This window comes from Psychrobacter nivimaris (assembly GCF_009812035.1).
In the GTDB taxonomy this organism is placed as follows: domain Bacteria; phylum Pseudomonadota; class Gammaproteobacteria; order Pseudomonadales; family Moraxellaceae; genus Psychrobacter; species Psychrobacter nivimaris.
This window is the reverse complement of the sequence record NZ_VZIZ01000015.1, coordinates 1-57,671: the sequence shown is the minus strand read 5'-3', so window position 1 is coordinate 57,671 and position 57,671 is coordinate 1. Positions and strand designations below refer to the sequence as shown.

The window sequence follows — 57,671 nt, the reverse complement described above, 5'->3', positions numbered from 1 at the left end:
GATGAAGAAGCCCAAAAGCGCTTTATCCATGCACGTTATGAGTTTGAAGGTCGTGAAGTAGATGTACTTAACGGGTATTTTCCGCAAGGAGAGAGCCAAGATCACCCGACCAAATTTCCAATGAAGCGCGCTTATTATGCCAATTTGATGGCTTATATTGATACGCTAAAAGCGGAAGGTCGTTCGATTATCGTCATGGGTGATATGAATATTGCACCAGAAGATATCGATATTGGTATTGGTGAAGTTAATGCTAAGCGTTGGCTGAAAAATAGAAAAACCTCATTTCTGCCAGAAGAGCGTGAATGGTATTCAGCATTGATGTCACGTGAGCTGACAGATACTTACCGTCTGCATTATCCAGAGAGCACCGAGTTATACAGCTGGTTTGATTATCGCAGTCGCGGCTTCAATGATGAACCTAAGCGCGGGTTACGTATTGATCATATCCTATGCACTTCAGACTTAATCGATAAATGTATCGATGCTGGTATCAGTTATGAGCTACGTGCTATGGAAAAACCGTCTGACCATGCACCGATTTGGTCAGCATTTGACCTAAAGAAACCGTAATACTTATATACCGTGATACCTACATATAGTCAATTATCATGTCAATTAGATACGATGATTAGCTTGTTCAGTCTGCTTATTGTAGTGCTGCAGCTAGTTCTTCTTGGATCTGAACTGTCTTGAACTGACTGTAGTGTTTATCACTTAGTATTCCGTAAATAACGATAAAAATTGAAAAATAAGGATTTTATTATGGCTGTTGGAAATGTATCAGTACCTGACGTTATCTATCCTATCGATGGTATCAAACTCAGTGCCACAGCGGCAGGTGTCCGTTATAAGGACCGCGATGATCTAGTAGTTATCGAAATATCTGACAAAGCTACTACTGCGGTTGTCACCACTAAAAACACCTTTTGTGCAGCGCCAGTGCGAGTATTGCGTGAGCACTTTGCTAAGGTCAGTCCGCGCTATTTAGTCACTAATACAGGTAACGCAAATGCAGGTACGGGCGCTGATGGCAAGCGCCGAGCCATTGATATCTGTACAGCATTGGCTGAAAAGGCCGGTGTAGATACCAATGCGATATTGCCATTCTCTACTGGTGTGATTGGTGAGCCGTTAAATAGTGATGCCGTCATCGCAGGTCTGGATAATGCATTGGCTAATCTAGCGTCTGATAGTTGGCTAGCTGCTGCTAATGGCATTCGTACGACAGATACTATTCCTAAATTAGCCAGCCAAAAAATTGATGTGGCAGGTACTAGCTATCATGTCACTGGTATGTCTAAAGGCTCAGGAATGATACGCCCGAATATGGCAACTATGCTGGGCTATGTGGCGACAGATGCCAACATCGCAGCTGACTTATTACAAGAGATGCTAAGCGCTATCAATGAACAGTCTTTCAACCGAATCACTGTCGACGGCGATACCTCAACCAATGACTGTTGTGTGTTGATTGCAACAGGCGCTGCTAGCTCAGAGGTGATTGATAGTCCAGAGCATCCACATTATCAGCCTGTATTCGATGCATTGGTTGATGTGTTTGTCCGTCTGGCACAACTGATTGTGCGTGATGGCGAAGGCGCTACTAAATTCATGACGGTCAAAGTGACTGGTGGTCAAACCACGCAAGAGTGCTGCGATGTGGCTTATGCAGTCGCACATTCACCCTTGGTAAAAACGGCATTCTTTGCTAGTGATGCTAACTGGGGACGCATATTAGCAGCAGTGGGCTATGCTGGTATCGAAAATTTAGATACAGAGCAAGTTGATGTGTATCTAGACGAGGTAATGATTTGTCAAAATGGCGGTGTTGCACCTGACTATACAGAGGAGGCGGGCAAAACAGTCATGAGCCGACCTGAGATTACCATTCATATCGACCTTGCACGTGGTGATGCTAGCGATACCGTATATACCTGCGATCTATCATACGATTACGTCAAAATAAACGCTGATTATCGTAGCTAGTCATTCTTAGCAAAACAGAATGTGCATAGTTGTATCAAAGCCAGAACAAATATTGTTCTGGCTTTTTAGTGTCAAACTTCTGCTCAGTAGCAAATAACTCTGCTATTTAATACGCTTCATTAACATCAGTTGCAAAAGCTGACGTTACTTTACAAAGCAGTCATAGAGGGCATGACGAATAGCGGCCTATACTGGTTTCAGTAAAAAGCAAATGACCTTGTTAGCTTGTAGCAAAGCAAGATAAGGTGTTCAAAATAATAATTTTATCTAAGCAACCATAAGTTAGTAGTTAAGCCAGTAACTAAACTATTAATAAAGAATCAATAACAATTATCTGAGGATTGAATAATGAAGAAATTAGCACTTGCAGCATTGATGACAACTTTTGCCCTTTCTGGTTGCTCTACGATGAGTATGGATGATGAGCGCACGATGGTCGTTGAAGGACAACCTATGAATGTAAAAGTAGTAAACATCCCAAGTTTTGAAGTGGAAATTGCACCGCGTAAAGCAGTATGTGACTTGACTGCTACTGATGGCAGCATGGTTGAATCACAGTGCTTGCAGTATCGTCAGACCTATCAGAAAAACTACACCACGCTAAACGGTAATATTCAAGGCTTTACCTATGAGCCGAACTATCGTTATGTGCTAGATGTACGCCAAGAAGCAGTAACCGCAGAAGGCTCAAATGTCGTACAGCCAGTTTGGATTCTAAACGAAGTGGTATCAAAAACTGCTGAATAATATTGATAGCAATATATAGACGATAAACCAGTTGTACATGACAAAAAGGCCTCTAATTCGTTAGAGGCCTTTTTGTTGTTTTTGTTGTCAGTAAATCATTTTTAAGGGAGTCAACCTAGCACTGACTATAATTAACACTGACACCGCGTGTTGCCGTAGGGATTCTATTATCAGCATAGACCGCCAGACCGCCTCGTGCTGTTTCTTTATATTTATCAGACATATCGGCACCTGTTTGCTTCATCGTCTCTATCGCTTTGTCTAAAGAGACAAAGTGTTGACCATTACCTCTACAGGCTAGGCGCGCTGCATTGATTGCCTTGACTGCGCCCATCGCATTACGCTCGATACAAGGCACTTGTACCAGTCCGCCAATAGGATCACAAGTAAGGCCTAGATTATGCTCAATGCCAATCTCTGCCGCATTTAAACATTTGGCTGGCGTGCCATTCATGATTTCTGCCAGTGCAGAGCCTGCCATTGCACACGCAGAACCAACTTCACCTTGGCAACCGACTTCAGCACCAGAGATTGATGCATTTTGTTTGATCAGGCTGCCGATAGCAGTGGCGTTTAGCAAAAATTTACGAACGCCATCTTGGCTGTAGTTGGGCAAAAAGTCACGATAGTAGTGCAGTACGGCAGGAATGATACCTGCTGCGCCATTGGTTGGAGCCGTGACTACTTTGCCGCCATTGGCGTTTTCTTCATTAACGGCGAGCGCGTACAAATCGACCCAGTCCATAGCGGCTAACTTATCAGTCTTGGTGATAGGTTGGTCTTTTTCAGCACACAGCTGCGTATGCAAATCTTGGGCACGGCGTTTTACATCTAACCCACCCGGTAGGATACCGCCATTTTCACAGCCTTGTTTGACGCAGTCTTGCATGACTTCCCAAATGCTATCTAGATAAGCAAATACTTCTTCTTTGGCATGGAAGTGACATTCGTTTGCTAGTACCAATTCGCTGATGCTCAAGTCATGCTCACGACATTGCTCTAGTAGCTCTGCTGCGTTATTGAACGGGTAGGGAACTCTATCGATGGTCGGGCTGGCATGATCTTCGTCTGGGTTAGTTGCATCTTCTTCATTAATGACAAAACCGCCACCGACTGAATAATAAGTCTGCTGATAGCGAACACCTTCAGTTGAAATAGCGCGTAGCGTCAATGCATTAGGGTGATAAGGCAGCACAGTATCGTCATACCAGTAGATTTCTTGCTCTGTATCAAAAGCAATCGTATGCGTGCCTGATACATTGAGAATCTTGTCAGAGAAAATAGGAGATAGGTAGCTACTGGTCATGCGTGTGTCTATCGTGCTAGGCGTATGTCCAAGCAGTCCTAACAAGATAGCGGTATCTGTTGCATGGCCTTTTCCGGTCGCCGCCAAAGAACCATATAGTTCAATTTCAATGGTCTTAACCGCAGTCAGTTCCATCTGCTCAGTTAGCGAGGTCAAAAATAAGTTTGCAGCGACCATCGGTCCGACTGTATGCGAACTGGATGGGCCGATGCCGATTTTAAATAAATCAAAAACACTGATCATAATAAGTCACCAAAAATTTTAAGCGCTTTAGCCTATTTTATCTATGGCATTGGGCGCTTTTGTGAAAAATATAATAGACAGCTATCGCTCCTAGTCACCATTGATAGGTGGGCGCGAGACACTATTTATGAAGGTTATAAGGTAAATGAGCACTGAGGGCAGTTGAATAATAACTTTTATTTATTTTGAAACTCCGTTATCATGCTCGCAGTCAACAACTATGTAACATCCTGTAAGTTGGTTATCATCGTAAAATAAGACGGATTAAAAAAGACTAAATTTTTCAGTCAGACATATCCGTATTCATACATCTAGCAAGATATGGCTATCATACCAAATAATACTTTTGGTTTGTCATATTACAACATAAATGAATGAATTAGGATGACATATTATAGATAGAAAGACTTAACGTTTTGCTATTTATACAAGCCCTTAGAAATATATCCATTTATTAATATACTTATTTTATCAGTTATTCTAGCCTATTACTTTAGCTTAGCTCACATAGGACAAGCGCGCATGCCATCTCAAAAAGACCCTTCATCAACGTCAGACAATAGCGCTCAAGATCTATCGACTCAAAATGCCTTGGAGTCTGCAGGCATTGATTCAGCCGCTACCAATTATCCGCATAATCCAGATTTTGAAAATGGCCGTTGGTTTCCGACATGGCGTCCTTATAAGGGTGACTTGGATCGTGATCCAGTCGGTATCAACGACTATTTACCTCCATCAAAAAGCGTATTGCTCGGCATACAGCATACGTTTGCCATGTTTGGTGCAACTGTGCTTGCGCCTTTATTAATGGGGTTTGATCCTAACTTAGCTATCTTGATGTCCGGTATCTGTACGGTAATGTTCTTTATGATTACCGGTGGGCGCATGCCGAGCTACTTGGGATCAAGCTTTGCTTTCATTGGTCCAGTCATCGCGGTGACCGCTTATGCAGGCGCAGGGTTCAATGACAATCTAAATGTTGCGCTAGGCGGTATTATGGCCTGCGGTATTATTTATGCATTGATTGGTCTGCTAGTGATGAAGACAGGTACAGGTTGGATTGAGCGTTTGATGCCGCCTATCGTGACAGGTGCGATTGTCATGATTATCGGTCTTAACTTGGCGCCAGTGACCATTCAAGGCGTGTCTGCCAATCAGTTTGATGCTTGGATGGCTACCTTGACCGTATTGCTCATTAGTGGTGTTGCAGTATTTACTCGCGGTATGTTGCGTCGTCTGTTGCTACTCGTCGGTTTGGTTCTGTCGTATGTTGCTTATTTTGTCATGACCAATATTCTAGGCTTTGGTACTGCGATTGATTTTAGTACAGTAGCTGCCGCTTCATGGTTTGGACTACCAAGCATTCATACGCCGCGCTTTGAGATGAGCGCTATTATCCTAATTGCACCTGTGGCCTTTATATTGGTGGCTGAAAACCTAGGGCATTTTAAGGCAGTAGAGGGTATGACCAAGGCTCGTGTGACCCCTTATATGGGCCGAGCATTTTTGGCGGACGGTTTAGCCACGACTTTTTCGGCAGGATTTGGTGGTACAGGTGTCACCACTTATGCTGAAAATATCGGTGTCATGGCGGTTACCAAAGTGTATAGCACGACGATATTTGTCGTAGCAGGTTTGGTTGCTATCATATTGGGACTGTCACCAAAGTTTGGTGCGATCATTCAGACCATCCCAGCGGCTCTATTGGGCGGTGCTTCTATTGTTGTCTTTGGTCTTATCACGGTTGCTGGGATAAAAATCTGGATCGATAGCCATATTGATTTTAGTAAAAACAGCAATCTGATTATTGCAGCAGTGACGGTCATTATGGGTACTGGTAACTTTAGCTTGCATTTAGGTGGCTTTGATTTAGGCGGTATCGGTACTGCTACTTTAGCTGCTATCGTGTTAAATGCTTTGTTTAACCAAAGTTCTGAAGCGAAATAAGTAATACTGATGAGAGTGAAGTTAGCGCCTATCAAATAAATATGGTCAAAGCATATCTCATCTAACAAAAAGCGCCCATGCTATCGATAGCATGGGCGCTTTTTGTATGGCAATATTGAGCAACAGTATTGAAAAAATCAATATTACTTATAGTCACGCTTATAAAATCTTGAAAAGAAACGATAGCGGCGAAGGGCGCGTGGCTTTGGTTTCAATGAGCCTAAGTAAATAGCAAACATCGTTAATAGTGCGCCACTCCACTGTAAAGTGTTAATCGGCTTGTCCAGCCAGCTATAGTCAATGACAAGGGCTGCAATAGGTTCAGTCAATAATAGCAGTCCAGTCAGTGCCAGAGATAGTTTAGGAATAGAGTAGGCAATCAAGCCCCATGCCAAGCATTGCATCACTGTACCATAGATAAGTACCCAGCCAATCTCAGACCATGTATTGGGCAGAATATTACCTGTGTCAAATACAAACATCGGTATAATCATGGCTAAGACGCCGCCGATACTGATTAGCTGCATGAGCATAAATATAGGCGTCGGTTCCGTATCGTGCGTTTTGCGGATAAAGGTCATCGAAGCCGCTAGCATGGCACCAGATACAATCCCAGTGACAAAGCCCCAAGTCGCAGCGGTATTGTGTGCGAATTCAGGGCTACCTATCATTGCCACGCCTATCATGGCTAAAAACAAACTAATAAGCTGTACGATAGACTGACGCTCATTGAAATACATAAACCCAATCGCGGCCAAGAAAAATATTTGCAGACTATTAAGCAGCGTCGAAATACCAGGCCCAACCGCATAAATACTCTCATGCCACAGTGCCAAATCTAAGCCTAAAAACGCCCCTGATAGTAGCGCATAAAAAATGGCGCGTCTTGATTTGGGCATTCGTTGACCCATTATCTTAGCCAATACCGCAAATACAAGACCAGAAACAGCCAATCGCCAAAACGACATGGCCCAACCACCAATATCGACATGAGCGACAATCAAACTGCCCAATCCAAAAATGATACAACCAATGACTAAGCCAATAGGAGCAGATCGCGTTGAAGCAATAGCCATAATTTGTCCTTATAACAGTATTTGAATAACAGCATTCTTATTATCATTGCATCATGTCAGAACTTATGTTGACATAGAGCCATATTGTCGTGGTTTTAAGTGCAAAATGAAATGGCAAAACCATAATTTATTACGGTGAATACAGATACTATCGCTGTAAGGAAAATTATTGGGCACGTTAGACGCAAATAAATAACCAAAGCATCTGATATAGCTACGTTTTTCACAATAGACTTATGACAATTGGGTAATGGTATTTGTATCAAAATATTTGTATCAGAGCGTCGATTCATAAGAGTATAAAAGAGCATAATGTATACAAGTGATATATTTGTAGGGAGGATATGTGTGGAGCACTTTAAGCGACATTAACGCGGCAACACATGTATAGTAGATTGACGATATAATGTACTTAACGTCTGATTTGTTATACCAAACAATCTATATTATTTGTCTAGGTTTATTTATGCTTCAACGATTGCTATCAAAAAAACAGCCACATACATTGTCTGGCTTGCTACCAAAAATATCGCAATACAGTGTCGTCGTGACGATGCTATCTAGCGCATTGTTTTTGATGCCTAGCGCACATGCCGCCAGCTGTAAAATCCCAAAAAGTTATTACAAAAACGTCTCCTGCACGGCCAGTAGCAGTTACTTTTTGGCGATTAAAGACTTTGGTGCGCCAGTGGCGTTAATCGATAAAAAAGGCAAACGAGTCGTTGATTTGTCACGTTATCAAAAAGTCGATGCCGATAAATTATCGGGCGGTCTGTTGCCTGTACTGCGTAACAGTCGAGTCGGTTATCTCAATATGCAGGGCCGCGAAGTCGTGCCTGCCATGTACGATATATTGACAGAGAGTCAAGGATGGGCGCGGCCTGTATCGGATGGGCGTATCGTGGTAAAAAAAGAGGGTAACTATGGTGTGATTAACACAGCCAATAGTACCGTTGTCTCATTTTCTGCAGCGATTGATGATATTGATAATTATCGTAATGGGGTGGCGCGTGTACGCAAAGGCCGTGCAACCAGTTGGGTGGATAAAAACGGTAATGCAGCGAATGATCCAAATGCTCAGAATGACACTCAGGCAGTGAATAAATCTACTTCTTCTAACGAAAAATCTAGCACAGCATTAGAGTCTGTACCAACGCGTTTTACGACACTTCAATCGCGTCAGCAAGATGGTAAATGGGGTTTCGTCGATGACAATAATGTCACTATGATTACCTATTCGTTTGATGAAGTGCGTCCGTTTTCTGAGGAATATGCTGGCGTGCGTATTGGTGAAGAGTGGGGCTTTGTCAATTTAGGCGGTGAGCTGGTGATTCCTTTTCGCTTTGCTAATAGTGGTGTGAACGCTAACGATAGCTATCAGGGCAAACCATCCTTTGTATTTACAGGTGGTAAGGCGTGGATTGGTAACCTAAAGAATGGGAATAAAATGTGTATAGATAAGGAAGGGGCTGGTGTCGCTTGTGATTGATGCAATTACTAGGGCGTGTCCTCGTTTTAAGAGTGGTGATAAAAATGAGATAAATCGCAGTCAAACAAGGAAAATAGCGCAGATAATATCGAGATATTAGTCAGCTATTTGACACTATTTGGCAAGATTTAGCCATTTTTAACCCATTTAGATAACTATCGATTGAATTGAGGACACGCTCTAGGATTAAATAGGCAATAAAAAAGAGTGTAAAACCTGTGATTTTTCGCTAGGTTTTATACTCTTTTTTTGATATTGATGTTTTTAAAGCTAGTTGCTCGATAAATGATTGCTGATTAAGTCAACCATATAAGGCTGATAATACTCTGGAATGTCATGCGCCATGCCTTCGATGAGATGGAACGTAGCATTAGGAATGGTCTTGGCAACGACTCGGCCCTGCGAAGCCGGCAGGAGTCCATCGGCGCTACCATGTAATACAATCGTTGGTGCTTTAACTTGCTTACTAAATCGGCTGATAGAGCCTGATGCTAAGATAGCATTGAGCTGCTGTACTGTACCAAGCGGGTGAAAATTGCGCTGATAACGAATCTTAGCGATTTCACGGACCATACGCACATTCACATGACCTGGTGTACCAACGGTCTTCATAAACCAAACGCTATGACGCACGATATCACGCTCAGAGTGGCTCTCTGGACGATTGATAAGGGTATATAGCTGTTTGGGCTTTGGCGGCTTCAAAAACGCACGATTGGTCGTGGTAAACATAAGCGCCATTCGCTGCACTAAGCTTGGATAACGTGCCGCCACAATTTGTGCAATCATACCGCCCATCGAAGCCCCAAGCAGATGTGTCTTGCCAAGCTTGAGTGCTTTAATTAGACGTGCGGTGTCTTCAGCCATGTCTGTCAAGTTATAAGCAACCTGTGTGCTTTTATTAGACAGCCCTGTTTGTAGACGTACCATCATTTTGAGTTGGCTAATACGCGGTAAGCCTTCTATCTGTACTTTAGAAGACAAGCCGATATCTCGATTATCAAAACGAATCACAAAAAAACCAGCATCGATAAAGCGCTTAATAAAATTGTCTGGCCAAAATATCATTTGTGATCCTAGCCCCATGATCATCAGCAGCGGCGGATTGTTAGGGTTACCGCCAGCTTCGACACACAACTCAATACCATCACCGATGTCAATCATTGCTTGACGGAGGTGCTTACTCAAGTCAGAGTCGCGCCATTGGTGCTCCCCAAATTTGCGCCACTCAGGAGTAGGGTAGTTATTCAGATGATCTTCTAGATTGTTATCTAGCGTTTCAGGCAATTTGGCACTATTGATGTCATTTGATTTTGTCATGAAGTGTCCTAATTAGAGGGTCATCTACTACAGCTCAAGCATCTCAAAATCAAGCTTGCCGACACCGCACTCAGGGCAAGTCCAGTCATCAGGGATGTCTTCCCACTTAGTACCAGGTGCGATACCTTCTTCTGGGCAGCCAAGCGCCTCATCATATATCCAGCCGCAGACAATACATTCATAACGTTTCATAAATAGTCCTATCGATCATTACCAGTATTACAGTTACAGCGTGCTATAAACGCTCATTTTTAATATTACAGCTATTATATTAGACTGCAAAAACGCACGTAGTTTAGCATATAACCGCAATTTTCATAGTTAAGTTTACACTTGTATATTGAGATGACTTTTCTTTTATCAAGTCAATCACATACGTTACCTTATTAGCGCTTAATAACAAGACTGGACGCCAGCCCGCCATACGAAAACCAATTATGCTATAATAATCGCCGCTAAATTCACAGTAATGCTTAGCATTTATCGCTGATATATCATCCAGTTGTTGTCTTATCTAAACTAACTAAACCATCTAAATACATAAGCTAAGGGTCATCATGAGTACCAATGCCGCCGCCACATCCGCCACCAACAATGAGACGTCTCATGTGCTCAATACTGACCATCCGTTTTGGCAGATTATTCGCACAGTACCAGACTTTCCAAAAGCTGGCATTGATTTTTATGACATTACCCCGTTACTGCGCAGTCATATTGACGCTGTCATTGACGCGCTACTTGCCGCATTGCCAGAAGGGCTTATGGACGAGGTAGATTGTCTGGGTGCGGTAGAAGCGCGCGGTTTTGTATTTGCCAGTATGCTAGCAGGTCGTCTGGGCAAAGGCATGATCTTACTACGTAAACCAGGTAAGCTGCCGCCACCGGTTGCCAACAAAGCCTATGCACTGGAATATGGTAAAGACACGCTTGAGATGCAAAACAATCTACCGCCTGAGCGCGTACTATTGGTCGATGATATCTTGGCGACTGGTGGTACGTTGACTACCGCTTACGAGCTGTGTCAATCGGCTGACCATACTGTGGTCGGCGCGTTAGTATTATTGGACTTGGTTGACTTGCATGGCGAGTTCCCAGTACCTGTCTATACGGTACTAAAAGCTTAAAATGAATTGCAGTTTCTTTGACTACTAGACACGTTGTATTGTCGATATAGCTAAACGATTCTCCAAATAAAAAAGCGCCCTGATACTATGTCAGGGCGCTTTTTTATACTGCGTTAATGTTTTTTAGTATTGTGTTAAGTAGGCTATATTTATTGCTCTTCGTCTTGTTCGTAGTCTTTACAAGACTGCTCTATCACCGTACGACCAACTGTCTTTGGTGTGGTGACTTTAAAATCTTTTGTGGTCAATATTGGTTTTTCTGACTGCCATGACTTGGTTACTTTGCCTTCAGCATCGTAGTTAACAAAGGCTCGTCTATAGTAACTGGCGTCTTTACATGAAATGAGTAGTTGTTGCTCACTATGGTCAATATTGCTTTTTTCTTCCTTCGAGTCATCGGATTTAGTATCTTTGTCTTTAGAATAGGTTCTAAGGATAGATACCGTGATATTTTCGACGTCTTTTTCATCTATGATACTGATATCAGAGCTTTCAATAGAATCCAAATCTATACTAAAAACTGATCCAGAGCCGCTCTCGGACACCTTTACCCAGTTGACTGCCTGGGCGCTGATCGCTAAAGCACTGCCTGCCAATAATATTGATAGCCGTTTCATATAAGCCTTGCTTCTTGTCATTTGAAGTAGGTAATGATAGCCAACTTACTATTAGTAGGCAAATATCTTTTGTGCCAGCCCAGTATCAGTCGTCCTCTGTCGTGTGGCTATTATTGTCCGCGAATGGCTGCTAATGTCTTAGCCAGCTCGTCACGCGCCCCGATAAAACCGTCAATACCCTTAGGTAATAAGTCCTGTGTAACCTTGTCTTGCTGATACGCAGCACTAAACTCTTCGTGCGTTAAGCTTACTTGAGTCATCGCTTTCATATCCATCGACATACTCGGAGACAGTTGGCGGGTTACCTCGGTATCCATGGCTGCTAATTCATCAATGAGGTTGGGAGCTATAGTCAATAAGTCACAGCCTGCCAATGCCAAAATTTGCTCGGTAGAGCGGAAACTAGCGCCCATTACTTGTGTCTGGTAACCGTGCTGTTTGTAATACTGATAAATGAGCTTGACTGACTGTACGCCCATGTCATCAGAAGCCGGTACGTTTTGACGGCTTTGTTGGCGTTTTTGCCAATCTAAAATACGGCCAACGAAAGGTGATATCAGGGTCACGCCAGCATCTGCACAGGCAATCGCTTGGTGTTGTCCAAATAGTAAGGTCAGGTTACAGTGGATATTTTGAGTCTCAAGATAGCGTGCTGCCTCAATACCTTGCCAAGTTGCCGCCATTTTGATCAATACTCGCTCTGAATCGACGCCTGCTTTTTGATAAGCATCCATAAAGGCCAGTGCCTTATCTATCGTCGCTTGAGTATCATAAGATAAGCGAGCGTCCACTTCGGTAGAGACTCGGCCTTCAATCAGCTCTAAAATATCGCAGCCAACCTGAATGGTCAGCGCATCGATCACGGCATCCACGTCACCATTGTGACGACTCATGGTCTCTGACAGCATACCTTGGTTATCAGGATGAATCAGAGCCTTGGTAATAAGGCTTGGGTTGGTGGTTGCATCGATAGGTTTTAAACGGGCAATAGCGGCAAGGTCACCAGTATCAGCAACAATCGTAGTCATAGTGCGTAGCTGTTGTAATGCGCTCATCAGGTATCCTTTTTCTTATTAATCACATGATGCTCCTCTTATATATAACAGGGTAGGGAGCTGAACTGGAACTGTAACACAGTTTTGGGCAGGTGTTGCCTCATAGTTATGCTATGCGTCACTGTTATCTGGCTCAGCTGTGCTAATATTAATAACAGTTGGTATATTTATACGCATTTACGCATGGGCACTGACCTTAGTTTTTGCTATAGTAGAGCCGGCTATGTATCAAGCTGCTGTATTTGGCAGTAAGGGCGTGTTGAACATTCAAATATTAGGGCTGCTGATCGCTAAAATTGCACCAAACTAGGCGCAAGCCGACGATAATGTCGAGACCTTAACTAGGCTTGTAACGACGTTTGGGGTGATTTTAGCATCAGCCTTTCAGGGCAGTACTATTTTCTGCCAATATATGGCGAAATTGTTTAACCTAGAATGACTAGGCGTCAAAAATTTCACTGCATATTGTCTAAAAAATAGTCACTGCCAGCACCACATTTGAATGTTCAACACGCCCTAATATAGCATTAACGCCAAATGGCACTAGCAATATAAGGTGTTTTTGATAGACTGTTTTGAGGTTGATTTTGAACATAGTTTCTATCATCAGCCTTTAACTAAAAACAGCAAACAGTCAGATTTGGCAATAGAGCTACCTAAGTTATAGCAATGTAATAGCAATATTTAAATAATAGTAATATCTAACAGCGATAAAATCTAAAAAGGATGGGCGGTAATGAGCGAGCAGTCACCAGAGCAAACAATGGATAATCTAAATCAAACCACTACAGGCGCTAGCGATACCGCAACTGAAAAAGAGTTTTTAGACAATATTCGCCAAAATATTGACGCAGTAGACTGTGAGATCCAAACGTTAATCAACAACCGTGCAAAGTTGGCTCAGCAAGTAGCCATGGTAAAGAAAAATCATACCGCTGCTGATGACAATAGCAATCCTATCTTTTACCGCCCTGAACGTGAAGCACAGGTACTAAAAGCTGTCATGGAGCGTAATGCAGGTCCCATTGCTGATGAAAAAATGGCGCGCTTGTTTCGTGAAATCATGTCAGTATGCTTGGATTTAGAAGCGCCGCAGCGTATTTCCTTCTTGGGCCCTGTCGGCACCTTTACGCATGCCGCTGCGCTCAAGCACTTTGGTAAAGCCGCTGATACTGTGCCAATGACAACCATTACTGATGTGTTCCGCGAAGTCGAAGCGGGTACAGCGATGTATGGCGTGGTTCCTGTCGAGAACTCTTCAGAAGGCGTAGTCAACCATACTCTAGATGGTTTCTTGTCTTCTACCTTGAAAATCATTGGCGAAGTTGAATTGCCAATTCATCAAAACTTCTTGGTTGCTGAGCATACTAAGATTGATGGCTTGAGCCGTATTTATTCGCATCAGCAGTCGCTTGCTCAGTGCCGTCATTGGCTAGATGTAAACTTCCCTAATGTTGAGCGCGTTGCTGTATCAAGTAATGGTGAAGCTGCTCGCCGCCTCAAAAACGAATGGCATTCAGCTGCGATTGCAGGTGACGTCGCTGTTGCAGAGTATGGCTTACATAAGCTCTACTCAAATATTGAAGACAATCCAAGTAACACCACACGCTTCCTTATTATCGGTCATGAAGCGATTGCACCATCTGGCCAAGACAAAACTTCTATCGTCGTCTCAGCTCACGACAAAGCAGGCGCACTGATCGAAATATTAAAACCTTTGTCATATCATGGCGTATCGATGACCAGTATTGAGACGCGCCCTGAGCGTCCTAACAAATGGGCATACGTATTCTTTATCGATATGAATGGTCATGTTAATGATCCAAACGTTAGCGCTGCCATCGATGATATTCGTCCATTGGTCAAAGATTTGCGCATATTGGGCTCATATCCAAAAGCTGTCTTATAGACGACTACCTATAGACAACTATAGGTTTACTCACTGGTATTCATACATAATAGATGGGTCTTAGCTTTTGCAGATAGCATTAAAAAAAGCATTTACAGACACCATCTAAGGATAAACCATGCAGACGACTCAATTGACCGCGTCAGATCTATCGCCGTTAACGCCAGCTTATGACAGTATTTTGGCATTGGCGCCTTATCAAACGGGCAAGCCAATTGAAGAGTTGACACGCGAATACGGTATCTCAGATGTGGTGAAGCTTGCCAGCAATGAGAATCCAATGGGATGCTCACCACGAGTGACGCTAGCAGTGACTGAGCAGCTAGGGCAATTGTCGCGCTATCCTGATGGCAATGGCTACTATCTAAAGCAAGCGCTGGCTGACTTTAACGATGTCAATGCCAATCAAATTACCTTGGGTAATGGCTCTGATGATTTGCTCGATATTTTAGCACGCAGCTTTGTGGGTGCTGATGATGCCATCGTCTATAGCCAGTATGCTTTTGTGGTTTATCCTATGCTAGCGAAGATGCAAGGTGCCACGGGCATTGAAGTGCCTGCTCAGCGCTTCGGCCATAATCTAAAAGCCATGAGCCAAGCGGTACAAGATAATCCGAATACCAAAATCGTCTTTATTGCCAACCCGAACAATCCAACGGGTACGCAGCTAGAGCAAAAAGAGCTGCGCCAGTTCGTTGCCAGTGTACCAAGCTCAGTCTTGGTGGTACTAGATGAAGCTTATATCGAGTATAGTCCTGAGAGCAACAACCGCGCACTATTGGATGAGTTCGATAATGTCATTATTGTGCGCACTTTTTCTAAAGCTTATGGGCTGGCAGGTTTACGCGTCGGTTATGCTCTAAGCTCGGTGGCAGTGGCGGATTTATTGAACCGTATTCGTCAGCCATTTAACGTCAGCCGTGTCAGTTTGGCTGCTGCTGCTGCTGCACTTGCCGATCAAGACTTTATCGAAAAAACTCGTCTGATAAACGATGAGCAAATGCGTTGGTTAGAAAAGCAGTTTGACGCGCTAGGATTGGGTTTTGTGAAGTCGCATGCCAATTTTATTATGGTCGAAGTGCAGGTTGAGATGGAAGATATAACCGCTGCTTCTATCCATCAGGCGCTACTTGAACAAGGCGTTATTGTCCGTCCGTTGGATGCTTATGGATTACCTAACTGGCTGCGTATCACAGTAGGTGTGGCTGAAGATAATCTGCGTTTGATTGATACTTTGCGTTCTATTTTGACTGAAGACTAAGCGCATCCATAAGTGCTTTGTAATTTAAAAATTGTTCTTAATTAGCCATTAAAATTTATAACACTAAGACTGGCTCTATCTATGTCTTAGTGTGTCCAACGAGAAAAGCCGTGAGTAGTCAGAAAAATAATAAACTTCAATCGTCTCTAAATACTACGCCACCTATATTTAAACAAGTTTGTGTGATTGGACTTGGGCTGATTGGTGCCAGTTTTGCGCAAGCCATTAAAGACAATGGCTTAAGTGAGCGTTTGGTAGCAGTCGATAGACATGCACCAAGTATCATAGAAGCTATTGAGCATGGTCTGCTAGATGCAGGTAGTGCAAACTTACAGGACATCATCGCTGGCAGTGATTTAATCATTATTGCAGTGCCAGTACAGGCAGTTCAAGCAGTGTTTGTTGATATCAAGCAAGCGATGGATAACGGACAGCTTGCCAGTGATTGCATCATGACGGATGTCTGTAGTACTAAAGTCAATATCATTGATGCCGCTAAAGCAGTGTTCGGTTCGCTGCCGATAGGATTAGTGCCAGCGCATCCAATTGCTGGGGCTGAAAATTCAGGGTATCATGCTCGCCGCGCCAGTTTATTTGTCAATCATAGCGTCATTATTTGCGAGCTACCGACAACCAGTGCAACTGCTATTGCAAAGTTGCGACTATTGTGGGAATCAGTAGGCGCAAATGTCATGTCAATGGATGCTGAGCACCATGACCGCATATTAGCGCACACCAGCCATTTGCCACACCTGCTTGCCTTTAATTTGGTTGAGCAATTGGCAAGCCATGATGACAATTTAGATATGTTTCGTTATGCCGCTGGTGGATTCCGCGACTTTACGCGTATCGCTGCCAGTGACCCTAAAATGTGGCATGATATATTTTTTGCCAACCAAAGCGCGATTGTCAGCGCCCTTGATGAGTATGGTGTCTATTTACAGACGATGCGCCAGCTTATCATTGATCAAGATTCAACTGCCCTGATGGGACTTTTGGGCCGCGCGCAAGCCGCACGGCGACATTTCGGCCATATGTTAGCCAGCACCCCTTATACGGATACTTCTGCTATGTCAGCTTCTTATAATATTACCCCTAGCAATACTGTTTCTGGCACCATCGCGATTCCTGGTGACAAATCTATCTCGCATCGCAGCATTATGCTCGGCAGTCTTGCCACAGGCGTGACAAATGTGACTGGGTTTTTGGAAGGGGAAGATGCGCTAGCAACGCTACAAGCATTCCGTGACATGGGTGTGACTATCGAAGGCCCTGATAATGGCAATTTGACCATTCATGGCGTCGGTATGAATGGTTTAAAACCTAGTAAAACCCCTTTATACATGGGTAACTCTGGCACCAGTATGCGTCTGCTATCTGGTATCTTGGCAGCGCAATCATTTGATAGCGTGCTGACAGGTGATACTAGCTTGAATAAACGCCCGATGGAGCGCGTGGCGGCACCGCTACGGTCTATGGGTGCCGTCATCCAAAGCACTGGTCATAGTGGTACTGCGCCGCTCAGTATCACTGGTCGTGATACAGTTGGCAAGCCATTACAAGGTACTGAGTATGACATGCCAGTTGCTTCAGCTCAGGTAAAGTCTTGCTTGCTATTAGCAGGTCTATGGGCCGAGGGTACGACAACGGTCACACAGCCTGAGATTAGCCGTGACCATACTGAGCGTATGCTATCGGCCTTTGGTTACCCGGTAACCGTAGAAGGCAATCGCATCAGTGTCACCGGTGGTGGCACACTAACAGGCGGCGATATCGCGGTTCCTGCTGATATCTCATCTGCAGCGTTTTTTATGGTGGCAGCGGCCATCAGTCAAAATAGCGAGCTGACCTTGACCCAAGTAGGTATCAACCCTACGCGTACTGGCGTCATTAATATTCTAAAATTAATGAATGCAGATATTAGCCTAAGCAATGAGACACACGTGGGCGGCGAGCCAGTTGCTGATATTACGATTCGCAGCTCAAACCTAGTCGGTATTGAGATACCAGAGCATCTCGTACCACTGGCGATTGATGAGTTCCCTGTGCTGTTTATTGCGGCTAGCTGTGCACAAGGTCGGACGGTATTGACTGGTGCCAAAGAGCTGCGTGTCAAAGAATCGGACCGTATCGCTGTGATGGCAGAAGGGCTACATACACTTGGTATTGATTGTACTGTAACTGATGATGGTCTGATTATCGAAGGCAAAGGCGCCGCTACTGAAAGCGGTGAAGTCAACAATGACCAACCTGTCTTTGGTGGTGGTCATATTGTCTCGCATCATGATCACCGTATTGCAATGAGCTTCTCTGTTGCCAGTCTGCGTGCATCCCAGCAAATCACCATTGAAGGGGTTGAAACGGTTAATACCAGCTTCCCAGGATTTGCTGAACTTGCCAACCAAATCGGTATGTCTATCCAAGTGGATACTGGTGCTGAGTAAGTCGCTAAGCTACCATTAACTCTTAAAAATTTAATCTAACATCGTTAGCAATGTACTCATGTCACTATTGGTATGAGTACATTGCTTTTTACCTTATAATCTCACTGTAGTAACCCTGCACTCTCACAATTCGATTGACAATAATAATTAGAATTAGGTGAGAGTGCGCTTTGCTCTAAAAAGTTGTCCTATATTATGACTACCCAAAATGTCATCAAAAAACCCGTTGCCCCAATCACCACAACCAGACGCGGCATTATTACTGCCCTTATCGCGTTCTTTATTTGGGGTGGATTTCCGCTATACTTCAAACAGCTATCTGATTATGATGCGACGGAGATCATTGGTCACCGTATCGTTTGGACGTTTTGTTGCCTACTGATTGTGTTAGTGGCTACCAAACGCTGGGGGTGGATAGAAACGCTCAAGCAAAACCCAAGATGGATTGCACTATCTCTATTGTCCAGTGTGATTATCGCAACCAACTGGCTGACCTATGTATGGGCGGTCAATCAAGACCGTATCCTTGAGGCCAGTTTGGGTTACTTTATCGGACCATTGGTTGGCGTTGCGCTATCCATGATTCTATTCAAAGAGCGTTTGCGTCCTTTGCAATGGGTAGCCATTGGCTTTGCATTATTGTCTGTGGTCATTCAAGTGGTGATGCTTGGCAGTCTGCCGTGGATATCGTTGATTTTGGCGTTCAGTTTTAGTACTTACGGGACGATTCAACGACAAACGCCATTGACTGCTGTCGATGCCATGTTTGTCGAGACTGCAATGCTAGTACCTTTATGTCTGTGGTGGTTTTGGCAGTCTGATGTGGCAAGCCACCAACTGAGCTTTTGGTTTAGCTCAAACATTTGGCTGCTTATGATCGCAGGTCCGATTACGCTAATACCACTTTTATTATTCAATAAATCTACCAAGCTCGTGGCATACAGTATTCTGAGCTTTATGAATTATCTGACGCCGACCTTCATTTTCTTTTTGGCGGTGTTCTATTATAAAGAACCGTTCGATTTGCATCGTCTGGCGGTATTTGGTCTGATTTGGTTAGGTCTGTTATTATTTAGCATCGACCTGTGGCGCCATCGTCCAAGTAAAGTGTTAAAAGCGGCGCGCCTACGTGAAGAAGCGCTACAATCGGTTAAGTAAACATTAAAAACACGAAAAAAATTAGCAAACAAGGATGACAGGATGTTTCATACTCAGTCTGATGTTGTATTTATAAAAGGTCTAAAAGTCGATGCAGTAATCGGTGTGTTTGATTGGGAGCGAGCCATTACTCAGCCATTACTCATTGATATCGCGCTTGAGACTGACATTAGCCATGCTGCTGTGTCAGATGATGTCAGCGATGCTCTGAGTTATAAAGAAGTCTGCGATGATGTGAGCGAGTGGTGCAAAGAGATTCAAGCAAAGCTGCTTGAGCATTTGGCTGGTCAGATCTCTGATAAGATATTTGCAAAATATGACTGTCAAAAAATAACGTTGAGCATTGCTAAGCCTACCGCTATTGCTCAAGCTGATGCGGTAGGGGTGCAAATAACGCGCTATGCGCCAGCATCAACCGACGAGCTAGCTACTAAAGAAGATGCCAAAGAAGTTAACGTCAGCCAAGCTGATGATGCATAAAACGTCAGTGGATTTGAATTTGGCAACGCTAACACAATGCGAACCTGAGACTGTGCAAGCGCAGCCCGTGGTAGAGGTAGTGTTAGCGCTAGGTAGTAATTACCAAGCTGACAAGTATCTACCGCTTGCTAGGCAGCGATTAGCAGCGCTAGGTGAGGTGCGATTGTCTACGGATTTTCAAAATCCTGATTTTACTGCGACTACCCAATTACCAAAGCCTGATTATACCAATCAGTGTGTACATCTAACATTGATCACACCGATAAGCCTGCAGCAACTACAGCAAACCTTCAAAACGCTTGAAGGAGATTGTCATAGATGTCGACAGACTAAGCCGAATCAAGTACGGCGAGTGACAATGGATATTGATATTTTGATGATTAAATTGGCTAATATAGAAAATAGCCTAAGCAAAGATTCGATATTTAAATCAATGTCTGATTGGATAGTAATGGCAGATCGTTATCCGTTTAAAGCGCATGAGGAAGCGGGAGTCAGGGAATTAATTTTAACCAAGCTCTAATTTGGCTAGTAAGTGGCCGTATCTTAATCACAATTATATCTTTTCATCTAAAACTATCGCTATTTAGCATTCACTCTGCCTCATCCCATCATTTTCCTAGACAAAAATCTAATAAAAACTATGCGATTATCTAAGCAGTTGTTAGTATAAGTGACGATGTAATCTTCAAGATACTACTACCTATGCAAAAACCAATGAACTTTTTGAATAGAAAAATAATCAAGAGTTTAGTAGCAATAATCATTATATCTACTTTACCTGCCTGCGATAAAACGCCTTCCGAGCATCTTCAACCTCTTACCGAAGACAAATACCCTGTGGCAAATATGCCAGACGAGCCGTTAGAAACCCCACTTGAGATTAACATTGAACCTAAGCGCCTTGCGATGACCAGCTCATGGAGTGCAGGAATAAAAGACGATGGTACGCTTTGGACATGGGGTACAGACGGTTTATTGCGTGATACTAAGACAGGACAAGATCCAACGCCTAGGCAAGTCGAGGGTGTCAATGATGCGGTGGCTGTGTCAGGTGCTGGTCATATGTTACTACTACGAAAAGATGGCACAGTGTGGGGTTGGGGTAGTAACTCTCATGGAGAGATAGACCCTAGTGATGGTGACATCTTTATTGAAGAATTAAGACAGATTAAAGGGATTGAGAATGTTGTAGATAGCGCTGCTGGTGAGTTTGCTTCGATATTTTTAACACAAGATGGAAGCGTTTATATTTTAGGAAATAAGAATGATTATCCTAGCGAATGTAACGAGTTTAGGATATGTAAAATCACTATGTTCAATGATATGAACATAGTGAAAGTACAAGGTAGCATTAGTACGATTTTCGCACTTAATGACAAAGGTGAAATGTATACGACAGGTTTTTATCCAAAAGATTTAGGACGGTTTGAAGATAATTCAGGGTATCAAAATTTCAAACACAAAAAAGATCTATTTGGACTTGAGAAGGTAAATGTTCCTAGAAAAGTAGTTGATTTCTCATATGGGTTCGGAAATTTTGCACTGCTAGAAGATGGTTCTTTATGGAGTTGGGGCGATGGTAGTGGTGGATGGACAGCTCAAGGAACGCTTCAAAATAGCCTCAAGCCTAAAAAGGTTGATGGACTTAGTAAAGTGGTAAAAATGAATTCATACTCTGCCAATACGGATAATGGAGATTTATATATTTGGGGTATGTATACCTTTGAAGGAAAGATGTCCTCAAATCGAAGCAATATTTCTAGACCTATTAAAGTGATGGGTGGTGTGTCAAAAAGTATGCTGATTAAAATTTGAACAATTTTTGAAGCCTTGAAAGCCTTATAGAATCAGAGAACTTAGCATAGATTTCGTATTGACTTTTATCGCCAGCATACTTTTTAGAACACCACCAAGTGATGAGTAATATTAGGGTTTCTCAGTATGTTGAAGGCAATGGTAACGAGTTTATATCAACTCTAGGTGATACTTGGTTTTGGGGGTCAAATTACTTAGCACAATTTGGTACTGGCGACATTCAAACAGAAAGATATGTTTCAAAAGACAAAACCCTAATTCCAAGAAAATCACTCTTCAATATTCAAGCTAACAAGTAACTAACTTTAAAATTAAGAAGGCTCACTATGTCACAGTCAATAAAAGATATCTTTTATCACGCGCTACTAGCTCGTGCAGCTTACTCTGAGATGAAAAGCAACGACTCGCAAGATTGACATTTTCTAGAGAGTTAAGCAGGATTGGATAGAATCTACCATGTATGCGGACATGGTAGATTCTATCCAATCCTGCTTTAATTTCATTGTTTCTTCACTAAAATCTATATAAGCATTTGTTATCAGTCTATACGGCAATAGTACTGCCTACATTTAACGACTGTCTTAGCGATTTTTCTCATTATCTACGTCATTGATATCAGCACGACCAATCACATCTAAATCCTCTAGACACAGCTTATCGTATTTTTTCTTGCAGAAGCTAGGGTCGATATCGCACATTGCTGACTGCAATTGATCTAGGCGATTCTCTGATTGCTGAATGTGCTCAAGCATTTTAGCAAATGCTTCTGCGACAGGGTCTTGCGAATAGGGATCGATACCATAAGCGCGGAAGGTATTGGTACGTTTCGCGGTAGGGGTGGTATCAGCTGTTTGATCTTCGCTGCTGTCACCTGCTTTCGCAATTTTCTCTTGCTGCTTGGCATCTTGTACCTTAGTCGTAAGCGGGTTGCCTTTTTCATCGTGATGATCTGAGATCATACGAGCCGCACTACCGACCATCGTTGCACCTGCTGGTACCGGTTTGACCACCACTGCATTTGAGCCGATTTTAGCGTTTTTACCGACTGTAAATGGTCCCAAAACTTTTGCACCAGCACCGACCGTTACACCGTCTTCTAGCGTTGGGTGACGCTTGCCATTATTCCAAGACACACCGCCCAAAGTAACACCATGGTATAGCGTCACGTCGTTACCAATCTCAGCAGTCTCACCGATGACGACGCCAACACCATGATCGATAAAAAAGCGTCTACCAATCTTGGCAGCAGGGTGAATCTCGATACCCGTCATGATGCGCGAGCCGTAAGAGATCACGCGAGCGGCTAGTTTCTGTTCATTGTTCCAAAGGCAGTGTGCACCGCGATGCAAAACAAGAGCATGTATGCCCGGATAAGTTAGGATCACTTCCAGACTATTACGCGCTGCAGGGTCTCGGGTGAATACTGCATCAATATCTTCTTTCAAATCATTCTTGATAGTAACAAGTGATTTGAATAATTTGGATGGCAATGACATAAAGCGTCCTATCTATTCGTCGGTAGAGTGTCGTTGCGAAAACAGCGATGCCTCTAATCTGTGGTCATAAAGTTCGGATAATCAGGAATATATATTTTCGCTAAGCTTCTGCAAGTTATAACAGCTTTATACCGCAAAATATAGTAAAAAGCTGTCAAACAAAGGCAAGTTCATAAACTATGGCTTGTTTTAGTCTTTTGATAGTTTGGCAATCAAAGCGCTTAATAGCTGATATTCTTTTTGATCAAGCTGTAGGCGTGACCCAAGTCTAGACAAGCGTGATGGCAATGATTTTAGATGTTCGCTATTTGCTAGTCCTCGCTGCACCATAAGGTCAGTGGTGCGCTGAGTGAGCTGTTGCAGCTGCTGCTGATTAATAGCAGGCTCATCCCATTGCTGACGCAAATTCACATTGATTGTTGATTGGGCGTCTGTGCTTGTATCCGAATCTAAACTATCAGCTGTCTGAGTGTGCGTTTGAGCATAAGCAAAAATAAAGCTGGCGATCACTTGCACCGCTGATGCGACATTTAGCACAGGGTAAGCAGGATTGGCATCGATTTGAATATGATAATCGGCATAAGCCAATTCTTCATTGGTCAATCCACGGTCTTCACGTCCAAATAGAATAGCAATATTTGGTTTGCTAGAAGTAGCAGATGAGGTATCAACACTACTATCGTCTGCACCTAAAGCTGCCTGTGCATCGATAAAGTCAAACATAATCTTAGCGGCTTGCGTAGGTGTCACCACAGGGCGCGGCATATGACGGCTACGACTGCTAGCGGCAAACACCAACTGACAGCCTGAGATAGCAGACTCTAAGGTAGGTGCAATCAAAGCTGACGATAATAGTTCATTGCCACCCGCTGCATGAGACACACTGGTTTCGTCAATCGGTAATTTGGGGTCGACCACCGTTAAGCGAGATAAGCCCATGGTATGCATCGCACGGGCAGCCGAACCAATATTAGCAGGCAAAGTTGTATTAACCATAACTACTTGTAAGCAATCAAGATAGTCGTTCACTGTGCGTGATGATACGGCTAATGAAGCGTCGTTACTCATTATTGTCCCAGTCTCTGATTGATTTCTTGTTCAGCACGGTGTAACGCAATGGCAATCTCTTCAATAAGGACGGCTTGCTCATTGATACGGCGCTCACGGCAGTATTCTTGTAAATGGCTGCTAAGACGGACTAATTGAGTCGTACCTAAGTTGGCGCTGGCACCTTTTAGAGCATGAGCAGTTTCGAAGCCATTGGCGTTATCGTCTTTTTGATGAGCAATTCGTAGCGCTGCAACTCTTTGCTTACTATCAGCAAAATATACTTGTATCAAATCAACAAAGTCTTCTTCGAGCAGGTCACGCATGTCCTCGAACTGTTCATGATTGATGATTTCTTCATCAGTTTGTCCTAGCATATTATTATTTGTAGTGTCATCCATGGTGGTTGTCCAATTTATAAAAGTTAAAGCAATAAGATTACTATAATGAATTTTTAAAACGTAATGTACGTCTTAGCTGTAATGGAAATGTAAGTTCTCTTCACTGACCAAAGTCTTCAATGTCTGCAGGTTGTCGTCATTTGGGTAAACGCGCCAGTGCTCAGACAGTCCGACATTTGCGATGCCATAGACTTCATAAATACTTAGTCCAAGTGGCAGACAATTATCATTGATAGAAGCGTCAGTATTACTGAGCGCATTGTTTGCATAACTTTGGGGCATGCTATTTTGATTAAATGCGTCATGGTTCATATCGTTCTCTAGAGCCAGTAAGTCATTGCCATTTTCATCATACAAACTGCCGCCCATGGCAGGGTCGTAAGTGTTACTACCACTATTGCCTGGCTCATCTTGCTCTTGATTATAAGCCAAGCGTGGCTCAGGTATGATATCAGCCTGTGCAGATTTGAGTAATGGTTGCAAGCGTGTGAGTAGGTCGATATCGCTACCATGGACTTTGATACTGATTTTTTTGAGCCAACGTAGTCTGGCATCTACCATGCTCATGGCACTATCAAGACGTGCAAACAAACGTCCATCACGCTCACGGATGCTGCCTTTGATGATGACGACTTCATCGATTTTCAACTGTTCTTTGACACGATTAAAACGCTCAGCGTAGCAGCTGACCTCGAGTCTGGATGTACCATCATCCAGAGTAATCACGTTGCGGTTACCAAAGTTGGCAATATCTATAATCAGTCCTGAAAAATAGCAGCTGCCGTTATAACCAGTATCTGTTAACTTATCGAGACGTGCACCAGAGGTATAGCGTTTCAACTCATCCAAATACTCATTGATTGGATGTCCCGTTAAGTACAATCCCAAGGTGTTCTTTTCCGCTTTTAAGCGGTGTTTGTCACCCCAGATGAGTTCTGGCGTCATCACTAATGGCGGGGCTGCAACCACACCATCCATTTCACCAAACAAATCCATCATACCGATTTCGCGGTTTTGACGGTCTTGCTCAGCGGCCTGCACGGCACTTGGCAATTGACTCATCAAGGCACCGCGAATCTCGTAAGCTTCATCGGCTGGCAAGTCAGGTCGTAGCGTGGCGGCAAAGTCATCAAAACAGCCAGCACTGACTAATGCTTCAAGTGTACGCTTATTGACTTTTTTGATGTCCACACGGCGGCAGAAGTCATATAAGTCCTTAAAAGGACCTTCGCGGCGGCGTGCATCTACGATGGACTCTACCGCGCCTTCACCCACGCCTTTAATTGCGCCAAGACCATAGATGATATTGGTCGGAGTATCGGCAACGAAATGCCACTCACTACGATTGACTGAAGGATTGACTACGGTTAACCCAAAGTTTTCACGGCAATCATTGATAAAGAACACGACGTTGTCGGTGTTGTTCATATCAGAAGTTAAGACCGCTGCCATAAATTCAGCAGGGTAGTATTGTTTTAGATAAGCCGTTTGATAAGCCAATACGCCATAAGCCGCAGAATGCGAGCGGTTAAAACCGTAACCTGCGAACTTTTCCATCAAGTCAAACACACCGCCTGACGTGACTTCATCAATGCCTTGTGAGGTGGCACCAGTGACAAAAATATCGCGCTGCTTTGCCATCTCTTCAGGTTTCTTTTTACCCATCGCACGGCGTAACATATCAGCACCGCCCAAACTATAGCCTGCCATCACCTGTGAGATTTGCATGACCTGTTCTTGATAGACAATAACGCCATTGGTGTTTTCTAAAATCGGCTCAAGATTGGGATGGTCATAAATGACTTCTTCGCGACCATGCTTACGGTCGATATACATCTCTACCATGCCTGCATCGAGTGGGCCGGGACGATACAGCGCACACATGGCGATGACATCTTCGATATTGGTCGGTTGCAGTTTAGCCAGATATTTTTTCATGCCCATACTTTCTAGCTGAAAGACCGCCGTGGTTTTGGCATCTTGCAGCAGCTTATAGGCTTTGCTGTCATCTAACGGCAAATCTTCCAAAACTAAGGCAGGTACGTTTTCTTTTGCACGGCGCAAATTGATGTTTTCAACTGCCGCATTAATGACGGTTAAGTTGCGTAGACCCAAAAAGTCAAACTTCACCAAACCAACAGCTTCTACATCGTCTTTATCAAACTGGCTGACACGGTGACCTTCATCATCACAGTAAATGGCACTAAAGTCAGTAATCTTGTGCGGAGCAATCAATACACCACCAGCATGTTTACCGACATTTCGGCAGACGCCTTCAAGCTTAATCGCCATCTCCCAAATCTCAATGGCATCTTCATAATCCATATTATCAGGATTAGAGATCAAGTCTTTGAGTTGGGGTTCTTGCTCAAGCGCTTGGCTCAGTGTGATGCCAGGCGTTTTTGGAATCAGCTTGGATATTTTATTGGCCAAAAAATACGATTTGCTTTGTACACGTGCCACATCACGCACAACCGCTTTTGCGGCCATAGTACCAAAGGTAATAATCTGTGAGACGGCATCACGACCATAGGTTTGCGCGACATAATCAATAACGCGGTCACGACCTTCGATACAAAAGTCGATATCGAAATCGGGCATCGATACACGCTCAGGGTTCAAGAAGCGCTCGAATAGTAGATCGTAATGAATCGGGTCAAGGTCGGTAATGTTTAGGGCATAGGCAACCAACGAACCTGCACCAGAACCACGTCCAGGGCCTACTGGTACGCCATTGGCTTTTGCCCAACGGATAAAGTCCATGACGATTAGGAAGTAACCCGGGAAGCCCATGGATAGAATAATATCTAACTCATATGCAAGGCGCTCATCGTATCTCTGACGGAAGTCGTTCCAATTATCCGTACGTGCTTCGACAGGAAACAGCTTATCTAAGCGCTGCTCAAGACCGCGTTGTGACTCGGCACGGAAAAACGATTCAATCGTCTCGCCTTCAGGCACAGGAAAATCAGGTAGGACGTTAATACCAAGCGTTAAGGTGACATTGCAGCGTGTAGCGAGGCGCAAGGTATTGTCAATGACCTGCGGAATATCAGCAAATAATTGCTCCATCTGAGCTTGTGTTTTTAGATACTGCTCATCTGAGTAAGTCTGTGGGCGATTTGGATCAGCAAGGACATAAGAGCCTGCAATACACACGCGGGCTTCATGAGCATCAAAATCATCTTGCTCTAAGAAACGCACGTCATTATGCGCAATGATAGGAATGTTGTGTTTGGCACCTGAATGGATGGCTGCTCTAATAAAAGCATCTTCGCCTGAGCGATTGGTACGCTTGATCGCAAAGTATAAACGATCGTCAAACTGTGCCTGCCACTCAGTAAGTAGTTCATCGGCTTTTTCTGGCATCGAGCCGACCAATGCTTGACCCACGTCTGACTTTTCTGTGAGCAGTACAATCACACCTGCTGCATGCTCTAAGATATGACTGCGCTTAATAACCGGGGTACCATGATTGATGGGATCAGCGCGACCTTCGGTAAACCCGAGCGATACGATACGGGTAATGTTTTGATACCCTTCGTTATTCATCGCAAGTAAGGTAAGGCGTGTGTCTTCATTATCCATGATGACTTCACTGCCAATAATAGGCTTGATACCCGCACCTAAGCAGGCACGATAAAATTTCACCGTGGCATATAAATTGGACAAATCGGTCAATGCCAACGCTCGCTGATTGTCAGCCGCAGCAGCTTTTACCAGCGGTTTAATACGCACGATAGAATCGGTGATGGAATATTCGCTGTGAATGCCAAGGTGTACAAATGCCATAGAAGACTCTTACTGGTACGATCAAAGAAATAAGCTAGCGATAAAATAATTGATTACTATCAATCAATTACGCTGATATCTAGAGGCCGACAAGACCTCGATAGCCATATTGATACGTTTTAAATGGGGTCGTCAATAATAGCATTATTTGCCGCAGACAGCCACAGGTTCAAAGGGTTTAATCTGCGTAAGTTAAGTCATTAAGGTATAAAAACTCGGTTATAGACAACAGCAAAAAGCCCTCAATACAACGAGGTATAGAGGGCTATGTAATTGATAATTAAAGTCAGTTTGTTTAATAACCAACCACTGCCGCATCGACAATACGTGGATCAGACGATCCATAAACACCGTTTGGTGTGAGCATGATCGATTGTGTAGATCCCATTGCAGATTTTGGACTGACCGTATGACCCATTGATTCGAGCTTTTTCACTGTGTCGATATTCAGTGCTTTTTCTACTCGAATTTCATCAGGTAACCATTGATCGTGGATACGCGGCGCATGCGTTGCTTCAGCGATATTCATATCATGATCGATGACGTTGGAGATAATCTGAGTGACAGTCGTGATGATGCGGCTACCACCTGGACTACCAGTAACGATGTAAGGTTTGCTGTCTTTGAATACGAGTGTCGGACTCATAGAGGACAGTGGACGCTTATTGGCTTCCACAGCATTGGCATCGCCACCAAGTAATCCGTAGCCGTTTGGTACGCCCGGTTTGGCAGAGAAATCATCCATTTCATTATTGAGCAGAATGCCCGTACCGTCCGCAACGAGACCAGTACCATAAGAGAAATTCAACGTATAAGTATTGGCTATCGCATTGCCATCTTTATCAACGATAGAGAAATGCGTGGTTTGATCGCTTTCATAAGGTAGCGGATTGTTGGCTTTGATGGTAGATGCTGGCGTGGCTTTATTGGGATCAATCAACGTACGCAGTTTGTCCGCATAGGCTTGTGAGGTTAAGCCGCTGGCAGGTACATCGATAAAGTCAGCATCTCCCAGATACTCAGCTCGATCTGCATAAGCCAACTGCATTGCTTCTGCCATTAAGTGAATAGTCTGTGCGCTGTTTTGTCCGTAGTCACCCAGCGGATAGCCTTCTAAGATATTCAAAATCTGCACGATGTGAATACCACCAGAGGAGGGCGGCGGCATAGAGACAATCTCATAGCCACGATAGTCGCCTTTGACAGGTTCGCGAGCGATGGCTTGATAATTGGCCAAATCCTTCAGGCTCATGCTGCCGCCTGCGTCATTGACTGCTTTGATCAGTTTTTGAGCGGTTTCACCCTTATAAAACCCATCGGTACCCTGTACCGCAATCCGCTTTAGCGAACGCGCAAGCTCAGGCTGCTTTAAACGTTCGCCTGGCTGATAAGCGCTGCCATCAGGCTTGAAAAACACTTTTTTGGTACTTGGCCATTTTTGCAGGCGATCGCTCAACGCCGTGAGTGACTCTGACAAGCCAGCGGTGACTTCTATACCGTCTTCAGCCAGTGCTATCGCTGGTGCCATAACTTGCTCGCGGCTCATCGTACCATGCTCCTCTAATGCTTTTAGTAGTCCTGCTACTGTTCCTGGCACACCAACTGCTAGGCCATGATAACGAGATAAGTCGCTGACAGCATTGCCTGCTTCATCGAGGTACATATCGCGTGAGGCGCTACTCGGTGCTTTCTCACGGTAATCAAGCGCCACTGTTTTGCCTTGCTTAGCATCATAAATCATCATAAAACCACCACCACCGATATTACCTGCGCGCGGCAAGGTTACTGCTAGGGCAAAACCCACTGCAACGCCAGCATCTACCGCATTACCGCCGTCCTTTAGAATCTGTAAACCAATGTCAGAGGCAAGCGCTTCTTGGGTAGCGACCATGCCGTTCTTTGCCCAAACTGGATGATGAATGGCGTCTTCAGAATAGATGGCTTGGTCACTATTAGCATTGTTAGCATTGTTCGATTCGGTGTTAGGTGTATTGGTCTTCGCTCGCGTGATGCGCTTGGTTTCAGAGAGTATCGTTGGACTATCAGCCATGATAGCCAAGTTTATGGCACTGGTATTGATTGATGTGTTGTTGACCGTAGCGTTACTTGTTGAGTTCGTTGGCTCTACGGCCTGTGCGGATATAGATAGCAGTAGCGTACTGGTAATGAGCACGACGCTAGATTTGAGTAAGGTATTAGTTTTCGGTTTACGCTGCTGAGCGGTTCGATGGTGGCGAGATAATAACTGTGACATCGCAAAGTCCTTTTTACGCGAGTGGAAAGAATAGAGCTAGGAAATAGATAAGCCTAAATAGTAACGAAAATATGAAATAGTAGAAAGTTGTTTATTATCTTTTGTGGTGTACGCTTTTATAGCGTTTAGCTGTATCAGCTATGTTTCAAATAAACGAGGCTAATTTTCAAGTAAATGAAGCTACTGATAAGACAGCTGTTATGCAGAGAAAATTATTTATGAGTGAAGAAATTCTTTAAAAATATTCGCTAATATTACTAAGTTGTAACGTCTTGTGATATAAATAACGGTACCACTATACACTCATTATCGACTGTCTATTCATACAAAGAGATTACTATGTCATCACACCATATTAATAACCGCAATCGACAGCGCTACTCTGAGACTGCGCCTGCTTATTTATCTAACACTGATCATAAAAACTATAATGGCAAAAACAATAACGGTCATCTATATCCAGCCGGTAAATTGACTTCTATCGCCTTGATGGTTGGTAGTGCTTCACTTGTACTCGCAGGTTGCCAATCAACTCCAGCCAGCTCATCTTCCAATCTGTCGTCGAATAGTAGCGTCTCTAGTACCATGATGGACTTTAGTGTCGCCGATACCGCGCAGAGCCAACGTCAGGGTCAAGCTTTTAAGGCCAGTCAAAACGCTCAGGCCGCGCGTTATGAGCAGCTGTTTGATCAAGAGAAGTATCCAAGCACCGAAAACCAAGCCAAATCACACTTGCTTGCAGCCATTCGTCAGCACTTGGCGACCGAGCATGTCGCAGTCGCCACAGCCAATTATCGCTCAGCACCATTCATTGACCCAGATAGTATCGACGCAGGATCTGGTAGCTTGCTCAGAACGATTATAGAAACCTATGCGTATCAGCCTGAAGGTGCATATAGCGAAAGTGATGATGAGCCATACAATGATGACTATAATGATTATGATGATGCGAAAGGTTCGATAGAGTCCGACTATCCTAGTGACTATGATAAGTCTAGAGCAGAAGCTGACGCAGAGAGAATAGCGATTGCTGCTATATTGGCTGAAGCGGGGGAGAATGAGCCTACGAGCAATGATGCTAGCAGCGATAACGAGTATGCTTACGATACAGCAGATTATGATAGTGATGATTACAGTAGTGAGGACTATGATCATTATGATGAATACAGTAGCGGTGGTGAAGGTATGCTCTCAGGGATGTCAGGGTTAAGTCCCAAATCAATGGCTGCAAAATATGAAGCCATGCAAATGGCAAAACAGCAAGCTAAGACAGAGACGGTAAATCGTGGCAGCCTACCAATATCATCTACAGGCATGATTGGCAATATACTTGATATGTTCCACCGCACTCCTGAGCAAATAGCTGCATCCAATGCCTATCAGTATGAGCATTTAACATTCAATAGTGTCAGTCAATACCGTCCCAAGCAGCGCCAGCTACAAAGCGTCTATAGCTACGACTACGCCACACCAACGATTAGCTCATCAGTACAGATACCGTTAGCATTTGATTTTAATAACAGCAGTGTCGTAGTAGATCCATCGGCCATTATGCCGATTGTTGCACTTGTCAACCCTGAAAATACGCCATTACCAGCACAGATGACCTCGCACACGGTGAGCTTTGGTTTGCCTGAAAGTATCACGGCGCAGTTGCCACCAGCGGTGCTCTATGATGCGGTGCTCAACGCAATACAGAACAGCATGGCTGAGCTCGCGCCTGAGCATTTTAGCGCAGTCGATATCAGTGGTGATGCGTTTGCCAAAAAAGTTGGTGCGACTCGTGCAGTCAAAGTCTATTTTGGTAGTCAGCAAAGCGGTGAAATAATTGGCAAGACGCTCAAATATGTAACGAAGTCACTGCAAGAATACGTAGATGCCAATCCAGATAAATATCCTGATGGTGCCGCACTAAAGACAGCACTTGCTAAAGTGCAGTTATACAATAAAGGCTATCAAAGCGCTGATGTCGGTTCGCTATTGCAGCTGATCGAAGCTATCGGTCCTATCTCGTTTAATCAAATCAACTACTATTACTTAGACAGCTCAGATCGACTGCTGGCCAAGCAGCAACGTGTCAATATCGGTGGTGATTTTATGGGGTCGACCACAACCATGCTAAACCAAGTACGTTACGATAAAGCCAGCTTTAACCATCATGCCTTGACACCGCTACTTGCTGAGTCTTTTGGTTCAGATGCTACGCCTCCTATCGATGGCAATGCATGGATAGCTACGCAGCGCGAGAAAAAAGACAGATTACAAACGGCTCGCTATGCACGTTACGACTATCAAGACAGCGGTGTTGAAGATGCTTATAACAGTTATGAATATGGCGGTGATGAGTACAGCAACGATAATGACAATGGCGCAGGCGCTGTCTATGAAGATCAAGCTGACTATACCCAAGATGATATGAGTGAAAAATAAAAGTCAAATGACATCATCTCATTGCATTTACGCTCATATCTATTAAGGATAAAAAATGAAAACAGTACATCACACCATTGCACAATGTATGCCATTTAAGACTAAAAATAATCTGCTAGTGACCAGCGCATTTTTGACAGGGGCGCTGTTGTTAACAGGTTGCCAGTCTACCAGTTTGGGCCAGTCCAACACGGCGGCTGTAAAACAAGCACCTAGCATTGCCAAAAAGACACTAGAAACAGCCCTGCAAAAACAGCGTCGTCAGTCCTTTAGCTATCATAGCAATCTTGAGATTGGTAATAACCAACAATTTACAGATGCCGATACTAATACTAGTACGGAGAAAATGGCGGCATCAGACTACGTAGATGAACATTGCGAAGAGACACATGACCAAGCGTACGCCGCTCTAATCTTGCAAGCCGAACAGCAAAACAAAGATATCTTAGCGGTGGATTACGATACTAAGCGTGACAGCATAAGGCAGTCGTACTTTGAGTGCGTAGCTGCCTATCATGCATGGGATGACCATCAATACGATAGCGATGTAAAAGTAGCACCAGATTATCAAGCGCTATTTGATAATTATGAGGATAAACAAAGACCGTTAGATGTGAAGAAAGCACAGTTATTAGATGAGTATCTACTAAAGCCGCTTTCTATCGACTCTCAAGGGATCTATCAACCGATGGCAGGCAAGGCTACGATGCTCGCTAGTGCGCAATATCAAGCACGTAATCATCACAGCAGTATCAACCAGCCTATTTATATGGATTTTAAAAACGGTGATATTTACCTATGGGCAGATAATTTTGCGATTCTAAACTCAGAATTGTTGGACGATAAACTCGGTACAAAATGGCAAAACAAGTGGTTAAAAATAGCTATTGATGATGGTACATTGCCTAAAGGATTTGGTGGTGAAGTCATCAAAAGCCACTTTGCAGCGTTAGATGCGACTTATGATGCGGCTCCTGTCAGCCAGTTTAATTATGTTGCCCCTAACTCACTTGCTTCACTGTCTCCAAAACTGCCTGCGCACCAGTTATCGGCTATGCTACCAAGCGATCAAATCATTCGCCGAGTACAAAGCTTTGGGGATTATCAAGCGTCGCAACAGAAATATATGCAGATTTTCTACGATCGGATCAGTGAAAAATACCCAGAGTTGGTACAAGAACCCGAACCGATGACAGCGTTTGAGTCGATTCAAAATCCAAAGGCATTTACCAGTAAGTCTATTGTACAAAAAATACTGGCTATGATAGAAGATCAAATGAATGAGGAAGCCACGACAGGTGAGGCCGTTGCCAATACAGAAGTACAGGAACTGTACGGGTTTGATAAAAGTGGTCAACTCAAATGGGAGCACTTACGTCGTCAGTTGGACAATACTAGCGAAGCTAATAGTAATAAGGGCATGAGGATAGATGTGTTGCAGCAGTATTCTGCTATCAGCACTAAGGACTTGGCGTTTCCTAACTTACCAAGTAATGTGCAGATGCCGAACGCTAGCAATAGCATTGATTTACGAAAGTATGCTCCAGAGCTGCTGCAATACTACCAAGATGGTAATGGCACGGCAGTAGGTAAGATGGTCTTTAACATGTTGCCGATGGTCAGAGAGCGTATTGGTTCGGTTGAGTAACTGATTAGAGTATTAATGAGTAAATAGAAAGCATTATTAGTTTTTGAACAGGATAATTTTGCACTAAAAAAAGCGCACCTATTAACGGCGCGCTTTTTTAGTTTATACGTATACAGCTGGGTAAAATAACACTTTTCCGGAGTGGCTTATTACATACCTTGATGCTGTTTGTCATGGCCTTTACGGTCTTTTGAGTGCTTGCGACCTTTTTCTTGTCTCTCTGATTTCATTTGTTCCATCTTTGCACGTTGCTCAGCAGTCAACACTTGAGCGATGGCGTGTTGTGTTTGTACACGTTCGATAAAGCGTTGCTTTTCTTTTGCCGCACGTTGATCAGCCAGACGGTTCAGAGCAGTAGTATTCAAAGTGCTGGCATTGGTCAGTGCTTGTATTTGCTGATCCATTTGCGCGCGTTCTGCTTGATGTTCTGCACGGTCAGCAGTGCGATCGCCACGTTTGTTTTGCATGATGGCTTTGATTTGCGCTTGCTGTGTCGCTGTTAGATCCAATTTTGACATTGGGCCTCTCATCGCGCCATCTTTGTGGTTCTTTTGCATTTGTGCAGTTGGCGTTGTATCAGTGGTTGCGTTAACGCTGGTGCAAGCCGTTACTGTAAATATGCTAGACGCTGCTAATACTGAGCCTAATAGTAATTTTTTCATCATAATATCCTTGATTACATTGAGTTTGGTTTAATAAACACTAAATTTTTATCTCGCAAGTAGCATTTGTTTAACGTTATCGCTCGTTATGGTCAGCCATCTTAGAAATGCAATACTTGCTGTTGATAGGAGTATATTACGACAGTTAAAGGTTACGAACATTTATGAAGTATTAAGAAAGGTAACGTTTCTGGTGAATTGGCAAGTGCTTGCCTGATAATATGGTTAACTACCGTCTACCGACAATAAAAATGCCACGGCGGCAATTTCGCTAACCATATCACAATGACACTTGTACGCGGATTTATTGCGTCATGATTACTATAGAGTGATTGGATTGAGTAAATAGAGATAAATAAAAATTAAAGGAGAGAAGCATGCCAAACATCCTGATAGGCGATGACGACGAAGAGTTGACTCAGTTATTGCAAGAGTACTTGGACAATCATGGCATTCGCTGTGACTGCGTGCATGATGGTGCGGCAGTCATACAACGACTCAAAGCGGTGGCACATGAAGATACGGTCTATGATCTGCTCGTGCTCGATATTATGATGCCGAAACTAGATGGGTTGAGTGTCCTGCGCCAATTACCAAATATCATCGATATCCCTGTCATTATGCTGACCGCAAAAGGGGAAGAGATTGATCGGATTATCGGTTTAGAGTTAGGTGCGGATGATTATATCACCAAGCCTTGTAACCCTCGAGAGCTGCTGGCGCGTATCAATGCGGTGATTAAACGAACCAATACGACGGCCTCTGAACACACGCCGCTACCAGAGAGTCGCTTGCATCTGGATCAGAACCAGCGCATTTGTGAGATAGATGGCGTGGCGCTACAAGTCACTGGTACAGAGTTTGATCTGCTCGTGGCTCTGCTCAAGCAAAAAGGGGAGGTGGTGAGTAAAGCATGGCTGTCAGAAAATGTCCTGCAACGCGAATTGCAGCCCTTCGACCGTAGTCTCGATGTACATGTGTCTCGCTTACGCAAAAAACTTCAACCTTTTCACGATGAGCCAATAAAAGCGGTGCGTGGCAAAGGTTATCAACTGGTGTTGTAATGACGGACATATCGATGAAAGCTTCTGAGCAGACCCTCAAAAAAGCACCTAAGTTTAAGGTGCGCATTACCTTGTTTTGGCGTTTGTTCCTGAGCCTATTATTGACGATTTTAATCACCTCTGTATTGTCTATCGTGGTAGAGCGCTGGCTGGCTGAAAAAGAGCTGACCTCTCGTATGGATGTACAAATCGATAGTCTATTGATAAAGCGTGAAGAGATGGTCGCGGCGCTACGGGCTGGTGATGTAGACTCTGTCAGGCAGATGTATCGTCAAGACCGCCAGCTGATGAATCAAATCAGAGTTTATGATGAGCAAGGCGCTATTATATTCCCGCGTTACCGTGACCAAGACGATCGCGCGCAAGGACAACTGCAAAGTGGTCGGCGGCTAATGGATCGTGCGATACAACCGTTGCAGCAAATACCACCTAGGCCACCTAGAGTAGAGAATAGCGTTTATGGTCTAGAAGGTCGCAATGCTGACAATAGACTTCGTGAACACGACAATGAAATACCGAAAATTGAGCCGTCTTTTTGGCAAAAATTCCTAAAGTCAAGAACAGCAAGTAGTGCAGCAGTGGCTGATATCGATACTCGTCCTGAACTGGCTGATATGTCTGTTGAATTACCTGATGGTCAGTCAATTATCATACAGTTGCGTCCGCACCTACGTTTTTCGGACGTAGTTGAGCTACAGCACGGTAATTTTCCAATACGTTTGCTATTGATCGTTATCTTTAGTGTATTGGTCTGCATATGGCTCAGTCGTACGCTAACTCAGCGGATTGGCCGTGTACAAAATACCGTACACCGTATGATCGATGGTAATTATCAAGCCAACCCAGAACTGTCTAAGATGGGTGATGATGAGTTGGGGCTACTTGCCAAAGACGTTGCCCATCTCTCGACCAGACTGGTTGACAGTGAGCTGGCACGTAAGCAAATGCTCAGTGATATCTCACATGAGCTGCGTTCGCCACTTGCTCGTCTGGATGTAGCGACTGAGCTGACTCGAGACTTTGCGCCCAATGCCAATCGTTATCTGGACCGTATTGATAAAGAATCTACACGAATGAATGAGCTAATTGAGCAAATCATTCATATTCAGTCTCTACAAATGCAGCAATATACCGTCGATAATTTGGAGAGTGAGGCAGTCGATATATCCGACACCATTAGTAATATCGGAGAGGATGTCTGCTTTGAATTTCAACATAAAGACGTGCATTGGCAATGGCAACCGCCTGTAGCCTCAGCGCTAGATGATTTGGCAGGATTTTGGACAGTCCAAGGTAATGCCGAACAGTTGTATAGTGCACTTGAAAATGTTATTCGCAATGCCTTTATGCACACGGCAGCGGGTTCGACAGTGATTGCGGAAATCAAAGCAATACAAATGGACAATAAGGCACCAGCTGTTCAAATTAATATAACAGACGAAGGTGGCGGTGTCGCAGACAAAGACTTAGAACGTATTTTCCATCCCTTTGTACGGCTCGATACTGCTCGGCATCGTGATACTGGCGGCTATGGTCTTGGATTGGCCATTGTTCATGCTGTAGTCATGGCGCATAAAGGATATATCAATGCTCATAACCGGCAAGATGGTGTTCAAGGGTTAGTGGTTCAAATAGTGCTACCTAGCAGATAAAAAGATAAATAATGCAGAAATAATTTATGTAACCAATATGCGCTTATCATGTATTTTTAATGTGTATAAGCGCATATTTAGTAATAGATAAAAGCTGACTCTTCTTAAAACCGACGTAATTTATTATAAATAAACAAAAATCAAAAGTAGTTATATTCGTTTATATGAATATAACCGATGAACGGTATCAAAACACGGATGAACGGCATTGTCTCTCTATATATATTCGGTAATACTAATATATATAGAGAGTGATAAAGATTATACAAAACAAAACGTCTTATTCCTTAAAGACTACTACAACTATTATTTGAACAAGGTCTCGTTATTATAAGCTTATAACCCGTTTTATTTTGTCACATCGTCTCTCTGACATAGATATTATCTCTGATTTTTTAAATCTGACAAGTCTGTAAGGGAGTACACATCATGAACCGCATCTATAAAGTTATCTGGAATGAAGCCTTACGTTGTTTTACCGCTGTTAGTGAATATGCAAAGGGACGTGGCAAGTCTTCCAAATCTAGCGTTAGCTCTAACGCTTCCATCAGTACAACGTCTAACCTGTCCGTTATCCATACGTTACGTCTGAGCACTATAGCGCTTGGGCTACTAGCGGCTGGCTTTGGCATGCAGGCGAATGCATTGGGTACTTACTTTGCTGGAGACGATCCAACAGCTAGAATACATACCAACTCATTCTTTCATCAAACACTAACGGTGCAGGGTGGAGAGACGGTCACTGGCGATCCCAATACCAAAAATATCAGCGTGATTGCCAATAGGCGTGATAAAGCGCTAACGATAAAGCTCGATGAAAATGTCGACTTAGGCGCTGATGGCAGTCTCAAAACGGGCGATACCTTAGTCGATAATTCTGGCATTAAGATTACAGCCATAAATCCAGCCAATAGTGTCATTTTGAGCAGTAGTGGCCTAAACAATGGTAATAACAAAATCACCAATGTATCCAATGGTGCTGTGATAGCAGGGAGTAAAGATGCAGTTAATGGCTCGCAGCTATACAGATTGGTCAACATAGTTAAAGACAATAAAACCAAATATTATAGTGTTGACTCAACTGCTATTGGTAACGCAAATAATGATGGTGCAACAGGCTACAATGCGATGGCAATGGGTGGCAATGCAAAGGCGACAGGCAGTCAAACTATTGCTATTGGTAGCTCGGAATCTGGACAACAAACGTTAGCAAGTGGCGAGCAGTCTATTGCTATTGGCGCGAATGTTGTCTCAAAAGGACATTCATCTATTGCTATTGGTGGTGATGATTTAGATGCTGCTGCAAATGTTGATGGTGTTAACGACTTATTCAATGCATATACTGGTAGTGATCTTATAGAGGATCCAAATAATCCATATGGGCATACTGAAGCAGGGGGCGCTGCATCCTTAGCAGTTGGTGTTAAAGCACGGTCCGAAGGTAATCTTTCTACTGCTGTCGGTGTCCGTTCAAGCTCAGTAGGTGCAGCATCCTCTGCTTTTGGTGTGGGGGCGTCAGCAAGTCGAGACGGTTCTGTAGCTTTAGGTGCAGGATCAACTACGCTTAGTGAAGCTACGGAGGAAAAGAACCTTATTATCGGCAACAAGATCTATAATTACGCTGGTGTAACAAGTGATAAAGGAGCACAAGTATCTGTTGGTTCAGTAGAACATGAGCGTCAGATCAAGCACGTTGCTGCTGGAGCAGTCAATACAGACAGTACTGATGCTATCAATGGTAGTCAGCTACACGCTACTAATCAATCTATTGAAGATTTATCAGAAAGCAAGATTACCTTTGCGAGTGATAGAGGAGCTCCCGTGGATCGTAAGCTTGGTGAGACACTTAATATCAAAGGTGGTGCAGAGGCCACTGCTGCTTTAACTACAGGCAACATTGGGGTAGAGTCTGATGCTAGTAATAATACCCTAACTGTAAAGTTAGCTGAAAACGTAGACCTTGGCACTAATGGAAGTGTCAAAATGGGAAGTAGTAGTAGCCTTCCTTATAATTTAGGTCCTGTAACAACTGTTAATAGCCTAGGTGTCTTGACAGGTAATTGGCTAGGCAGTACAGCGGTTACTGGTGCAGGTATTATAGTAAATGGCCCACTAGGTATTCCTAGTACTGCTCTAACCAGTGATGGTCTAACTATTCTGAATGGTCCAAGCATGACCAGATCTGGTGGTATCAATGCTGCCAACAAAAAGATTATCAACGTTGATAACGGTGAAGACCCAAATGACGCTGTCAATGTCAGTCAGCTCAGCAGTGCCTCTGCTGCCGCTAAAACAGAGGTCGCCGCAGGTACTAACGTGGCTGACGTTGTAAAGTCTACAGGTGGTAACGGTCAAGATGTCTATACCGTTAATGCGGATGGTGTGACTGCTTCAGCAGGATCTGCAGCTGTCACAGTAACAGCAGGTGAAAAAGACGAGACGACTAACACGACCGATTATGCTGTTGATTTAAGTGCTGATAGCAAAGCCAGTCTGGTAAAAGCGGACAGTGCCATGCAGACCATTGTTGCTCAAATAGATGGCGTTGATGTCAAAACGCTTAACCAAACGGACAATACGGCTAATTTCCTAACAGGAGATAACATTGTTCTCACTGCTGAGGATGGTGGTATTAAAATCGCTACAAAAGAGGATGTCACTTTCACGAGTGCCAGTTTTGCTGATAGTACAGTTCGTGTGAGTAGTGAAGGTCTTGATAATGGCGGTAATAGAATCATCAATGTAGATGATGGTCAGGGAGATACAGATGCCGTCAATGTTAGACAATTAAATGCAACCAACAATACAGTGGACCTAGGACTGAACTTCACAGGAGATGATACAACCGTTGTCGTCAATCGCAAGTTGGGTCAAACGTTGACACTCCAAGGAGGCGCGACAGAGTTAACTGAGAACAATATCGGTGTGATCGCTGATGAAGAGGGCAATCTAAATGTTAGATTGGCTGAAGATGTCATGCTTGGTAAAAACGGTAGCGTGAGAATGGAAAGCACGGTACTTAACAATGCAGGCGTCACCATCACTGATGGTCCTAATCAGACCATTACGTTAAGCAACGAAGGTCTTGATAATGGTAATAATAGAATTATCAAAGTTGATAAGGGAATTGCCCCAACCGATGCCGTAAACTTTGCACAGCTCACTATGACTAATGATGAAATCGCTAAAGGCATCAAAATTGGTGACGGCAATAGTGCCAATGATCAGCAATTTGCATTAGGCGATACCATCAATGTCACAGGAGATAACAATCTGACTACTGTCGCTTCTGCGACTGGCGTCCAAGTAAAACTGAATAATCAGTTAGACCTCGGAGATGATGGCAGTATACAGATAGGCAATAGCATCATGAGTGATGCAGGCTTTACCTTCGTTGGAAATGGCGTGAATAGAATGGTTTCGCAGGTCTCATTGAGTAGCCGTGGTCTAGACAATGGAGGCAACACCATTCGCAACGTTGGGGAAGGTGTGCTAAATACGGATGCTGTCAATGTTGGTCAGTTAAAAGATGTCGCCATTGCCTTGGATCAAGGTTGGGGCATTACCGCTCAAGGTGATATCGCTACGATGGTAAAACAAGGAGATGCTGTCGACCTCAGTAGTAAAGACGGTAATATCAAGGTATCTAGGAAATCAGTGAGTGATGTCGCTGCTCTTAATGGTAGTCCATCACTACAAGCTGTAGCCATACCTACCAACCAGATATTACTTTGAATAGCGTAACCACTGGTGGTACGGTTATGAATGACGATGGACTGACCATTGCAGGTGGCCCAAGTATCACGAAAAGTGGTATTGATGCCGCTAATACCAAAATTACCAACGTTCAAAATGGGGAAGTTTCGGCAGAAAGCCAGGACGCCATAAACGGTGGTCAGCTTTACGCCCAAGGAGCTGGTATCAGTAGTATTATCGGTGGTGACACTGTTTACAATGCCGAAGATGGTACTTTTACCAACAGTGACATTGGTGGAACGGGTGAAAGCAATATCGATGGTGCGATTGCCTCTATCAGACAAGGCACGATTGAAATTAGTGAAAATGTGCAAATTAACACAGAGAGCATTACCACTAATACAACCAATATCGCGACCAATACGACAAATATTGCTACGAATACCAGCAATATCACGACCAATACCACGAATATCAAAACCAATACGGATAAGCTAGATGCTGGACTCAATTTTGGCGCAGACAGTGGTGCCAATATCAACAAACCAATTGGCGATGATAGTGTCCTAAGCTTCACTGGTGGCAATAACATCACCACCACAGCAGATGGCAGTAGTATTAAGTTTGATCTAAACGGTAATATCAGCGTTGATAGTGTCACAGTTGGGACAACGGTGATCAATAGTGAAGGCATCAGTATGCAAGATGGGCCAAGTATGACGTCTCAAGGTCTATATGCTGGTAACCAACGCATGACTGGTGTCGCCGATGGGGTCGAAGCAACAGACGCCGTCAATTATAGTCAGCTTAGCGCGCTTGATAGTCGGCTCAATAACAATATGAGCGATCTTGGCTACAAAATTGACGAAGTAGAAGACGATGCAAACGCAGGTATCTCAGCTGCGATGGCAATGTCGGCAATGCCTCAAGCTTATATCGCAGGTAAGTCATTGATCGGTGGCGGTGTTGGTACCTACAATGGAGAGAGCGCTGTAGCAATTGGTTTCTCTAAATTATCTAATGATGGTCGCTGGGTCATCAAGGTAAATGGTACAGCAGATACTCAAGGTAACGTAGGTGGGGCAGTTGGTGCAGGTTTCCATTTTGATTAACAAAACCTTTCGACTGTAGTTATCGATAGACTATAAAAAAGCAAGACATTGGATGTCTTGCTTTTTTACGGCTTGATAAAGGGTGGTTAACTAGGGTATATCATCAATTAGCACATTAATACATTTAGTGGCCTTAAAATAGCAAGTTTTGTCAAACAACGAGTTCTTCTTTGTTTGGCTATAATTCGTCTTATTTTAGGCTCCGTAATCTAAATGATGACATGCCCTAAGAATATAAGTAGCGTGCTGTTCAAAAAACTGTCTTAAATTAGGCATCACGTTTCGGCGCATCAGGCTGCATCATAGGATCCGCATCTGCGAATGCCTTTAGTGTACGGCAATGAGTATCAATGGCGACGATATTGGGATAAGCGCTCAAATCTACTTTGAAGCGGCGAGCAGAAGAGACTTGCGGAATCAAATAACAATCTGCGAGAGTAGGACTGTCCCCATAGCAGAATTGTCCGCGATTGTTATCCGCTGCCAAACGTGTCTCTAAAGCAGCAAATCCTTCACTGATCCAGCGGTTGCACCATGCAATCACATTTTCCTCGTCTACTGACAGCTCATTGCGTAGGTACTGTAGGATGCGGCGATTATTAATTGGGTGGATGTCGCAACCAATCATGGCGCTCAGCGCGCGTACCTGCATACGTCCAGCAGCATCGTTAGGTAATAATGGATGCTCAGGGTAGACCTCTTCTAACCACTCCAAGATAGCTGGACTTTGATATAATAATAAATCGTCAGCTTGTAGGACAGGCACCAATCCTTGTGGATTAATCGCTTTAAAGGCAGACTTTAACTGTTCATCCTGTGCTAGATTGATCGTGATATCATCGTAATCTAAGCCTTTTAGGTTCATAGCGATACGAGTACGGTAAGACGTGCTACTACGAAAATAGCCATAAAGTGTCATCATGATTCATGTCCTTATGTAGATGTGTTTTTATAAAGATAAATATTATGAAGTAAGGTCTGTATCTCACTGGTATTTGATCGGGCAAGCCATTATTGAAAAAACCATTCACAAGCAAACCATCATCAAAAAATAACCAAGCACACCAGAATCGAGCAAATCATGCCAGCAGACAAAACCCTTGTAGAGAGTTCTATTACCAGTAAAAACCAAAGTGGGGTTCAGTCGCTTGAGATTGGGCTGTCGATACTCGATGTGCTGATCGACCGCAATGAGCCTATGATGCTAAAGGATATCGCTGAATCCATGCAAATGCATCCAGCAAAATCCCATCGTTACTTGGTCAGTCTCATCCGCAAAAACTATGCACGTAAGCTCGATGATGGTCGCTATGGGCTTGGTGATAGAGTCAATGCATTGGCATCACTAGGACATACTGGACTCAACCAAAACAATCTTTTGGCACGTCTCACGCAAGTGGCTAATGAAATCAAAGACACCTTAAACTGCGGTGTACAAATTGCCAAATGGTTTAGCGAAGGCCCTATTATTATTCAGTCCGTTGAGCCAGACAGTCCGATTAGTATCATCACTCGCATTGGCTCACGTATGCCGCTGACAACATCGGCCACAGGGCAGTTATTTGCCAGTTATCAACCTGATGCCGTCATTCAGCCATTGGTCACAGCTGAGTGGCATGCGAGTAATACCGTCGCAGATATGGCCGAGAAGTGGCAGCACTTTACCCAGCTACAGGCCGAAATTCGTACTCAAGGCTATGCGACAGTGACGGGCGATATGCTCATGGGGATCAACGCCATTACGATACCTGTCATATTGCCGCAGTTTGCCAATAGTGCTACTAAACCATCCACAAGTAGTGATAAAGTTGCTAGTGAAGATTTACCGCTAGAATATGCCATCACTATCATTGGAACGACAGAGCAATTGCCAATAAGCGCGCAACATAATGTGGTTAAGCAAATACTGGCGATAGCACAGCGTTATCAAATTGCATAATTAGAGTATCTTTAGAGAACTTATTTCTAAAGATACTCTAATGTTCTGTGTCACTTACCGACAGGGGCAACTTCGCGTGCTTCAGACAACTCATCACTATGCAAAAACTGCGTGTGTGCTGGGGCGCGTTTAGTACGAGACCACTCATCTAGCATGTCTTGCTTGATGGCATCTGTAATCATCGATACTTTGTCTTCTGAGGTTGGATCATCATAGGTCAGCTCGAGACGATGACCATTGGGATCAAAGAAGTAAATTGAGTGGAAAATACCGTGATTGGTCACGCCAATGACATCGATGCCGCCTTGTTCCAAATGCTCTTTGGCAACGATTAATTCATCACGGTCCTTAACCTTTAGCGCTAAATGCTGCACCCAGCTTGGGGTATTTGGATCAAAGGCCATTTCAGGCTGATTGGGCACTTCAAAGAAGGCCAAGACATTGCCACTGCCTGCATTCAAAAAGACGTGCATATAGGGGTCAAAGGCTTTGGTCGAAGGCACATGGTCTTCTGCGAATGCTAAAATGAAATCCATATTTAGATTTTTTTTATACCATTCGACGGTTTCTTTGGCATCTTTGCAGCGGTAAGCCACATGATGAATTTTCTCAATTTGAAAACTCATATCAAACTCCTTTTGATAAGACGTGTTACTCATTTGGCTGTATTCGCATAACGATGAGTAGGTGAATGCGTTTGTCTTCCTATCCGCCTGCATGAGAATTTTCACGCCTATTTTGCTATTTATCTATCTATGTTATTTCTTAAATGCTACTTGTCAAAATCAAAGCTAAGCGCTGGTAATACCTTGCCGCGTACTTCACCAAAGCCAACACGGATGCCGTCTTTTTCGCTATAGCCTTTCATGATGACGGTGTCACCATCTTCGATGAAGCTGCGCGTCTCACCATCTTTTAGTGTGACTGGTTTGGTAGCATTCCAAGCAATCTCTAGCATCGAGCCATAAGAGTCAGGTGTTGGCCCTGAAATCGTGCCTGAGCCCATCATGTCGCCGACTTCTACTTTACAGCCAGTGATGGTGTGGTGGGTAAGCTGCTGTGCCATTGACCAATACATGTATTTGAAGTTGGTCTCACAAATGACTGTCGCTGTTTCCGCATTTTTAGGTAGTAATTCAACCGATAGATTGATATCAAAGCTGTTGTCGCTCGATTTTTCATTTAAATAAGCAAGTGGCTTGGGTTCTTGCGTTGGACAAGCTGTTTTGAATGGAGCCAATGCATCCATAGTGACAATCCAAGGAGAAACCTCAGAGGCAAAGGTCTTGGCATTGAATGGACCTAAAGGCACATATTCCCATTTTTGGATATCTCGGGCTGACCAATCATTGAGCAACACCATGCCAAAGATATGATCAGCGGCATCATCTACGGCGATTGGCTGACCGATATGATTGCCTTTACCAACGACAAAGGCGGTCTCTAGCTCAAAATCCAAGCGCTTACAGGCTGAGAAGATAGGACGCTCATCAGGGCTAGGCTTTAGCTGACCTGATGGACGCACGATATCAGTTCCACTGACAATAACGGTGCTAGCGCGTCCATTATAGCCGACAGGCATTTCGGTCCAGTTAGGCAATAGGGCGTTGTTTGGATCGCGGAACATGGTGCCGACGTTGGTCGCATGTTCTTTCGATGAGTAAAAATCGGTAAAGCCCGGTACTTGCACTGGCAAATGCATGGTGACGTCTGCTTGCTTAAACAGCGCCTTTTTTTGCAAGTCTGCATGGTCGCGTAAGGTGTCAGTGTCGCTAGACAGCAGTGTCTGAATGGTCGTGCGTGCCTGCGTCCAATTGTCTCGACCAGAATCAATAAAAGCATTTAGAGTGGATTGGTTAAAATAAGGACCACCTTCCAAACTTAATAGTCCTTCTGTCTCTAATACAGACAAGTCGAGTACATGCTTACCAATGGCAACACCTGCACGGCGCTTGTTATCACCAGCAGCGTCTTTAGTCTCGCTAAAGATACCATAAGGGAGATTGTGAATAGAAAAGTCAGAGTCAGCAGCGATATCGATAAAAGAGGTGAGGGTGCTGTCAGTCATTGACATGATTTGCTCCTTGCTAATATACATTATGAATTACGTTATAATTAATCACTTACGTATAATGTAATTTATTGATATATGGATTGCAAGTTTTTTCTGCAACGTCTTTTGTGAAAAGGCTGCTTTGAAAAGTTGTTGCCGTTGTTTGACTAAAGGGTTTTAGCTAAACGGTTCTGACTAGATGGTTTTGATTAAATGCTAGGCGCAAAAAAAGGCCGCGCAATCGCTCAGCCTTTCTTATCTATGTTTATTTTTTATAAAGTTATATATTGAGTAATATGTTAAGTAACTTGGACTAATTAGTCTTTTAAGACGTCTGCCATGGCATTAGCCACATAGTCGATGTTACTAGTATTTAGGCCAGCCACACACATACGTGAGTTAGATACCATATAGATCCCAAACTCAATCTGTAAACGCTCGACTTGCTCAGGCGTGAGACCAGTAAAGCTAAACATACCATTTTGACGAGTGATGTAATCAAAGTTACGGTTAGGGATTTTAGCTTCTAATACCGATTTTAGCTTTAGGCGCATCGCTTTGATACGGTCGCGCATCGCATAAACTTCGCCAACCCACTGCTCATGTAGTGTTTCATCGTTCATAACGATATCGACCACACGTCCACCATGTGATGGCGGGCTTGAGTAGATACGGCGTACGGTTGCGTTTAGCTGACCGAATACGCGATCGGTTTCGTCTACGGTTGGGCAGACGACTGATAGGCCGCCGACGCGCTCGCCGTATAGCGATAAGTTTTTAGAGAATGAGTTGCTAACAAACAATGGCAAGCCCATCTCAACCGCTTTACGAATAGCGTAAGCATCGCTGTCCATGTCTTCGCCAAACCCTTGATAAGCGATGTCCATGAATGGAATCAGCTCACGCGCCTTCACGACGTTGAGTACAGTGTCCCATTGCGCTTGAGTCAAATCCATACCGGTTGGGTTATGGCAGCATGGGTGTAGCAAAATAACGTCATTTTTGTTTAATGTCTCAAAAAACGCAATCATTTCATCAAATTTGATGCTGCTGTTGGCTTTGTCGTAGTACGGGTATTTACCGACTTCTACATCAGAGCCTTCAAAGATAGCGATATGGTTGCCCCATGTCGGATCGCTCACATAGCATTTGGCTTGTGGGAACCAGTCATGGATAAATTCAGCACCAACTTTCAACGCGCCAGAACCACCGATTGTAGCGATAGTAGCGACCAAGCCGTCCTTTAAAATCTGAGCGTCTTTACCAAATAGTAATTCCTGACAGCCTTTACGGTGACCTGGCAGGCCTGCCATTGGCAGGTATGGACGCGGTGCGATAGGATCAGCAATACGCTCTTCGGCTGTTTTTACACAGTCGAGTACAGGCAATACGCCATTCTCATCATAATAAATACCAATACCTAAATTGACCTTGTTAGGATTGCTATCTGCTGAGTATTTTTCCATAAGACCTAAGATTGGATCACCAGCGTAATAATCGATACGTTCAAACATGCCATTTCCTTATAAAAATATAAATCGAGCAGCCGAAAATCATAGAGCAAATCGCGGCTGAACTCAACACGAGAGTGGGTTATATGAGGCAATTAATAAAATAAATAGCCAAATAGATTGTTTATCCATCTATCAAGCGCATTTGAGGTGCTATATGTCATTTGGTAGACGATGAGTCAGAGTGATGTAGGTCGTTATAATGAGTCGCAAAATACGTTTGCAGAAACTGTTTGAAGGCAATCGTCGCTGGAGACAAAGCGCGAGATGCTCGCTGATAGATAAAGAACTGCCGCATTTTGACTGGTTGAGTGAGTGGGCGCATCAGTAGACCATTGGCACTGACCCAGTCAATGACCTCAGGCATATAAGGCAGACACAGCGTGATACCAAAACCTTGGCGTGTCATCTCAAGCGCGGTGGACATAAAGTTCACCTTGTATCGAGCTTGTTGAACGTGAGCGGAGATAGAGTCGTCGAGCTCTGCGGTTACTTGATCTAGGAACGGACCTTGTAAGGTAATTAGTGGCGTTTCTAATAAATCTTGCCAAGTAATTTCGTCTCTTTGTGCCAGTGCATGATTGTCTGGCATAACCACGCAAAATGGTAGCTGATACAACAAGTCAGCCCTGATGTCATCATCAGTTTCTATAAAACCGAGCTCGGTACCAACCCCTAAATCGACTTCGATATCTTGAATATGCTTGAGCAAATTTTCTGCTGAACAGTCCAATAGTGAGACGCCGATATTTGGATATTCTTTGGCAAATTGAGCGATGACGGCAGGTAGGGAAGACGCCGCAAACTGTGATACAGCCAAGCGCACATGACCTTGGGCTAAGCTGGTCAAGCTACTTGCTTCATTTTCAAACAGCTGCATTTCATTCAAGATACGCCGCGCTTGCGGTAGTAGATGCCGTCCGACTGCTGACAAAGATAACTGGCGAGTGGTGCGATCAAACAACACGATACCTAGGCCAGTCTCTAATTCCTTAATCAATCCACTGACGGCAGATTGGGTCAAATACATCTGTTCGCTGGCACGAGTAAAACTGCCGTTGTCAGCGACTTTGATAAATGCGGTCAATTGGCGAATGCTGATATTCATAAGTAAACCTGATAAATAAATCATAAAAAACAATTAGTCTTATAAATAAAGCTAATCTAATATAAATACAACGTCAACAATAAAGATTGATTATTAATCGTTTTATAGACTTTTACTAATAATCGACTTTTACCACTCATCGATTTTCTATTACCAATTGAAATTAAGGATAATTACAATGGCAGATTTATTTGACAACCCAATGGGACTAAATGGATTTGATTTTGTCGAGTTTGCTTCTCCGCAGCCTGATGCAGTCGACGCATTGTTTAAGCAGCTTGGTTTTGCCCATGTCGCCAATCACCGTTCAAAAGACGTTGCTCTATATCGCCAAGGTGATATCAACCTTATCTTAAACCGTGAGCCAAAAAGCCAATCCAGTTACTTCGTTGAAGAGCATGGTGCTGGTGCTTGTAGCATGGGCTTTCGGGTAAAAGATGCCAAAAAAGCATATGAGCTTGCGGTGGAAATGGGTGCGCAGCCAGTAGATGTGCCAACTGGGGTGATGGAGCTTAGATTGCCTGCTATCAAAGGCATTGGCGGATCATTAATCTATTTGATTGACCGTTATAAAGACGGCGAATCTATCTATGATGTCGACTTTGAGTTCTTTGCAGATATCGACAGAAACCCTGTCGGCTATGGCTTCAAAGTTATCGACCATCTAACGCACAACGTCTATCGTGGACGCATGGCATACTGGGCAAAATTCTATGAGCGTATCTTTAATTTCCGCGAGATTCGCTACTTTGATATCAAAGGTGAGTACACGGGACTAACCAGTAAAGCCATGACAGCACCGGATGGAAAAATCCGTATTCCACTGAATGAAGAAGCCAAGCAGGGCGGTGGCCAAATCGAAGAGTATCTAATGCACTTCAATGGCGAAGGTATTCAGCATATTGCTTTAGCCAGTGATGACTTGTTTGCCAGTATTGATAAGCTAAAAGCAGCTGGTATTCCGCTGATGACCGCACCAAATGCCGCTTATTATGAAATGCTGAGCGAGCGTTTACCGAACCATGGTGAAAATGTCGCTGACTTGCAAACGCGCGGTATCTTGTTAGACGGTACAACAGAAGGCGGCGCACCGCGTCTATTACTACAGATTTTCTCGGAAACCATCTTAGGTAGCCCAGTGTTCTTTGAGTTTATTCAACGTAAAGGCGATTATGCAGATGGCTTTGGTGAAGGCAACTTTAAAGCGTTGTTTGAATCGATAGAGCGTGACCAAGTACGTCGCGGCACAGTCGGTCAGCCAGAGACTGAAACCCTATAATATTGTCTAATGCTCGGGCCACGTTTAATCAATGGACAAGACAAAAGGAGTTTGTGTTGTCCTTAATAGGAGTATTACCTAAAAGCATACTGCAAAGGTAATGCTCTCATTGCGATAAAAGGAATACAGGCATGGAACGCCTATCACAGATAGATTCTCTTAATACTGCCATCGGTACCAATAGCGTTGCGACTAATAAGCAAAGCGACGATGCGTCCAGTCATTCTAACGCGACAAATAAAAAACAGCCCTATATCTCACACCAGCCAGATAGCAATGGTCATATTCACTATAGTGATGATGAGCATGCGATGTGGCAAGCGCTGCTGGCACGTCAAGCAGAGCAAACGCCTAATCGTGCTTGTACTGCATATCTAGATGGTTTGACTAAGTTAAATTTACCGACGACGCATATCCCGCAGCTGCATGATATCGATGAGGTATTACAAGCGACCACAGGTTGGCAAACGGCTGCTGTGCCTGCATTAATTAGCTTTGGTAAATTTTTCAAACTGCTCGCCAATAAGTCCTTTCCTGTGGCGACGTTTATTCGTCGATTCGATGATATGGACTATATCGAAGAGCCTGATATCTTTCACGAAATCGTTGGGCATTGTCCGCTATTGACCCATCCTGCGTTTGCAGCCTTTAATGAGACGTATGGTAAGCTTGGTCTTAGTGCAACCAAAGAGGAGCGCTGGTTTTTAGCAAGGCTTTATTGGTTTACCATCGAGTTTGGATTAGTAGGCAGCCGCGTGGAAGATCGTAGAATTTATGGCGGCGGTATATTAAGCTCACCTTCTGAAACGATCTACGCACTTGATCGGACGCCGCAAGAGCTTCCAATCGCTCAAAATAAGCCGCAATCTCAACCTCAGTCTCAACCTGAGCACCGAGCGTTTGATTTGCTCGATGTGTTGCGGACGCCTTATCGTATCGATCAGATACAGCCGATCTACTATGTCATCGATGAATTAGATACCTTATTTGATATCGTCAATAGTGACATTATGGGTACGGTCAAAAAAGCTATGTCGCTTGGACTATTTGAGCCGACCTATCCAGAAAAAACTCGTTAAAGATGTCAATTCAAAATTAAACATGAAAACTATCACTTCAGTACGAAGTATTGAGATAGCAATACAGCTATATCAACATCGATGTACGAGTATTAGAAACTAGCTATCAAAACAACCATTAAAAACTGACATCGAAAACAGCCACTATAAAAGGATTTTATTATGACAGCGTTATCACAAAATAGCTGCGAAGCTTGCCGCATTGGCGCACCGAAAGTTGATGAAGCCGAAGCAAAAGAATTATTACCGCAAATTCCTGATTGGTCACTAATTGAGGTGGATGGTATTCAGCAATTGCAGCGTCAGTACAAATTTAAAAACTTCGTCTCAGCAATGGCATTTGCCAATCAACTGGCAGAAATCGCTGAAGCAGAAGGACATCATCCGGGTATATTGGTAGAGTGGGGTAAGGCTACGGTCACTTGGTGGTCGCATAGTATCAAGGGTTTGCATCGCAATGATTTCGTCATGGCAGCTAAGACCGATGACTTACTGAGCAAGTAATAGGTTTCCTCATTAGCAAATCACTTCAATCATACTTTCACAATCAAAATTAAAATAAAACCCAATCTAGTGCCAGTATTTACTGGCATTTTAAGGATGTGTCATGCCACCAAAACCCCTCACATTAATCAGTGCCAAGCTCGCCTTTATTATATCCGCCATCGTCATCGGTATCATGGGCATCACCATGATCGGCTTTGGCTGGGTGCCTCATCTGTCTCTTATCTTAGCCATCTGTGTGCTACTGGCTATTGGTATGTATAAAGGACTCAGCTTCGATGACATGCAAGCGCAAATGGCCTCAGGTGTCATGCGTGGTATCGGTGCCATCTATTTGTTCTTCTTTATTGGACTGATGGTTGCGGCTTTGATGATGTCAGGGGCGATTCCTACACTGATGTATGTAGGTTTTCAGCTTATCTCACCTGAGTACTACTATATCTCTGCCTTTATCTTGACGTCCATTATTGGTATTGCCTTGGGCAGTAGTTTGACGACTGCAGCTACCTTGGGTGTGGCCTTTATTGGGATGAGTAATGCCTTTGATGCCAATGTGGCGATAGCGGCAGGGGCAGTAGTATCAGGTGCGTTCTTTGGTGATAAGATGTCACCCTTGTCTGATACTTGTACGATTGCGTCCTCTGTAGTGGGTATCGATCTGTTTGAGCACATTCGTAATATGATGTATACGACAGTCCCTGCGTGGATACTGACGGTGATACTGTTTTGGATGTTCTCAGGACAGACGACCAGTGCTGATCTGAGTCAAGTAACCATGCTACAAGGACAACTGATAGACAGCGGTCTGGTACATGGGTATTCGGTATTACCCTTTGTGGTATTAGTCGGATTGGCACTGTTTCGGGTCAATGCGATTTATACGATTATTTGTACCATTGCCGCTGCACTGATTATTACTTATATCCATAGCTCACCAAGCTTTGGTCAATTGGGTGGTTACTTGTTTGCAGGCTATGCCCCTGCTGAGTCATTGGAGCTGGGTGAGGTAGGTGGTATGCTGTCGCGTGGCGGTGTACAGAGTATGTTCTTTACCCAGGCGATTGTGATACTGGCATTAAGCTTAGGTGGTCTATTAACGGCACTGGGTATTCTGCCAGCACTGCTATCTGGTATTAAGGACACATTGACGACATCAGGCCGAGCGATATTCGCCGCAGCGATGTCGGCACTGAGCATTAACGTGCTGATTGGTGAGCAGTACTTGAGTATTCTACTATCAGGTACGGCGTTTCGTTCGACGTTTGAGCGTTTGAACTTACATCCTAAGAATTTGTCTCGTACGATTGAGGATGCAGGAACGGTGATTAATCCATTAGTGCCTTGGAGTGTGTGCGGGGTGTTTATCAGTCAGGCGTTAGGGGTACCGGTATTAGACTATCTACCTTATGCATTCTTCTGTTATTTGTCACTGCTACTGACGCTACTATTCGGGTTCACGGGGCTGACGATTAGTCGAGTAAAAGAGGGGAAGGTGGTCGAAGCGTGATAGATAATGATTGATAAAAAAAGGTGGGGCTAATATTAGCCCCACCTTTTTTGTTTCGAAATACGTAACTACTGATCTTCCGTTTGTGCATCCTGACTTTTGACGATTTTATGCTGATCCTCTGTGCTATCGACTTTCCAGTAGCTAGAAACATATAAATGCGTCTTTGGTACCGCGCGCTCAACTTTGAAGTACTGGCGCAGTGCACGCATACTATGGAACTCACAAGCTGCCCAAACAGCAGGTTGACCATCAAGCCAGTTCAATGATTTAACACAGTCCAGTAAAGGTCTATCGTCTGCATTTGGATGCGCATTAATCACCCAATGTATCTCGACGTTCTCTGGTTTTTTGAGTGTCTGACGATCTGCCTCAGTCGTCACTTCAAGTACTGCGTAACCACGAGCCTCAGTAGGCAACTGGGCTAAGTTGACCGTAATCGCTGGTAGCGCAGTCATATCGCCGACTAATAAAAACCAATCCGCTTCATTGTTAATGAGCTTTTTTGGCCCTGGACCACCTATCAGAATCTGATCACCGACTTGCGCATTACGTGCCCATGCCGATGCGGGCCCTTCCGTCTCATGTAAAGCAAAATCAACATCTATTTCGCCATCACGTTGCACGCTCACCGTATAAGTGCGCATCAGTGGGCGGCTACCTGCATCTTGAGGGAATATCAGTTTGATATAAGCACTTTCTTGATCGATAGGAAAATCAACCATGCCAGCACCGCCAAGCGTGACACGGCACATATTTGGCGTAATGTATCTAGTGCCAATAACTTCTAGTACTCTTGGAGTAGGTTTTGCCATATTGTGCTTTCCTTCTAACAGCGGGTTGGCTTACTAATAGCACCAACCCGCTGTCTGTAGTATTTATTAAAAACTGGCTTTTAAGCTGACCGACATTTGACGCTCAGGCCCCATCCAGCAGTTCTCGGTATCATAACAAGCACCAACGTAGGTCTTATCAAACAGATTGTTGATACTCGCGCCGACAGCGAGCATGGGGTTGATCTGATAATTACCGCCAATATCGACCAACGTCACGCTTGGCAATTCATCTGAGTTTTGCTTGTCAATCTGCATGCCGTCTTCGTAGCGAATGCCAGCATTTAGAGTGAGCTTGTCTGTCGCATAGTAGTCGGCCCATAGCGTGGCTTTGTGCTTGGCTGTTTGGGCAGGGGTGTTGCCGACCACATCAGGGTTGAACTCATCTTCTGTGATCTCAGCATCGGTATAGCTATAGCTTGCAGCGAGATCTACCCAATCATTGAGCATACGACTGCCTGATATCTCAAAGCCTTTTGATTCAATTTCACCAGTTTGCGTTTGGCTTCTGTAGTTGATTTCATCCGCTACTACGACGTTTTTTTGTGTGATATCAAATACGGCAAGCGTTCCTTGAGTGGCACGATCTTTTGACAAGTACTTCACCCCAGCTTCTAGTTGATCGGCAGTGGTTGGCTTAAATGGTTCATTGGTAATAAAGTTACTACCGACCACAGGCTGGAACGACTGCGAGTAGCTGGCATAAGGGGAGAAACCATTACCAAAGTCATAAATGGCAGCGAAACGACCACTGGTTTCTGAGGCATCATTGTCAATTGTTTTGTCGCTATAGATGACGCCTTCAGTGGCTTTGGTTTGCTCAGTGATACTGTCAAAATTATCGTGACGTAAGCCTGCCACTACAGTCCAGTCTTTCCATTTCATTTCATCTTGTACATAAAAACCAAGCTGGCTTTGTTCGATATCTTCCTCTTGACGATAAGCATCTAATGGCAGAGTGTCAGCATTGATTTGTGAATAATCTGGATTAGATAAATCAAGATTTGGCGTGCCATCTGCCCCAGCATCATAGTAAGTCGCGCTGCTATCTGTCTCTTGATACTCAACACCGAACAGTAGATTGTGTGAGGTGTTAGCTGTATTGAATTTATAGGCAAGCTGGTTGTCCGTGGTCCAGTTATTCATGCTCTCATCCGTGGTATAAGCCACGCGATTGAGAATCGTGTCACTGCCCTCTACAAACCCTCCACTGTTATACATATTGCGTTGCTGCGCCTCGGCATCGGTATAGCGCATGATATGTTTAAAAGTTAACTGGTCATTGATGTCCCAGTTTACGGTGACGCTTGGCATAAATACTTCTTTACTAAACTTATTCCATTCATCGCCTGCATAGGCATCACTGTCAAGCTTGCCATAGCTTGCATTATAGACGGTGCCGACAGCAGGCAATGGGGTAGATGGTACCATCTCTGGATCGTCTTGATAAAACAGATTAGCAAGTACCGACACATCATCAGTCGCTTGCCATTCAAGCGACGGATTAATCAGCAATCGCTCTTCTTCTGTGGTTTGCATTTGTCCATCTTTTTGACGTTTTAGCGCGACTAAGCGATAGTTCAATGTGTCCGTGATAGGCCCTGTACTATCGACGGCCACTTCTTTTAGGTTTTGATTGCCAAGTCGTAGCTGTACTTCGTTTTCTTGAGTGCTCTTAGGGGCTTTGGCTATTTGGTTCACCATACCGCCGGGTGCTGCATAGCCATAGAGGGAAGATGCAGGACCTTTCACCACCTCGACCGCTTCAGTCGCATAGACATCGACTTGTGGCATCAGATTCCAAGCGCCATCGTAGGGCAGTCTTAGTCCGTCATAAAAGTTTGAGTAGGTTTTAAATCCGCGGATATTGTACTCATCAAAGACAGATACCGTACCGCGGCTCTCAGAGCTTACGCCTGGCTCATAACGTAATGCAGCATTGACGCTATCTGCCTGACGCTTTTGCAACAGGTCTTGATCGATTCTGGTATAGCTCATTGGCGCATCGTTTGGGTCCAATGCAGTTTTGGTGCCAGTACTACGATAGCCATCTGAGTAGACGGTGATAGCATCCAAGGTGGCTGATGGTGTAGCAGCCTCATCGTTTTCAGTGTTGTTTGTCGGCTCTACAGCGTAAGCGGCGTGACTCATACCCATGATCAGGCCAATTTGTACTGCTGTGGTGAGATATTTTTTACGAATGACGTTATTGGTTAGATGAGACCGCATCAGATTTCCTCTTGGACTAAAATGATTAAATATTATTTGTGACAGTTAAAGCAAATTTATGACGACGCTAATAATAACACTAATGATAATTATTATCATTAAAAAATTACAACGAGACAGTTTTGAGAAGTATTTGCAGTATTTGCACTGTTAATAAGGGGCTAAAGACAGAGTATTGCGAATAGAGTCACGCAGGTTTACTGTTTTGACTGATGTATTTTAAACGATGGTTTTTGTCAGATTTTTCTCGTATTATGCAGCAGCATTCTGAATACAATTATTTACAGTAGATTTTTTACATCGCTGTATTGCAGTCATCATACGGCGTCATGCTAGGGTGTGTTGACATATATAGAATAATTGATAATCATAGTGTTATGACTAGATTAACC

At 43.8% G+C, this 57,671-nt stretch carries 43 protein-coding genes and 2 pseudogenes (1 of these 45 running past the window's edge); 26 read left to right on the top strand and 19 right to left on the bottom strand.

Going from position 1 to position 57,671, the window contains the following annotated elements:
• The 3 genes from xthA to FQV37_RS06830 all read left to right on the top strand — a co-directional run.
• Positions 1 to 573, top strand: partial view of an exodeoxyribonuclease III gene (gene xthA / locus FQV37_RS06840; RefSeq protein ID WP_057759777.1) — the 3' portion only. It extends 252 nt beyond the left edge of the window; the window shows 573 of its 825 coding nt (coding positions 253-825); its start codon lies off the left edge, out of view; the stop codon is at positions 571 to 573.
• A 192-nt stretch (positions 574 to 765) separates the two neighbouring features.
• Positions 766 to 1,989, top strand: a complete 1,224-nt coding sequence (gene argJ / locus FQV37_RS06835) for a bifunctional glutamate N-acetyltransferase/amino-acid acetyltransferase ArgJ (RefSeq protein ID WP_160021861.1) — start codon at positions 766 to 768, stop codon at positions 1,987 to 1,989.
• A 348-nt stretch (positions 1,990 to 2,337) separates the two neighbouring features.
• The gene (locus tag FQV37_RS06830) at positions 2,338 to 2,736 is read left to right on the top strand and encodes a DUF4377 domain-containing protein (RefSeq protein ID WP_101204449.1); all 399 of its coding nucleotides are present in this window, start codon (positions 2,338 to 2,340) and stop codon (positions 2,734 to 2,736) included.
• Between the two features lie 115 nt (positions 2,737 to 2,851).
• Here the strand turns inward: FQV37_RS06830 and FQV37_RS06825 are convergent, their stop codons facing one another.
• Entirely contained in the window at positions 2,852 to 4,285 is a 1,434-nt protein-coding gene (locus FQV37_RS06825) for an L-serine ammonia-lyase (protein WP_160021859.1), read from the bottom strand.
• Between the two features lie 522 nt (positions 4,286 to 4,807).
• On the opposite strand from FQV37_RS06825, the gene FQV37_RS06820 reads away from it, so the two are divergent.
• Positions 4,808 to 6,232: a solute carrier family 23 protein gene (locus tag FQV37_RS06820; protein WP_160021857.1), complete on the top strand. Its 1,425-nt coding sequence runs from the start codon at positions 4,808 to 4,810 to the stop codon at positions 6,230 to 6,232.
• Between the two features lie 143 nt (positions 6,233 to 6,375).
• Here FQV37_RS06820 and FQV37_RS06815 read toward each other — a convergent pair whose 3' ends face one another.
• Positions 6,376 to 7,308 carry a DMT family transporter gene (locus FQV37_RS06815; protein ID WP_160021855.1) on the bottom strand — a complete coding sequence of 311 codons (933 nt, stop codon included), beginning with the start codon at positions 7,306 to 7,308 and terminating at the stop codon, positions 6,376 to 6,378.
• 466 nt (positions 7,309 to 7,774) lie between these two features.
• Here FQV37_RS06815 and FQV37_RS06810 point away from each other — a divergent pair, with 466 nt between their 5' ends.
• A complete protein-coding gene (locus FQV37_RS06810; protein WP_160021853.1) occupies positions 7,775 to 8,797 on the top strand; it encodes a WG repeat-containing protein in 1,023 nt (340 codons plus the stop codon).
• 270 nt (positions 8,798 to 9,067) lie between these two features.
• On the opposite strand, the gene FQV37_RS06805 is transcribed toward FQV37_RS06810, so the two are convergent.
• Positions 9,068 to 10,117 carry an alpha/beta fold hydrolase gene (locus tag FQV37_RS06805; protein WP_057759800.1) on the bottom strand — a complete coding sequence of 350 codons (1,050 nt, stop codon included), beginning with the start codon at positions 10,115 to 10,117 and terminating at the stop codon, positions 9,068 to 9,070.
• Between the two features lie 27 nt (positions 10,118 to 10,144).
• The gene (locus FQV37_RS06800) at positions 10,145 to 10,309 is read right to left on the bottom strand and encodes a rubredoxin (protein WP_057759803.1); all 165 of its coding nucleotides are present in this window, start codon (positions 10,307 to 10,309) and stop codon (positions 10,145 to 10,147) included.
• 365 nt (positions 10,310 to 10,674) lie between these two features.
• On the opposite strand from FQV37_RS06800, the gene FQV37_RS06795 reads away from it, so the two are divergent.
• A complete protein-coding gene (locus FQV37_RS06795) occupies positions 10,675 to 11,241 on the top strand; it encodes an adenine phosphoribosyltransferase (RefSeq protein ID WP_057759806.1) in 567 nt (188 codons plus the stop codon).
• Positions 11,242 to 11,390: 149 nt separating this feature from the next.
• Here the strand turns inward: FQV37_RS06795 and FQV37_RS06790 are convergent, their stop codons facing one another.
• Both FQV37_RS06790 and FQV37_RS06785 read right to left on the bottom strand, forming a co-directional pair.
• The gene (locus tag FQV37_RS06790; RefSeq protein ID WP_160021851.1) at positions 11,391 to 11,858 is read right to left on the bottom strand and encodes a hypothetical protein; all 468 of its coding nucleotides are present in this window, start codon (positions 11,856 to 11,858) and stop codon (positions 11,391 to 11,393) included.
• Positions 11,859 to 11,968: 110 nt separating this feature from the next.
• Positions 11,969 to 12,913: a transaldolase gene (locus FQV37_RS06785; protein WP_160021849.1), complete on the bottom strand. Its 945-nt coding sequence runs from the start codon at positions 12,911 to 12,913 to the stop codon at positions 11,969 to 11,971.
• Between the two features lie 736 nt (positions 12,914 to 13,649).
• On the opposite strand from FQV37_RS06785, the gene pheA reads away from it, so the two are divergent.
• From pheA to FQV37_RS06750, 7 genes are all read left to right on the top strand, one after another.
• The gene (gene pheA, locus FQV37_RS06780) at positions 13,650 to 14,822 is read left to right on the top strand and encodes a prephenate dehydratase (protein WP_160021847.1); all 1,173 of its coding nucleotides are present in this window, start codon (positions 13,650 to 13,652) and stop codon (positions 14,820 to 14,822) included.
• A 118-nt stretch (positions 14,823 to 14,940) separates the two neighbouring features.
• Positions 14,941 to 16,083 carry a histidinol-phosphate transaminase gene (gene hisC, locus FQV37_RS06775; protein WP_160021845.1) on the top strand — a complete coding sequence of 381 codons (1,143 nt, stop codon included), beginning with the start codon at positions 14,941 to 14,943 and terminating at the stop codon, positions 16,081 to 16,083.
• A gap of 110 nt (positions 16,084 to 16,193) precedes the next feature.
• On the top strand, positions 16,194 to 18,527 hold the full coding sequence (locus FQV37_RS06770; RefSeq protein ID WP_160021843.1) for a bifunctional prephenate dehydrogenase/3-phosphoshikimate 1-carboxyvinyltransferase: 2,334 nt from the start codon (positions 16,194 to 16,196) through the stop codon (positions 18,525 to 18,527).
• A 195-nt stretch (positions 18,528 to 18,722) separates the two neighbouring features.
• Entirely contained in the window at positions 18,723 to 19,685 is a 963-nt protein-coding gene (gene rarD, locus FQV37_RS06765) for an EamA family transporter RarD (RefSeq protein ID WP_160021841.1), read from the top strand.
• 42 nt (positions 19,686 to 19,727) lie between these two features.
• On the top strand, positions 19,728 to 20,165 hold the full coding sequence (folB, locus tag FQV37_RS06760; protein ID WP_160021839.1) for a dihydroneopterin aldolase: 438 nt from the start codon (positions 19,728 to 19,730) through the stop codon (positions 20,163 to 20,165).
• Positions 20,125 to 20,688: a 2-amino-4-hydroxy-6-hydroxymethyldihydropteridine diphosphokinase gene (locus FQV37_RS06755; RefSeq protein WP_240990971.1), complete on the top strand. Its 564-nt coding sequence runs from the start codon at positions 20,125 to 20,127 to the stop codon at positions 20,686 to 20,688. The genes folB and FQV37_RS06755 overlap by 41 nt, the downstream gene beginning before the upstream one ends.
• Before the next feature lie 182 nt (positions 20,689 to 20,870).
• On the top strand, positions 20,871 to 21,983 hold the full coding sequence (locus tag FQV37_RS06750; protein ID WP_160021837.1) for an RCC1 domain-containing protein: 1,113 nt from the start codon (positions 20,871 to 20,873) through the stop codon (positions 21,981 to 21,983).
• A gap of 581 nt (positions 21,984 to 22,564) precedes the next feature.
• On the opposite strand, the gene cysE is transcribed toward FQV37_RS06750, so the two are convergent.
• The 5 genes from cysE to ggt form a co-directional block, all read right to left on the bottom strand.
• Entirely contained in the window at positions 22,565 to 23,479 is a 915-nt protein-coding gene (gene cysE, locus FQV37_RS06745; protein WP_160021835.1) for a serine O-acetyltransferase, read from the bottom strand.
• Positions 23,480 to 23,668: 189 nt separating this feature from the next.
• The gene (locus FQV37_RS06740; protein ID WP_160021833.1) at positions 23,669 to 24,547 is read right to left on the bottom strand and encodes an RNA methyltransferase; all 879 of its coding nucleotides are present in this window, start codon (positions 24,545 to 24,547) and stop codon (positions 23,669 to 23,671) included.
• On the bottom strand, positions 24,547 to 24,927 hold the full coding sequence (locus tag FQV37_RS06735; RefSeq protein ID WP_160021831.1) for an Hpt domain-containing protein: 381 nt from the start codon (positions 24,925 to 24,927) through the stop codon (positions 24,547 to 24,549). The genes FQV37_RS06740 and FQV37_RS06735 overlap by 1 nt, the downstream gene beginning before the upstream one ends.
• Positions 24,928 to 24,999: 72 nt before the next feature.
• Positions 25,000 to 28,719, bottom strand: coding sequence for a DNA polymerase III subunit alpha (gene dnaE, locus FQV37_RS06730; RefSeq protein WP_160021829.1), 3,720 nt, complete (start codon positions 28,717 to 28,719; stop codon positions 25,000 to 25,002).
• A gap of 295 nt (positions 28,720 to 29,014) precedes the next feature.
• On the bottom strand, positions 29,015 to 30,973 hold the full coding sequence (gene ggt, locus FQV37_RS06725) for a gamma-glutamyltransferase (RefSeq protein WP_240990970.1): 1,959 nt from the start codon (positions 30,971 to 30,973) through the stop codon (positions 29,015 to 29,017).
• A 339-nt stretch (positions 30,974 to 31,312) separates the two neighbouring features.
• On the opposite strand from ggt, the gene FQV37_RS06720 reads away from it, so the two are divergent.
• The gene (locus FQV37_RS06720) at positions 31,313 to 33,403 is read left to right on the top strand and encodes a hypothetical protein (RefSeq protein WP_160021827.1); all 2,091 of its coding nucleotides are present in this window, start codon (positions 31,313 to 31,315) and stop codon (positions 33,401 to 33,403) included.
• Between the two features lie 55 nt (positions 33,404 to 33,458).
• Positions 33,459 to 35,051, top strand: a complete 1,593-nt coding sequence (locus FQV37_RS06715) for a hypothetical protein (RefSeq protein ID WP_160021825.1) — start codon at positions 33,459 to 33,461, stop codon at positions 35,049 to 35,051.
• Between the two features lie 149 nt (positions 35,052 to 35,200).
• On the opposite strand, the gene FQV37_RS06710 is transcribed toward FQV37_RS06715, so the two are convergent.
• Positions 35,201 to 35,713 carry a Spy/CpxP family protein refolding chaperone gene (locus FQV37_RS06710; RefSeq protein ID WP_160021823.1) on the bottom strand — a complete coding sequence of 171 codons (513 nt, stop codon included), beginning with the start codon at positions 35,711 to 35,713 and terminating at the stop codon, positions 35,201 to 35,203.
• 377 nt (positions 35,714 to 36,090) lie between these two features.
• Here FQV37_RS06710 and FQV37_RS06705 point away from each other — a divergent pair, with 377 nt between their 5' ends.
• From FQV37_RS06705 to FQV37_RS06690, 6 genes and pseudogenes are all read left to right on the top strand, one after another.
• On the top strand, positions 36,091 to 36,777 hold the full coding sequence (locus FQV37_RS06705) for a response regulator transcription factor (protein WP_160021820.1): 687 nt from the start codon (positions 36,091 to 36,093) through the stop codon (positions 36,775 to 36,777).
• A gap of 14 nt (positions 36,778 to 36,791) precedes the next feature.
• Positions 36,792 to 38,429, top strand: a complete 1,638-nt coding sequence (locus tag FQV37_RS06700; protein WP_160021818.1) for a sensor histidine kinase — start codon at positions 36,792 to 36,794, stop codon at positions 38,427 to 38,429.
• A 429-nt stretch (positions 38,430 to 38,858) separates the two neighbouring features.
• Positions 38,859 to 40,697, top strand: a pseudogene (locus FQV37_RS14370) (ESPR domain-containing protein); the annotation flags it as partial.
• Between the two features lie 3 nt (positions 40,698 to 40,700).
• Positions 40,701 to 40,917, top strand: a pseudogene (locus FQV37_RS14365) (hypothetical protein); the annotation flags it as partial.
• A gap of 26 nt (positions 40,918 to 40,943) precedes the next feature.
• Positions 40,944 to 42,164 carry a hypothetical protein gene (locus tag FQV37_RS14360; protein WP_420876990.1) on the top strand — a complete coding sequence of 407 codons (1,221 nt, stop codon included), beginning with the start codon at positions 40,944 to 40,946 and terminating at the stop codon, positions 42,162 to 42,164.
• A complete protein-coding gene (locus tag FQV37_RS06690; RefSeq protein ID WP_160021814.1) occupies positions 42,161 to 43,237 on the top strand; it encodes a YadA C-terminal domain-containing protein in 1,077 nt (358 codons plus the stop codon). Before FQV37_RS14360 ends, FQV37_RS06690 begins: the two co-directional genes overlap by 4 nt.
• Positions 43,238 to 43,505: 268 nt before the next feature.
• Here the strand turns inward: FQV37_RS06690 and maiA are convergent, their stop codons facing one another.
• Positions 43,506 to 44,156: a maleylacetoacetate isomerase gene (gene maiA / locus FQV37_RS06685; protein WP_205962066.1), complete on the bottom strand. Its 651-nt coding sequence runs from the start codon at positions 44,154 to 44,156 to the stop codon at positions 43,506 to 43,508.
• Between the two features lie 162 nt (positions 44,157 to 44,318).
• Between maiA and FQV37_RS06680 the strand changes: the two genes are divergently transcribed.
• A complete protein-coding gene (locus FQV37_RS06680; RefSeq protein WP_160021810.1) occupies positions 44,319 to 45,176 on the top strand; it encodes an IclR family transcriptional regulator in 858 nt (285 codons plus the stop codon).
• A gap of 50 nt (positions 45,177 to 45,226) precedes the next feature.
• Here the strand turns inward: FQV37_RS06680 and FQV37_RS06675 are convergent, their stop codons facing one another.
• From FQV37_RS06675 to FQV37_RS06660, 4 genes are all read right to left on the bottom strand, one after another.
• Positions 45,227 to 45,802, bottom strand: a complete 576-nt coding sequence (locus tag FQV37_RS06675; protein ID WP_160021808.1) for a VOC family protein — start codon at positions 45,800 to 45,802, stop codon at positions 45,227 to 45,229.
• 146 nt (positions 45,803 to 45,948) lie between these two features.
• Entirely contained in the window at positions 45,949 to 47,250 is a 1,302-nt protein-coding gene (gene fahA, locus FQV37_RS06670; protein WP_420876988.1) for a fumarylacetoacetase, read from the bottom strand.
• 296 nt (positions 47,251 to 47,546) lie between these two features.
• A complete protein-coding gene (locus FQV37_RS06665; RefSeq protein ID WP_160021806.1) occupies positions 47,547 to 48,743 on the bottom strand; it encodes an amino acid aminotransferase in 1,197 nt (398 codons plus the stop codon).
• A gap of 157 nt (positions 48,744 to 48,900) precedes the next feature.
• Entirely contained in the window at positions 48,901 to 49,848 is a 948-nt protein-coding gene (locus tag FQV37_RS06660; protein ID WP_160021804.1) for a LysR family transcriptional regulator, read from the bottom strand.
• Between the two features lie 178 nt (positions 49,849 to 50,026).
• On the opposite strand from FQV37_RS06660, the gene hppD reads away from it, so the two are divergent.
• The 4 genes from hppD to FQV37_RS06640 all read left to right on the top strand — a co-directional run bounded on the left by hppD (position 50,027) and on the right by FQV37_RS06640 (position 54,217).
• Entirely contained in the window at positions 50,027 to 51,127 is a 1,101-nt protein-coding gene (gene hppD / locus FQV37_RS06655) for a 4-hydroxyphenylpyruvate dioxygenase (protein WP_101204482.1), read from the top strand.
• Between the two features lie 131 nt (positions 51,128 to 51,258).
• The gene (gene phhA, locus FQV37_RS06650; RefSeq protein WP_160021802.1) at positions 51,259 to 52,206 is read left to right on the top strand and encodes a phenylalanine 4-monooxygenase; all 948 of its coding nucleotides are present in this window, start codon (positions 51,259 to 51,261) and stop codon (positions 52,204 to 52,206) included.
• A gap of 162 nt (positions 52,207 to 52,368) precedes the next feature.
• A complete protein-coding gene (locus FQV37_RS06645; RefSeq protein WP_101204484.1) occupies positions 52,369 to 52,710 on the top strand; it encodes a 4a-hydroxytetrahydrobiopterin dehydratase in 342 nt (113 codons plus the stop codon).
• 103 nt (positions 52,711 to 52,813) lie between these two features.
• Positions 52,814 to 54,217, top strand: a complete 1,404-nt coding sequence (locus FQV37_RS06640) for a Na+/H+ antiporter NhaC family protein (protein ID WP_160021800.1) — start codon at positions 52,814 to 52,816, stop codon at positions 54,215 to 54,217.
• A 68-nt stretch (positions 54,218 to 54,285) separates the two neighbouring features.
• On the opposite strand, the gene FQV37_RS06635 is transcribed toward FQV37_RS06640, so the two are convergent.
• Entirely contained in the window at positions 54,286 to 55,032 is a 747-nt protein-coding gene (locus FQV37_RS06635; protein ID WP_101204486.1) for a siderophore-interacting protein, read from the bottom strand.
• A gap of 66 nt (positions 55,033 to 55,098) precedes the next feature.
• Entirely contained in the window at positions 55,099 to 57,279 is a 2,181-nt protein-coding gene (locus FQV37_RS06630; protein ID WP_160021798.1) for a TonB-dependent siderophore receptor, read from the bottom strand.
• Positions 57,280 to 57,671 lie beyond the last annotated feature (392 nt).

What these genes read in the sequence shown, in the direction of transcription:
- argJ (WP_160021861.1), top strand. Translation starts at nt 766, where the DNA reads ATGGCTGTTGGAAATGTATCAGTACCTGACGTTATCTATCCTATCGAT.
- FQV37_RS14360 (WP_420876990.1), top strand. Translation starts at nt 40,944, where the DNA reads ATGCAGACCATTGTTGCTCAAATAGATGGCGTTGATGTCAAAACGCTT.
- cysE (WP_160021835.1), bottom strand. Translation starts at nt 23,479, where the DNA reads ATGTCATTGCCATCCAAATTATTCAAATCACTTGTTACTATCAAGAAT.
- FQV37_RS06705 (WP_160021820.1), top strand. Translation starts at nt 36,091, where the DNA reads ATGCCAAACATCCTGATAGGCGATGACGACGAAGAGTTGACTCAGTTA.
- pheA (WP_160021847.1), top strand. Translation starts at nt 13,650, where the DNA reads ATGAGCGAGCAGTCACCAGAGCAAACAATGGATAATCTAAATCAAACC.
- FQV37_RS06810 (WP_160021853.1), top strand. Translation starts at nt 7,775, where the DNA reads ATGCTTCAACGATTGCTATCAAAAAAACAGCCACATACATTGTCTGGC.
- rarD (WP_160021841.1), top strand. Translation starts at nt 18,723, where the DNA reads ATGACTACCCAAAATGTCATCAAAAAACCCGTTGCCCCAATCACCACA.
- ggt (WP_240990970.1), bottom strand. Translation starts at nt 30,973, where the DNA reads ATGTCACAGTTATTATCTCGCCACCATCGAACCGCTCAGCAGCGTAAA.
- fahA (WP_420876988.1), bottom strand. Translation starts at nt 47,250, where the DNA reads ATGTCAATGACTGACAGCACCCTCACCTCTTTTATCGATATCGCTGCT.
- FQV37_RS06645 (WP_101204484.1), top strand. Translation starts at nt 52,369, where the DNA reads ATGACAGCGTTATCACAAAATAGCTGCGAAGCTTGCCGCATTGGCGCA.
- FQV37_RS06805 (WP_057759800.1), bottom strand. Translation starts at nt 10,117, where the DNA reads ATGACAAAATCAAATGACATCAATAGTGCCAAATTGCCTGAAACGCTA.
- hppD (WP_101204482.1), top strand. Translation starts at nt 50,027, where the DNA reads ATGGCAGATTTATTTGACAACCCAATGGGACTAAATGGATTTGATTTT.
- FQV37_RS06660 (WP_160021804.1), bottom strand. Translation starts at nt 49,848, where the DNA reads ATGAATATCAGCATTCGCCAATTGACCGCATTTATCAAAGTCGCTGAC.
- FQV37_RS06795 (WP_057759806.1), top strand. Translation starts at nt 10,675, where the DNA reads ATGAGTACCAATGCCGCCGCCACATCCGCCACCAACAATGAGACGTCT.
- FQV37_RS06715 (WP_160021825.1), top strand. Translation starts at nt 33,459, where the DNA reads ATGAAAACAGTACATCACACCATTGCACAATGTATGCCATTTAAGACT.
- FQV37_RS06680 (WP_160021810.1), top strand. Translation starts at nt 44,319, where the DNA reads ATGCCAGCAGACAAAACCCTTGTAGAGAGTTCTATTACCAGTAAAAAC.
- dnaE (WP_160021829.1), bottom strand. Translation starts at nt 28,719, where the DNA reads ATGGCATTTGTACACCTTGGCATTCACAGCGAATATTCCATCACCGAT.
- FQV37_RS06820 (WP_160021857.1), top strand. Translation starts at nt 4,808, where the DNA reads ATGCCATCTCAAAAAGACCCTTCATCAACGTCAGACAATAGCGCTCAA.
- hisC (WP_160021845.1), top strand. Translation starts at nt 14,941, where the DNA reads ATGCAGACGACTCAATTGACCGCGTCAGATCTATCGCCGTTAACGCCA.
- FQV37_RS06720 (WP_160021827.1), top strand. Translation starts at nt 31,313, where the DNA reads ATGTCATCACACCATATTAATAACCGCAATCGACAGCGCTACTCTGAG.
- FQV37_RS06740 (WP_160021833.1), bottom strand. Translation starts at nt 24,547, where the DNA reads ATGAGTAACGACGCTTCATTAGCCGTATCATCACGCACAGTGAACGAC.
- phhA (WP_160021802.1), top strand. Translation starts at nt 51,259, where the DNA reads ATGGAACGCCTATCACAGATAGATTCTCTTAATACTGCCATCGGTACC.
- FQV37_RS06790 (WP_160021851.1), bottom strand. Translation starts at nt 11,858, where the DNA reads ATGAAACGGCTATCAATATTATTGGCAGGCAGTGCTTTAGCGATCAGC.
- FQV37_RS06785 (WP_160021849.1), bottom strand. Translation starts at nt 12,913, where the DNA reads ATGAGCGCATTACAACAGCTACGCACTATGACTACGATTGTTGCTGAT.
- FQV37_RS06735 (WP_160021831.1), bottom strand. Translation starts at nt 24,927, where the DNA reads ATGGATGACACTACAAATAATAATATGCTAGGACAAACTGATGAAGAA.
- maiA (WP_205962066.1), bottom strand. Translation starts at nt 44,156, where the DNA reads ATGACACTTTATGGCTATTTTCGTAGTAGCACGTCTTACCGTACTCGT.
- FQV37_RS06830 (WP_101204449.1), top strand. Translation starts at nt 2,338, where the DNA reads ATGAAGAAATTAGCACTTGCAGCATTGATGACAACTTTTGCCCTTTCT.
- FQV37_RS06665 (WP_160021806.1), bottom strand. Translation starts at nt 48,743, where the DNA reads ATGTTTGAACGTATCGATTATTACGCTGGTGATCCAATCTTAGGTCTT.
- FQV37_RS06700 (WP_160021818.1), top strand. Translation starts at nt 36,792, where the DNA reads ATGAAAGCTTCTGAGCAGACCCTCAAAAAAGCACCTAAGTTTAAGGTG.
- FQV37_RS06640 (WP_160021800.1), top strand. Translation starts at nt 52,814, where the DNA reads ATGCCACCAAAACCCCTCACATTAATCAGTGCCAAGCTCGCCTTTATT.
- folB (WP_160021839.1), top strand. Translation starts at nt 19,728, where the DNA reads ATGTTTCATACTCAGTCTGATGTTGTATTTATAAAAGGTCTAAAAGTC.
- FQV37_RS06750 (WP_160021837.1), top strand. Translation starts at nt 20,871, where the DNA reads ATGCAAAAACCAATGAACTTTTTGAATAGAAAAATAATCAAGAGTTTA.
- FQV37_RS06815 (WP_160021855.1), bottom strand. Translation starts at nt 7,308, where the DNA reads ATGGCTATTGCTTCAACGCGATCTGCTCCTATTGGCTTAGTCATTGGT.
- FQV37_RS06675 (WP_160021808.1), bottom strand. Translation starts at nt 45,802, where the DNA reads ATGAGTTTTCAAATTGAGAAAATTCATCATGTGGCTTACCGCTGCAAA.
- FQV37_RS06755 (WP_240990971.1), top strand. Translation starts at nt 20,125, where the DNA reads ATGCCAAAGAAGTTAACGTCAGCCAAGCTGATGATGCATAAAACGTCA.
- FQV37_RS06800 (WP_057759803.1), bottom strand. Translation starts at nt 10,309, where the DNA reads ATGAAACGTTATGAATGTATTGTCTGCGGCTGGATATATGATGAGGCG.
- FQV37_RS06630 (WP_160021798.1), bottom strand. Translation starts at nt 57,279, where the DNA reads ATGCGGTCTCATCTAACCAATAACGTCATTCGTAAAAAATATCTCACC.
- FQV37_RS06825 (WP_160021859.1), bottom strand. Translation starts at nt 4,285, where the DNA reads ATGATCAGTGTTTTTGATTTATTTAAAATCGGCATCGGCCCATCCAGT.
- FQV37_RS06635 (WP_101204486.1), bottom strand. Translation starts at nt 55,032, where the DNA reads ATGGCAAAACCTACTCCAAGAGTACTAGAAGTTATTGGCACTAGATAC.
- FQV37_RS06710 (WP_160021823.1), bottom strand. Translation starts at nt 35,713, where the DNA reads ATGAAAAAATTACTATTAGGCTCAGTATTAGCAGCGTCTAGCATATTT.